Here is a 56,445-nt window from a genome sequence, read left to right on the forward strand (position 1 = left end):
CGCAAGCCTCAAGCTCGAGGCGGGCTGGTGAGGAAAGAAAGTCAGGGCGGATCATAAGCAATAGCTGAATCGTTCCAAACCCAGCAGTCAAGTCAACAAATTCGGCTTCTGCAGGACTCGGAGTATAACCAGCAATATATCGGGCCGTTACGCAACCGCCGCGATCTGGTGGTCGGCGACACGCGGCTCGCCGCAGCCTTTGCCTAGAATTTGAGCGGCCCCTTGCCGCAGCGCAGCAAGGCGGCTTTCCCCTTATGCCGCAATCGGCTAATGGTTGACCATAAGGTATAAGAGGAGACGCCGGATGTTCAAATTTCTGTTCGGAAACAAAGCCGCGGCCCCCGAGGTCAAGCGCGAGACCCAGCGCGAAACCATTCAACGGGCGCAAGGTGAGATTAACGAGATTCTGGCCACGCTCAGCCCCAAGCCGCGCATTACCATTTACCCCGAAGAGGGCAGCTTTATCATTGATCTGCCAGAGCAGATGCCCGACGAGGCAAAGGCCCTTCCCGCTCCAGATAAATCCGCAGATGCACCAGCAGGCGACAGCAAGCCGCAGGCGCAGGCAGAAGCCTGATCCAACGGCTTGCCCTGCCCGCTCCTGTGTCGTAGCGTCGCGCCCGTAACCATGGGAGGATGACAGGCCGATGAGCGAGACACCGCAAGCTTTCGAGACGTTGCAGATCCACGCAGGTGCCAAGCCGGACCCGGCCACGGGTGCGCGGCAGGTTCCGATTTACCAGACCACCGCCTATGCATTCCGCGATGCAGATCACGCAGCCGCACTGTTCAATCTGCAAGAAGTGGGCTTTATCTATTCGCGGCTGACCAACCCGACTGTGTTCGCGTTGCAAGACCGCATGGCCGCGCTAGAAGGCGGTGCCGGCGCTGTTGCCTGTTCTTCCGGCCACGCGGCGCAGATTCTGGCGCTGTTCACCATCATGGGTCCGGGGATGAACATCGTCAGTTCCAACCGGCTGTATGGCGGGACGGTGACGCAGTTTACCCAGACCATCCGCCGCTTTGGCTGGTCGGCCAGCCTTGTGGACATTGACGATACCGCCGCTGTCGAAGCCGCAATCGACGAGAATACCCGCGCGATTTTCTGCGAATCCATCGCCAATCCGGGCGGGCATATCGCCGACCTGCCCGCGCTGGCCGAAATTGCGGACCGCCACGGCATTCCGCTAATCGTGGATAACACCACCGCGACGCCCTATCTGTGCCGCCCGATCGAGCATGGCGCAACGCTGGTTATCCACTCGCTCACGAAATACCTGACCGGCAACGGCACCGTGACCGGCGGCTGCATTGTCGATTCGGGCAAGTTCGACTGGTCCGCCAATGACAAGTTCCCGTCGCTGTCGCAACCCGAACCGGCCTATCATGGATTGAAGTTCCACGAAGCGCTGGGGCCGTTGGCCTTCATGTTCAACGCCATTGCCGTCGGCATGCGCGATCTGGGCATGACGCTGAACCCGCAGGCCGCACATTACACCATGATGGGGATCGAAACCCTGTCGCTGCGTATGGACCGGCATTGCGAAAACGCGCTCAAAGTCGCGCAATGGCTGGAAAACCATCCGGCAGTCGATCATGTGACCTATGCGGGGCTGCCGTCGTCGCCGGTATATGACCGCGTCGCCAAGATTTGCCCCAAAGGCGCGTCATCCTTGTTCACCTTCGCGCTGAAGGACGGATACGCGGCCTGTGTCAAACTGATCGATTCGGTTGAACTGTTCAGCCATGTCGCCAACCTGGGCGACACGCGCTCGCTGATTATCCATTCGGCCTCTACCACGCACCGGCAGTTGACAGAGGCGCAGCAAGTCGCGGCGGGTGCGGCACCCAATGTGGTGCGCGTGTCCATCGGGACCGAAAACGCCGATGACATCATCGCCGATCTGGAACAGGCTTTGGCAAAGGCCACTGCATAATCCGGCTGGGGCGCGCCGCGCGACACTTGCGGCGCGCCTGAGCAATTTTTCGCTATCATCCGGCCCATCGCGGTTTTCCGACTCCCGATGCGCTCTGGAATTTGCTAAGGCCAAGTCATGAAACCGAATTTTGCCCTTGGCCTGACAGATGACGGCATCACGCTGTGGCAGTGTGATGGCGGCGAATGGTGGCGTGTTGGTGCCGTGTCGATGGATGCGCCCGACATGGACGACCAGATGACAAAACTGGTCGCAACTGCCAAATCCAATGCGCCGGACGGGGTGGTGACGAAACTGGTCATCCCCGACGACCAGATCCTGTACACGCACCTGCCTGCGGGCACTGGCCCAGATGCGATCCGAGAGGGTTTGCAGGGCAAGACCCCCTATCCGGTCGAGGAACTGGATTTCGATTTCATCACCGATAGCAATGGCGTGCATGTTGCCGTTGTCGCGCGTGAGACGTTGATCGAGGCTGAGGAATTTGCCAAGGATCAGGGTCTGAACCCGGTGTGCTTTGTGGCCGCACCCTCTGGCCAAGCCTTTGTGCAGGAACCGTTTTTTGCCCGTGTCCGGGGTGTTGATCCGTCGGCAGATCTGGAGCGCGGTGGCCCGATCCTGGTAGAGCGCGGCGACCTTGCAAATCGCCCGACACCGGACGCGAAACCCACTGCGCCATCGGATACAACACCGGCAGGGTCGGAAAAACCCGCCGCGTCGAAAGACACGGGCCCGACGCCGGACACGTCCGACGACGCAACAACGAAGCGCGCTGGCATGTTTGCCACGAAGCCAGAGACACCTACGGTGAAAACCGGGTTTTCCGGGGCCCGAGGCGATGCGGCACCGAAAAAGGCCCGCACCAAGGCTCGTAGCAAAGCTGCGCCCGGGGCGAGCAAGCCTCCAGCACACGAAGAAAAACCAGCCGCATCAAGTGCCAGCAACGCCGACAGCGCTTCAGAGTCGGTGTCATTCCGGTCGCGCCGGTCTGTGGCTTCGGATCCGCAAGCGGCGGGCGACACATCTGGAACCGCAACGCACCCTGCCAAACCCAGCAAGGCGTTGTCTGCACTGTCGAAATCGCGCAGCTTGTCACTTAGCAGCTTGGGCGGCGCCGCATTGGCGGAACGGCTGCGCAGTTCCGTGACTGCGCCCGTGTCACGGGCCAGCGGGCTGCTGGGTAGCCTGACAAGCAAACCTGCGGCGGCAAATCCCGCGCCGGTTGTTGCTCCGAAAGGGGCAACGCCTGAGAGCACGCCCGCCAAAACCGTGCCGAAACCGACGCCTGCCGCGAAACCCGTGGCGGCATCTGCGACGCCGCGCAAGCCGGACGCGGACCCGGAAGCCGAACGGCTGACCGTGTTTGGCGCGCGCCGCAACGCGACGACGCCCGAGAAAAAACTGCCGCAACGCGCGCTTGCGATCAGCGGCGCGGCATTGCTATTGGTGCTGGCGGTGGTGGTCTGGGTGTTCTACTTCACCCGCGCATCCGAACCGGAACTGGCGCAGCCCATCCTTCCCGCAGAGTCGGTTGGGGAAATTGCCGCGCCCGACGCGCTTGCGCTGTCTGACGCAGAAGAGCCTGGCCCGGCAGCGGAGGAGGCGGCAGAGGTCGAGGCCGCACTTGGCTTGTCCGATGCCGCGCAGCAGCAAGGCGCGCAACCCGCCGCAGAGGCAGAGAATGCTGAACCCGAGGGTGTGACATCCGATACGGCGACACCGTCGGTCGCAGCGCCCACGCAAGATGCCGGGCGTCTGGCGGCCTTGCGCTCGGTGCGTGCCATTGCCCCGGAAGGGCGCGGCACATTGCCCGATGTGCAAGCCGCCCCCGCGCCTTTTGGCACCAACCCGCTACCACCGCTGCGCGGGGCAGACGCAGACCCTCTCGCACCTGCCGAAGAACCCGAGGTTGCGCAATCGACACTACCGCCGGGCGAGGACGCACTCGACATTGTCGTGACCCAAGGGGCGCCCGCCGCTACCCCGCCAGTGCGCCCCGAGGGGCTGGCCCCGACGCCACCGCCCGAGCCGGAACCCGCCGTCGCGGCCCCTGCCCCGCTGGATGAAAGCGGGTTGGTGATTGACGTGACCGGCGGCACACCGCCCGCCATACCGCCCGACCGCCCCGAGGGGATCGCGCCAGAGCCGCCAGAAGCGCCGGACACCCCTGCCGAGCAGACCGGCGGCGCGGCACAAGACGAAGATCAGGCCAGCCTGACGCCGCCTCCGGGCGGTGTTTCGCTGGATATGCTGACGCCCGCGGCGCGCCCCGCCGCGATTGTCGAGCAGGCAGAGGCGCGGGCGGAGCAATTCGCAACAGCCACGCCGCAAGCGGTGGCTGCGTCTTTGCGCCCGTCCGACCGCCCCAACAGTTTTTCGCAAACCGTGCAGCGCGCCCTTGCAGCCGCGCGCATAAGGCAAGCCGCCACACCAGAGCCGGAGGTGGTCCAAGCCTCGGCTGCCTCTGTCGCGCCGCGCATTCCCAGCTCTGCCTCTGTCACGCGCGCAGCCACGCAAACCCGCGCGATTAACCTGCGCCAGATCAACCTGCTGGGCGTGATGGGCACACCATCGGCGCGGCGCGCGCTGGTCCGGCTGGATAACGGGCGCGTCGTCACCGTGCAGGTTGGCGAGCGGCTGGATGGCGGCCAAGTCACAGCAATCGGTGATACCGAATTGCGTTACAACAAACGCGGGCGCGATGTTGTCCTGCGCATTGCGTCCTGAGTGGCACGACCCTGAACCGGATAGAATAAACCCATGACCGAAAAACCTGTCGCCCCCGCTGTCAAAATCGGGCTGGAGCTGGGCCCCGTATTCCTGTTTTTCGTGGGGTATATCACCACCCGCGACCAGACCTTTGTCATTGCGGGCACCGAATATACAGCGTTTGTGCTGCTGACCGCTGCCTTCATCCCGGTGATGGCGCTGGCCACCTTTGTGCTGTGGCGGCTGTCGGGACGGTTGAGCAAGATGCAGCTTGTAACGCTGATTATGGTGGTCGTGTTCGGCGGGCTGACGGTCTGGCTGAATGACGACCGGTTTTTCAAGATGAAGCCCACCGCGATTTACGGCATATTCGCTATTTTGCTTGGCATTGGCCTGTTGCGGGGGCAAAGCTGGCTGCAACTGGTCATGGAAGGTGCGCTGCCGCTGACGCATGAGGGCTGGATGGTCCTGACCAAGCGGCTGGCGTTTATGTTCCTAGCCATGGCCTGCGCGAACGAGATTGTCTTGCGCAATTTCTCGACCGATATGTGGGTCAATTTCCGCACGTTCGGCCTGCCGGTCGCTCTTTTCGCGTTTTTCCTGACGCAAGCCAAACTGTTCGAGCGGTATAAATCCTCGCCCGATTGATCAGCCGCCGCGCAGGCGGTCGCGGTTCAGGGCGAGCCAATAGGCACTTGTCAGAAGCGGGCCGTTCTGGACCTCTCCGGTTTGGACAAGTTGCATCAGCCGGTCAAAACTGATGACGTGGCGGCGGATGTCCTCATGCTCCGACGCCAAGCCGCCAATAGCGCCGTCATCTTGTGGCAGGTCACACAGGGCCAGATATTGAAACAGGAATTCCGTGATCGCGCCCGGAGAGGGATAGGACTGCCCGATCACGTGCAAGGCGTCGAGGTCCAGCGTTAGCCCCGCCTCTTCCTGCGCTTCGCGAAGGGCCGCCTGTTGCGGGGTTTCGCCTGCATCTATCCGACCGGCAATCGCCTCTAGCGACCAGCAGTTCGCGGCGTTGCGCAGATACGGCCCGTAGCGGAACTGTTCCACAAGCATGACGCTATCGCGCGCCGGATCGTAGGGCAGAACGGTGGTCGCATCGGACATCACAAAACCCGCGCGGCGCACGACCTCGCTTGGCGTGCCGTCAAACCGGCGAAAGCGCAGGTCGTCCGACTGCACGCCAAAGAAATACGCATAAGGATGGCTTGTGCTGAGCGGGATCACATCATCCTGCGACGGGGAACGCCGCAGGCTGTGCGGGCTGGTTTCACTGCGGGCGCGCAATCGTGCGGCAGCATGCGCCAGAAGCATCGGGTAGCGGACGGCCAGATGCTCTGCCGGATGGCGGCGCGCCAGCGCAAGCACCTCTGCGCTAGCCAGCGTTGCGGCCTCTCCGAAACGGATGACCCACTCTTCCAGCCGCCATGCACGGGCCCCGACGGACGGTTTGGTTTCGGCGGGGCGATACACCCAGACGGCGCGCCCCTTGGTGTCCGTGGCCCCCGCGCGGGTATAGCCAAAGAGCCCTTCATAAAGGTCCAGCCGCGCAAGCTGGCCGGCATCCGGGGACAGCACCATTCCCTGCGCAACCGCGCCCACACGGTCCGCCAACGCCGGATACCCGTTGCGGTCGATCACGTCATGATCGGGCAATTGCGCAAGCTGCACCGGGCAGTCCCCTCCAAGGACCGCGCGGCGCAGCGGGTCATACCGAAGCGTGCCAAACAGAAAAACCTGATCGCTCATCGGGCGTTGCGCCGGGCTTCCATCAGCCGGTAGAGCAGCGACAGCACCACCCCCGCCACAACGCTGAAAACGCCCATCGGGACCAGCAGGTCGGGCACGGCAATATCTGCCGCGCCCTCTGCGACATAGTCGAAAAACCCGTTCATAGCCTCGCCCAGATCATCGTATCGGGTTTTGTAGCCTAGCCGGAACGTGTCGACAGTTGCTCCGGCGGCCAGCGCCAGAAAGACCGCGACGACCAGTCCCTGCACCACCGCAAAGACGGATCCGATAGCGCGCGCGTCAATGCGCGGTCCCGCGACAATCCAGCCCGACACGGCAGCCATGACCGCGGCGACGGTGTTGACCATGCCCGAAACCCGCGCACCCTCTTGCAACAGTTGAAATGTCGTTGCGCTATAGACCGCGAAGCCCGCAAACGCGAGCATGGCAAAAAGCCGCGTCAGGGTTGGTTGAGAAGACATGGACTCACCTATACAAAACTCAGTTGTCCCGTGCGCGCTCTGCCTCTATCTCGCGCCAACGGGCCACGGCGCGGTTATGATCTGCCAGATTTGTGCTGAAAGTATGACCGCCTGTGCCGTCCGCGACAAAAAACAGATACGGCGTGTCATCCGGGTTCAGCGCGGCTGCAATTGCGGCGCGGCCGGGGTTTGCAATGGGCGTGGGCGGCAGACCGTCTATGCGATAGGTGTTGTAAGGCGTGATCGCATCCAGTTCGGACCGGCGCAACCCGCGCCCCAACGTGCCCTGCCCTTGGGTGATGCCATAGATCACCGTGGGGTCGGTTTGCAGCCGCATAGGCGTGTTCAGCCGGTTGACGAAAACCCCTGCCACCTGCGGACGCTCGTCAGGGTCGGCCGTTTCCTTTTCGACGATAGAGGCCATGATGAGCGCCTCATAGGGCGTTTCATAGGGCAAATCCTCGGCGCGGGTGTCCCACAATTCTGCCAGTATGCCTTCCTGCCGGTTGCGCATTTCGCTCAACAGTTCGGCCCGGTCCTGCCCGCGTTCCACGGCGTAGCTGTCGGGGGCCAGCCAGCCCTCTTCGGGTTGCTCACCCGGTTCTCCCGACAGGAATTCTGCCTGCCGCAGCCCGTCCCAGATTTGCCAGCTTGTCACGCCCTCTGCCACGGTAATGCGCAGGCTGATATCGGGCATGGCACTGAAGCGGGCATACTCTTCGGGCGGGGGTGTGCCTGCGTCGAATTCAATAACGGTTTCAAAGCGTTGCGTGGCAGGGTCCAATTCTCGCACCAGCGTGTCGATACGCGTCACCCCAATGCGATACTGAATTTCCGATCCGCAGGTGGATGCGCCGCCACGGGTCAGGATATCCATGATCTCGTCCATCGAGGCCGCTTCGGGCACCAGATACGAGCCGAAACGCAACTGATCCGCACGCTCGGTATAGCGCGCGCCGATGCGGAAAACTTGCGGCGATCCGATCGCACCCATCTGGGACAACTGGCCAGAGACCTGTTGCAAGTTGGCCCCCGGCGCAACGCGGTAACAAATGGCCTGCGCCAAAGGACCGGGCGCGGTAAACTGGCGCTGGCCCGCGGCGATGATGATGGCGAGCGCGATCAGGCCCACGATCATCAGGGTGAACGCATTGGCGACAATGTGGCGGATCATCAGCTTTCCAGTTTGCGCAAAACAAGGCTGGCATTGGTGCCGCCAAAGCCGAAACTGTTGGACAGCGCCACGTCGATCCTGCGTTTGCGTGCCGCGTTCGCGGCGAGGTCGAGCGGGGTTTCCACCGCAGGGGTGTCAAGGTTCAGCGTCGGCGGCGCGATCTGGTCGCGGATGGCAAGGATCGAGAAGATCGCCTCTACCGCGCCCGCAGCCCCCAACAAATGCCCGATGGCCGATTTGGTCGAGGACATGGTCGCCTGCTCCGCAGCCGCCCCCAACAGGCGCTCCACCGCCGCAAGTTCGATCACATCGGCCATGGTCGATGTGCCATGCGCGTTGATATAGTCAATCTCCGACGTGTCGATCCCGGCGCGTTTGACCGCCGCCTGCATCGAGCGCAGCGCGCCGTCGCCATCTTCTGCGGGCGCGGTGATGTGATAGGCGTCGCCCGACATGCCATAACCGATGATTTCGGCATAAATCTTGGCACCACGCGCTTTGGCGTGCTCGTAATCTTCCAGAACGACAACGCCCGCACCCTCGCCCATCACAAAGCCGTCGCGGTCCGTGTCATAGGGGCGCGAGGCCGCTTTGGGATCGTCGCCGCGCTTGGTCGACAGCGCCTTGCAGGCGTTGAACCCCGCAATGCCGATTTCGCAGATCGGGCTTTCGGCCCCGCCTGCGACCATGACATCCGCGTCACCCCACTGGATTAGCCGCGCGGCATCGCCAATCGCGTGCGCACCGGTAGAGCACGCCGTCACCACAGCGTGGTTCGGACCCTTGAACCCGTGGCGGATGCTGACCTGCCCCGACACAAGATTGATCAGCGCGCTGGGAATGAAAAACGGCGAGACGCGGCGCGGCCCACGGTCGCGCAGCAGCACGGCCGTTTCGGCAATGGATTGCAGCCCGCCGATGCCCGACCCGATCATCACGCCAGTGCGGCAGCGCGCGTCCTCATCCTCTGGCATCCAGCCGGAATCGCGGATTGCCTGTTCAGCGGCGGCCACGCCATACAGGATGAATTCGTCAACCTTGCGCGCTTCTTTCGGTTCCATCCAATCGTCGGGGTTGAAACTGCCGTCGGACCCGTCACCGCGTGGCACTTCGCAGGCATAGCTGGTCGCAAGATGACTGGCATCAAACCGGGTGATGGGCCCTGCGCCGGACTGCCCCGCCAGCAAGCGCGACCATGTGGCCTCTACACCGCAAGCCAGCGGCGTAACCATTCCCAAGCCTGTGACAACTACCCTGCGCATCTGGCCCCTCTCGCGTGATCTGGTCCCTATATTGGGTCTGATACCCAGAATTCCAGACTAGGGGAAGGGGCGCAAGGGTGCCGTGGGCAGGGTTTTGCGCCTTTGGCCGTGTGAACAAGGCCCGCAAGACGCACGCAGCCTGCCGCGTTTGTCGCAAGGGCCATCCCGCAACCAGCCGATGGCGCGCGGATTGCTCTTAGATCACCTCGAACCGGTCCACATCGACCATGCCGTAATCTGTGATCTTCAGATGCGGGATCACCGGCAGCGCGATGAAGGCCAGTTGCAGGAACGGCTCTTCCAGCGTCACCCCCAAGGATTTCGCCGCCGCGCGCAAGTCGACCAGCCTTGCGTGGACCTGCTCGTAGCTGTCCAACGACATCAGGCCCGCGACCGGCAAGGGCAGTTCGGCCAGAACCCGCCCTTTATGCGCCACCACGAACCCGCCCTCGATTTGCGACAGACGGGTCGCGGCGAGCGCCAGATCGTCGTAATCCACCCCCACAGCCACGATGTTGTGGTGGTCATGCGCGACGGTCGCGGCAATCGCGCCCTGCGAGATGCCAAAGCCGCGCACAAAGCCGGTGGCGATATTGCCGTTCTTGCCATGCCGCTCTATCACCGCCACGCGCGCTAGGTCGCGCGCGGGGTCGGGGCGTTTGTCGCCACCCTCTGGCGCAATGTCGATGCGCAGGTGTTCGGTGATGATCTTTCCGTCCAGAATGCCGATAACCGGCGTGTCGGGCGCATTTCCCGCATGGCGGAAATCGGGCGCGCTGACCTGCGGCGCGCGCACAGAATCGCGCGCGACGGTGTCGATCACATGGCGGGCGGCAAAAGCCGCGTCAGCCACCACCTGACCGCCGCAGATGACCAGCGCGGCCCGACATTCTGCCAGATCGGGCAAGGCCACGATATCGGCGCGCTTTCCGGGTGCGATCTGGCCGCGATCCTTCAACCCGAAAGCCTCTGCCGCCGACAGCGTGGCGGCGCGGTAGACCGCCAGCATATCGCATCCCATCGCGATCAGGCTGCGGATCATGTGGTCGATATGGCCATGCTCTGCAATGTCCAGCGGGTTGCGGTCATCGGTGCATAGGCACATATAGGGCGCTGTGGTGGGCGACAGCAGCGGCGCAAGCGCCGCCATGTCCTTGCTGACAGAGCCCTCGCGGATCAGCACACGCAGCCCCTTTTGCAGCTTTTCGCGCGCTTCCTCGGGGGTGGTTGCCTCATGCTCGGTGCGGATGCCCGCGGCGCAATAGGCGTTCAGATCGCGCCCCGACAAGAGCGGCGCGTGCCCGTCGATATGCCCACCTGCGAAGGCGTGCAGCTTTTCCATGCAGCCGGGATCGCGGTGAATAACGCCGGGGAAATTCATGAACTCTGCCAGCCCGATCACGCTTGGATGGTCACGCAAAGCCAGCAGTGCCTGCGCATCCAGCGCCGCGCCCGCCGTTTCCATATGCGTCGACGGCACGCAGGACGACAGGTTCACCCGTATATCCATCACCGTATGTTCCGATGCGCGCTGGAAATAGCGAATGCCATCTGCGCCCGCCACATTGGCAATCTCATGCGGGTCGCAAATCGCCGTGGTCACACCCCGCGGGGCTACGCAACGGTCGAACTCGTAGGGCGTGACCAGAGAGGATTCGATATGCAAATGCGTGTCGATAAAGCCCGGCACCAGGACATGACCGCTCAGGTCGATCACCCGCGCGGCGTCATAGTCTTCGCCAATGCCCACGATCTGGCCTTGATGGATCGCGACATCGCCCGTCAGGCGCGCGCCTGTCACCATGCACAAGGTTTGCGCACCGCGTAACACCAGATCGGCAGTGATTTCACCGCGCGCGGCCGCAATCCGTTCACCCAAGCCCATGGTATACCCTTTCCGACACCCGTGTCAGGGGACAGACTGCACCCGAAGCGGTTTAGCTTGCAAGAGCTTGCATGAAGGCGCGCATCCGGCTTTTCGGTCGTGGCGCGTGGGCGCTGTCATAAAGGGCATAGTCACCCTCGCAGCAAGTTTCCAGACGCTGCGCCAGATGCGCCGACAGCGACAGACGCATCTCGGTCGAGGTGTTCACGCGGTCCAGATCGAACTGCCGCTCCAGCCGCGCTTCCAGAAAGCCCTCGAACTCGTCAAAGGCATCATAGCGATACAGAAAATCGACGGTTTCGCCGGTTTTCGGATGGGTCAGGAACCGCGCCTGAGAGCCGACAGCGGCAAAGGCCGGTTGTTCCTCTGCCAGATACGCCTCGACAAACTGGTCAAAGCTCAGCCCCTTGGTGCTTTGGGGCGTGCCATCCAGCCAGCTTCCGTGACGGTAGCGATACCAGCTTCCAAGCCAGTCCTGCGGGTGGCGGATAAGCGCCGTGGTCGCCATCGGGGTGTCGTCAAAAATTTGCAGAAACTTTTCCAGCCGCCACTTGTAGCGGTGAAAGGTGCAGTGCTTGATCCGCGGGTCGCCCTGCAACACGATATCGGACATCGGTGCCAAGGCCTGCTCCAGCGCCGTGCTGCCGCATTTCGGCGTTGAAAACACCACAAGGCGTTGATTCAAGAAGACCAGCACGCCGCTTGCTCCTACCGTTTCACCCGTTCAAGTTGTAGCCTAGCAAGAAAAAACCTGTCGGTCCACCATCCTAAGCAGAGTTAAACCTCTCCATCACAGCTTATGCCTGCACGATTGTCGCTTCTGTCGCGCCGGAATATTTGCCATGCGTGGTCTTGTCCCAGTAAAATGGGGCCGCGATCAGTTCCCATACCGCTTTGTAAACCGCGAGGACCGCCAGCGGGAAATAGGCGTGCAGTGCGGGCAGCCAGGGCCACAAGCCGGCATGGTGGCGCGCCCGCAACGCGACTGCGCCAAGCGCAAGCGTCACGGCTTCTGCCATCAGGAACACCGCTGCAAGCGCGACAAACGCCTGCCCCGGCAAGCTGTCTTGCAACGGGTGGCCAAGCCCCATCAGCATGAGCCAGAAGCTCCAGAGCAAGGGGGCGAACAGGAATTGCACCAAAGTACCCAGAAACAGCACCTGCACGCCGAAAAAACGCCACGGGCCAAGCTGTTGCAACAGGCGCGCGGGGTGGCGCATATGCACCATCCATGTGATCGCATACCCCTTCAGCCAGCGCGAACGCTGCTTGATCCATGGCAGGACATGGCAGTTCGCTTCCTCGAATGTGACCGTGGACAGCAAATGCGTGACATAGCCGTGCCGCGCCAGCCGTATGCCCAGATCAGCATCCTCGGTCACGTTATGCGCGTCCCAGCCGCCAAGCTCTTCCAGAACGTCGCGGCGGAAAAACAGGGTCGTGCCGCCCAGCGGCACAGCCAGCCCAAGCCGTTGCATCCCCGGCAAAATGACCCGAAACCATGTCGCGTATTCGATGGTAAAGCAGCGCGACAACCAGTTCACCTGAGGGTTGTAGAAATCGAGCACCCCCTGCACGCAGGCAAGATTGGCCGGGCCATGCGCAAAACAGGCCACAATGCGGTGGATCTGGTCGGGCTCGGGCGCATCCTCTGCGTCATACACCCCGACAATACTGCCGCGCGCAAAGGTCATGGCGTAGTTCAGCGCGCGCGGTTTGGTTTTCAGCTTGGCATCCGGCACCGGAATGACCCGCACCCACGCGGGCAAGGATTGCGCGGCAAGAGCGTCGCGCGTCAGGTGGTCGTTTTCCTCGACAACCAGCAGAATGTCGGTCAACTCGCGCGGCCATGTCAGCCGTGCAAGCCGGTTAACAAGGCGCGGCACCACATCGGGTTCGCGGTAGAGCGGCACCATGATCGACACGATGGGCAGCGGGCCATGATCTTGCGGCATGTCCTGTGGCACGGGCGTGCGGCGCAGCGCGGCAAAGGCGGCGGCCAGTTTCAGCAGGGTCGACACCGTCAAGGCCACCACAACAACGCCTGTCAGCCCGACCAGAACCCCCATCGGCCACAGCAGCACACACAAAGCGATGACACCCAACATTGCTGCCAGCGCGCGGCTGAACCACCTGTTTTGCAACATGCGGCAGCTTTCGCCCTCTGCCACGCAGGTTTCGGCCCACAGCCGCAAACGGTTGCGGCGCAGTTGCAAGATGCGGTCGTGCAAATGCGCCTCTGTAATCAGCACCATGACCACCGGGCCGAACACGCTTTCCAATGCGGCGCAGTGGTGTTCGAATTCTGCCGGGCGGGCGCTGGCTACAACGGTCATGCCACCCGCCGCCCGCCATGGCAGGCATTGCAGCGACAAGGCCCGCACAACGCCCAGCTTGTCCAACAAGCGCGGGTCCGGGGGCGGGTCGTCCTTGGTCATGAAGCCTGCGCCAAACTGGCGCGTCAAAGCCTGCATCAATTGTGCATCGGTGATCCAGCCGCGCGCCAGCAGGATGTCGCAAAGCAATGCCGCGCGCAGGCCCTGTTGGCGCGTGGCCAGCATAAGCTGCGTGGCGCTGATCGCCCCCATGGCGCGCAAGATATCCCCCAGCAGCGGACGCTTTGGCCCGTCGCCATCCAGCACCTGAAAGGCCGCGTGGCGCTGTGGTGGGTCTGTCGCCTGTTGCTGGTATGCCAAACCCGTCATGCTTGCCCAAATCATCCACACGGCCCAAATGGCCGACAGGTGATCGAAGCATGACTATGGTTAAAAAACCCTTAACACTTGGACCCCGACCCAGTGCAGACCGTCAGAATGCGCGGCGCGACCGCAACGCGGCCCCGATGGTGCCATCATCCAGAAAATCAAGCTCACCGCCCACCGGCACGCCTTGCGCCAGCGCGCTTAGGATCACGCCGGTCTGCTCGACCGATTCTGCAATGTAATGCGCCGTGGTCTGGCCATCGACCGTAGCCCCAAGGGCCAGGATCACCTCGCGAATACCTTCAGAGACGATGCGCTCCAACAACTGTGGAATGTGCAGATCATCCGGCCCCACGGCATCCAGCGCCGAGAGCGTGCCGCCCAACACATGGTAGCGGCCGGTGAACACCTGCCCGCGCTCCATCGCCCACAGATCTGCGACATCTTCGACCACGCAAATCTCGCCCGTGGCGCGTTTGGGGTCGGCGCAGATATCACAAATCGGGGCAGTGGCTATGTTGCCGCAGCGGGTGCAGGGCTGCGCCGTCTGGGCGACCCTGTCCAACGCCATCACCAAAGGGCGCAACGCCTGATCACGGCGCTGCAGCAGGTGCAGCACCATGCGCCGCGCCGACCGCGGCCCAAGGCCGGGCAAGCGCGAAAACTGGCCGATCAGCGCGTCAATTTCATCCCGTGCATCGGCCATGCGCGGCTACATCGGCAAATTCATGTCGCGCGGCAGCCCCATGCTTTCCGCGATCTTGCCCATTTCCTCGCGCGAGCGGTCCTCGGCTTTGGATTGTGCATCTTTTACAGCCGCCAGAATAAGGTCTTCGACCACTTCCTTGTCATCCGCGTTAAAGATTGACGGGTCAATGTCGAGCGCCGTCAACTCGCCCTTGGCGGTTGCGGTGGCCTTGACCAGCCCGGCACCGGATTCACCCGTGACCATGATCGCCTTCAGGTCTTCCTGAAGCTGGGCCATCTTGCCCTGCATCTCTTGCGCAGCCTTCATCATCTTAGCCATGTCACCCATGCCGCCCATACCTTTGAACATCTTAGCGTCCTTTTTTCATGTGTCTTCAAACGGGTCCCAATCGGGATCAAACTCATCTTCCACCTCTGGAAGTGCGGCGCTTGCGGCCTCATCCTCGGGCGTGGTCAAGAGCCGGATCTCGGCAATCCGCGCCTTTGGAAACACCTCAAGAACAGCCAATACAAGGCTGTTCTGCATAGCTTTTTCTTCATCTACGTTTTGCTGTTCTGCCTGCCGCTCTGCCAATGTGGCACCGCCGCCCGTATTGGCAACGGACACGGCCCAACGCGCGCCGGTCCAGCCTTGCAGCCGTGCGCCCAAGCATTGCGCCAGATCAATCGGCGCGGCGTCGGTCGGTTGAAATTCGATCCGGCCGGGACTGTAGCGCACAAGGCGCAGGTTGGTTTCCACCTCTACCAGCAGCGTCATGTCGCGCTGCGCACGGATCAGGGCAACAACGCTGGCAAAATCGGGGTAGTCCGACAACGCAGGCGCGGCCCCGGCAAGGGCGGCTTGCGGGCCGTGGGCGGACCCGGCAGACAACGCACGCGGGGCCGCGCCGCCGCTGATGGGCGCACGGGGCGCTGGTGCGCCGCTACCGCCTGTGGGCGGCGTCTGGTCGTGCCATTTGCGCAAAATCTCTTCGGGGCTGGGCAGGTCGGCCATATGAGTCAGCCGGATGATCGCCATCTCGGCGGCCATCATGGCATTGGGCGCGGCGGCGACCTCTTCCAACGCTTTCAGCAGCATCTGCCATGTCCGCGTCAGCACCCGCATGGGAAGCGCCTGCGCCATAGCCGCACCCCGGTCACGTTCTTCGGGGCTGATGGTCGGGTCCGCACCCGCATCGGGGGTGATCTGGGTCACGCTTAACCAATGGGTAATCTCGGCCAGATCGCGCAGCACCGCCATCGGGTCGGCCCCGTCGGCATATTGCCCCGCAAGCTCCGAGAGGGCCGCCGCCGCATCGCCGCGCATGATGTGGTCGAACAGGTCCAGCACCCGCGCGCGGTCTGCCAGCCCCAGCATGGCACGCACCTGATCTGCGGTGGTTTCGCCCGCGCCGTGGCTGATGGCCTGGTCCAGCAGCGACATCGCATCGCGCACCGACCCTTCGGCCGCGCGGGTGATCAGCGCCAAAGCGTCTGCGGCCACTTGCCCGCCTTCGGCTTTCGCGACTTTTTCCAGATGCGCGATCATCACTTCGGGCTCGATCCGGCGCAGATCAAAGCGCTGGCAGCGCGACAACACCGTCACTGGCACCTTGCGAATCTCGGTCGTGGCAAAGATGAATTTCACATGCGCAGGCGGTTCTTCCAGCGTTTTCAACAGCGCGTTGAATGCGTTGTTCGACAGCATGTGCACTTCGTCGATGATGTAGATCTTGTAGCGCGCAGACGCCGCACGGTAGGCGACAGAGTCGATGATTTCGCGAATATCGCCCACGCCCGTGCGCGAGGCCGCGTCCATTTCCATCACATCGACATGGCGGCCCTCGATAATGGCGCGGCAATGTTCGCACACGCCACAAGGCTCTGTCGTGGGGCCGCCCTGCCCGTCCGCACCAATGCAGTTCAGCCCCTTGGCGATTATCCGCGCGGTGGTGGTTTTGCCGGTGCCGCGAATGCCGGTCATGATGAAGGCATGGTGAATCCGGTCCGCTGCAAAGGCATTGCGCAAGGTGCGGACCATCGCGTCCTGCCCGATCAGATCGGCAAAACTCTCGGGGCGGTATTTGCGCGCCAGAACCTGATATTGCTCGCTCATGCCTGTCCTGCTTGCTGTGATGCCAATCTAGCGCGGGGGCGTTGCGAAGGGAAACGGGTTTTTACGTCTTTGGCCGCGTGCTGCCTTGGCCATGCGGCACTAGTGAGTATTTGGGGCAAGATGAAGGTCGTGACGGGCCAAGAAATCCGCAACCGTCCTTGCGTAGTCCGCAGGCTGTTCGACATGCGGCAGATGGCCCGCGCGGTGGATAAGTGCAAACTCTGACCCCGCGACAAGATCGGTCGTCTCGCGCACCAGATCGGGCGGGGTGGAGCCGTCATGGTCGCCCGCGATCCCAAGCGTCGGCAAGCGAAGCATGGCCGTGGTGGTGTAGAAATCGGTGCCCGCGATGGCCTGCGCGCATCCGGTCCAACCGTCGAGCGGGGTATCAGCGAACATGGCGCGCCATGCCGCGACCTCGGGCGTTGCGCGGAACCGCGGCGTGAACCAGCGTTCCATCGTGGCATCGGCCAAGGCCCCTAGCCCCTGCACGCGGGCGGTCGCTGCGCGGTCGCGCCAGATTTCGGCGGTGGCGATGCGCGCGGCCGTGTTCGACAGGATCAACGCGCGCAACAGGTCGGGGCGTTTGACCGCCAGCCCCTGCGCCACCATGCCGCCAATGCTGAGGCCCAGAAACACACAGCGCTCAAGCGCCAGATGGTCCAACAGTTGTTCAGTGTCGCGCACAAGCTGGCCCATGGAATAGGGCGGCTTGGGCACGCCGGAGCGGCCATGCCCGCGCCGGTCATAACGCAAGATCCGCAAGCCTTCGGGCAGATGCGGCAGCAGCGGATCCCACATTTCGAGCGTGCAGCCGAGCGAATTGGACAGCACCAGCGGCAGGCCTGTCTCCGGCCCGGTCAGCTCGTAGTAAAGCGATATGTCCTCAAGCTGCGCGGTTGGCATGGCTTGCGCCCTCGGTCAACGCACGGATGAACACCTCTCGGTCGACATTGCCGCCGGTCGCGACCGCAATCACGGTGTCGCCTGCAACCGCGTCCGGCAGGAACAGCGCGGCGGCCAATGCGACAGCGCCGCCCGGTTCCAACACCAGTTTCAGACGGTCTTGCGCCAGCGCCATGGCGGCCAGAACCTGCGTGTCGGTCACGACCAGACCGGGACCACACAGCCGTTGCAAAATCGGAAAGGGCAGTTTGCCGGGCGCGGGGGTCAGGACTGCATCGCACAGCCCGGCGCGCGCGGGGTTGGTGATGATCCGGCCCGCCACCAGCGACTGCGCAACATCCTCGAACCCCTCCGGCTCGACGGGGCGTACGCGCAGGCCGGGCGCGCGCGCCTCGAGCGCGAGCGCCACACCTGCCGTCAGCCCGCCGCCGCCGCAGCACACAAGTACATCGGCCTCAGAAACCCCGGCCTGGGCGGCAATTTCCAGCCCGACAGTGCCTTGCCCCGCGATCACCTGCGCGTTGTCAAAAGGCAGGATCAGGTCCAGCCCGCGCGCCTCTGCCAGCTCTGCCGCCATGGCATCGCGGTCCGTGGTGGTGCGGTCATAGGTGACGACCTCTGCCCCCAGCGCTGCCGTATTCTCCAGCTTTATGCGCGGCGCATCGGCGGGCATCAGGATCACCGCCGCCAGCCCCAATTCGGCTGCCGCCCGCGCCACGCCCTGCGCGTGGTTGCCAGAGGAGCAGGCCAGCACACCCTTGGTGCCTTTCGGCAAAGCGGTCAGGGCCGCCCGCGCACCGCGATATTTGAAGCTGCCGGTGTGTTGCAGGCACTCCGCCTTGACCAGAACCCGCCGCCCGGCAACCGCATCCAGAAACGGCGAGGACAGAAGCGGCGTGAGCTGCGCATGGCCCACAATACGGGTGGCCGCGGCGTCGATCATCTCGATATTCATAAGCACATCCCTAACCAGGTGCTGATCGCGCGCAACGATTCGGGTTCGTCCAGGAAGGGCACATGACCACGTCCGGGCACTTCCTCGACAACCATATCGGGGCGCAGGCGGATCATTTCCGACAGGGTGGCACTGCTCAACAGCGCGGAATTCGCGCCGCGAATGCAGGCGAGGGGCAAGCCGTCGCAGGCCGCGAACATAGGCCACAGATCGCCTGCCCCGCCCGCGCGCGCGGCCAGATAAGCCTCGCGCAGCGCAGGGTCGTAATTGATCTGCAACCCTTGGTCAGAGGCCGTGAAATGCTTGCGCGCCTCGCTGGCCCAACGGCTGGCGGGCACCTCGAATTCAGGCATGGCGCGTGCCAGGGCCAGCGCCGCCTCGCCATGGCTGCGCGCACCGGGGTTGCGCCCGATATAGGCGTCGATGCGGTCCAGCCCCTCGGACTCAATGACGGGGCCGATATCGTTCAGGCACAGCCCGCGCAGCCGGTCCTTGGCGATGGCCGCCAGATACATCCCGATCAGCCCCCCGCGAGAGGTGCCAAGCAGCGCCACCTGTTCCAGCCCCAGATGGTCCAGCAGCGCCAGCACATCGGCGCCTTCCTGCATCACGGTATAGGTGTCGGCGCCGGTCCATTGCGACCGCCCGCGTCCGCGATAATCCAGCCGGATCAGCCTCAGGGGTGGCAGATGCGGGGCCATATAGTCGAAATCAGACCCGTTGCGGGTCAGACCGGCCAAGCACAGCAAGGGGCGGCCATGCCCCTCGTCGGTGTAATGCAGTTCTGCCCCGTCGGGCGCAGTGAAAAACGGCATGCTACAGGCTCCGGGTCAGGTCGGGCAAGGCGCGCAGGTCGCTGGCCAGGTATTCCGGCGCGCCGTGCAGCCGGTCCACGGGCGCATTCGCGCGGTTCACCCAGAGGGTGCGAAACCCGTAGGCCGCGCCCGAACAGATATCCCAACCGTTCGAGGACACGAACAGCACCTCCTGCGCCGCGCAGCCGAAGCGCGCACCGACCATGTCATACACCGCAGGCGCGGGCTTGAACACGCCCACGTCATCCACCGACAGGACCGCGTCAAACATCTCTGACAGACCGGCCGAGTCCACAGCCTCTGCCAACATGGCAGCACTCCCATTCGACAGGATCGCCAGGCGCATCCCCTGCGCTTGCAAACCGCGCAAGACCTCGGGAACCTCCGGGAACGCGTCAAGACTGCGGTAAAGGTCCAACAAGCGCGCACGCAGGCGTGGGTCGTCAACCCTTGCGGCCTCTAGCGCCCAATCAAGCGAGTCTTGCGTAACCTGCCAGAAATCGGCATGCGCACCCGCCAAGCTGCGCAGCCACGTATATTCCAACTGCTTGCGCCGCCAGTCGCCCGACAGGCCCGGCCAGATATCCGCCAACGCAGCGCCACCCGGCTCCGCAGAGGCCGCGCGGGCGGCGGCATCCACATCGAACAAGGTTCCGTAAGCGTCAAACACGCAGAGCGCGACCATGCAAAGCCCCCTTTTTCCAGAAACCTTGCACGCGGACAGACGCAAGGAAAGCCCCTGCCCTTCATCTTGCCAAAAATACTCATAGTCCGGCGCGGGCCATTCGCGCCGCGATCAGCGGTTCAACTTGTCCAGCCGCGCACGCACGCTTAGCCCATGCGCCTCCAGGCTCTCGCTGATTGCCAAGCGTTCGGCGGCGGGGCCAATAGCGCGCAAAGCCTCGGGTGTCATTTTCGCAAGCGTGGTGCGTTTCATGAAATCAAGCACAGACAGCCCGCTGGAGAACCGTGCAGAGCGCGCGGTGGGCAGCACATGGTTCGGCCCACCCGCGTAATCGCCAATCGCCTCTGGCGTCCACTGCCCCAGAAACACCGCGCCCGCGTGTTTGATCTGCGCTAATAGCGCGTCGGGGTCGGCCACGCACAGTTCCAGATGCTCGGGCGCGATCCGGTCCGACAGAACGGCGGCTTGTGCCAGATCCTCGACCACGATCACCGCGCCATAGTCCCGCCAGCTTGGGCCCGCGATTGCGCGGCGTTCCAGTGTTTCCAGACGTGTGTCGACTGCCGCCGCGACCGCGCGGCCAAAGCCTTCATCCGTGGTGATCAGGATGGATTGCGCGGATTCGTCGTGTTCGGCTTGGCTGAGCAGGTCGAGCGCGATCCACTCGGGATCATTGTCCTTGTCCGCGATCACCAGAATCTCTGACGGGCCTGCGATCATGTCGATGCCCACACGCCCAAAGACGCGGCGCTTGGCCGCGGCGACATAGGCATTGCCCGGCCCGGTGATCTTGTCGACAGGCGCAATCGTCTCGGTCCCGTAAGCCATCGCTGCCACGGCCTGCGCGCCGCCTATGCGATAGACGGTGTCGACGCCGGCAATGTGTGCGGCCAGCAACACCAGCGGGTTGACCACACCGCCGGGTGTGGGTGCACAAATGACCAAGCGCTCCACCCCCGCGACCTGTGCGGGGATCGCGTTCATCAGCACCGACGACGGGTAGCTTGCCAGCCCGCCTGGCACATAAAGCCCCGCGGCCGCAACCGGCCCCCAGCGCCAGCCGAGTTCCGCGCCGGTGGCGTCGGTCCAGCGCGCATCCTCTGGCCGCTGGCGATCATGATAGGCCCGAATGCGTGCGGCGGCCAGTTCCAGCGCCGCGCGCTCTTCGCTTGGCACTTTGGCGATTTCCGCTGCAATTTCTGCGCGAGAGAACGCCAAAGTCTCGGGCGTCAGGTCCAGCCTGTCGAATTTCGCCGTCAGCTCGATCACGGCGGCATCGCCGCGTGCGCGCACATCAGCAATGATCGCCGCGACCGTGTCGTCCACATCGACCGCCTCTTCGCGCTTGGCCGATAGCAGCGCGGTGAAAGACGCCTCGAAATCGGGCGCATTTGCGTTCAGGAACACAGGCATGGTTCGTCCTATTCGGTCTTGGCTAGTCGATTTTATGGTCCGGCGCGCGGCGCGCCGGCGCACGGTAGGGGCGCGTGACGTCAGATAGCACGACATCGACGCATTCAACCGACAGCTTAACCGCGCCGTCACCCGCAAAGACCAGCGTGATATCGCCCGTGCCATCTGGGCCGGCGGTGAACTCCACCGCCAGAAGCGACAGCACGGCATCCTTATCGGTGGGGTCAATGCCTTGGCGCGCCACGGCCAGCACGTCATGCACCACAAGCAGGCTGCGCACGCGTTCATAATCGCCCGCTTTTGCGGCACGGTCGCGGTCTTCCCAACGGAAGCGGTTAATCAGAAGGGCAAAGCGGCGGCGTGGGGCGTCATAGGTCAGGTCCGGCCCGGTCAGCACCGAATCCTGCGCCAAGGCTGAGATGACGCGCAAATCTTCGGCGTCCAGCGCGGCAAGCCGCACGGGCTGGTCTGCCCCATCCTCGAACCGCGCATCACCCGTCATTTGCCGTAGACCCGTTCGATCATCGCCCCGCAGGCGCCCAGCTTTTCCTCGACCCGCTCATAGCCGCGATCCAGATGGTAGACGCGGGCGACGGTAGTTTCGCCCTCTGCGGCAAGCCCCGCCAGAATAAGCGATACAGAGGCGCGCAGATCGGTCGCCATCACCGGCGCGCCGCGCAGCTTTTCGACGCCCGTGACATGCGCCGTGCCACCCTGCACTTCGATCTTTGCGCCCATCCGCATCAGTTCGGGCGCGTGCATGAAGCGGTTCTCGAAAATCTTTTCGTCCAGAACCGACACACCACCCGCGGTGCACATCGCCGCCATGAACTGCGCTTGCAGATCGGTCGGAAAGCCGGGGAATGGTTCGGTCGTCACATCGACCGCGCGCAAGCGGTCGACATGGCGCGTGACCTTCAGCCCGCGCGCGGTCTGTTCCACTTCGACCCCGGCCTGTTCCAGCTTGTTCACAAACGCTTGCACCAGATCCAGCCGTCCGCCAAGGCATTCGACCGTCCCGCCCGCAATGGCAGGCGCCAGCATGTAGGTGCCAAGCTCGATCCGGTCGGTCACAACCGGGTGGGTGGCCCCACCAAGGCTGTTCACACCCTCGATCGTGATGGTCGAGGTTCCCTCGCCCGTGATCTGCGCGCCCATGCGTTGCAGACAATGCGCAAGGTCCACGATTTCCGGCTCTCGGGCGGCGTTCTCCAGTATGGTGGTGCCCTTGGCCAGCGTTGCCGCCATCAGCGCGTTCTCAGTCGCCCCGACCGACACGATGGGAAATTCGAACCGCGCACCTTTCAGCCCGCCCGGCGCTTTCGCGTGGACATAGCCGTCGCGCAGGTCCAACTCGGCACCAAGCGCTTCCAGCGCGCGCAGATGAAGGTCTACGGGTCGTGCGCCAATCGCGCAGCCGCCGGGCAGCGACACGGTCGCATGCCCGTCCCGCGCCAGCATCGGGCCAAGCACCAGAATGGACGCGCGCATCTTGCGCACGATGTCATAATCGGCGCGGTGGCTGGTCAGGTTGTGGCTCGACAGCGCCAGAACCTGCCCGCCTTGCAGCCCGGCCACTTCGGCGCCGAGCGATTCCAGAAGCTCTGACATGGTGCGAATATCCGACAGGCGCGGCGCGTTTGTCAGGGTCAGCGGCTGATCAGTCAGAAGCGTCGCGGGCATCAACGTCAGGCAGGCATTCTTGGCCCCCGCAATCGGGATATGCCCATTCAGCGGGCCATTGCCCCTTACGACGATCGAATCCATACACTCTGCCCCTTGTTACACGCTTTGACTATGCGTCATGGTTGTCGTCCGTATCGGACCTTGGTTCTGTATCTCTGGCCCGTGCCTGTGCCTTGCGCTTGGCGATATTCGCTTTCAGCGCGGCTTTCAACCGCGCCGCGCGCCGATCCTGCGCTGCGGGTGGTTTGGACGGTTTTTCTGGCGTGGAATTGCTCATGGCGCAAGTGTTAGCCCAAGTTTGAAAATGCGTCCAGATAGGGGTTGCACGCCTGAAAATTTCGGACTACTCAGCGCGCCATGTTGCTGCTGTAGCTCAGTGGTAGAGCACTCCCTTGGTAAGGGAGAGGTCGACAGTTCAATCCTGTCCAGCAGCACCAGTTTCCGTCATGCGCGACACAGCAGCCATCCTTTGACATGGGCGGCCGCACGCATCTCGCGGGCTTGGCGCGTTCCGCCCCGGCCCCGAGCCGGGGCCTCTGGGCCAAGAGGTCCCGGGTCAAGCCCGGGACGCGCCTTGCGCCGCTAGCCGCGCGGTTCGTCATCCGGCCCCAGCAAACCCAATCCGCGCAGATAGATACCGATGCCCGATTCCAGCAGGTCTTCGGGTGAAAACGGGGCGCGGGCCCCCGGTGTGCCGCGGGCATATAGCTCGACAATTCCGTGGCTCATGGCGGATATATGCGCCGCGAACATCTCTGTCGGGGGGCGCTGCGCGTCGGGGATACGGGCCGACAGGTCGGCAGCAGCCCGCAACAAAACGGCATTCGCGCGCGCGGATGCGTTTGCCAGATCGGATGTTGCACGCGGCGAGATGCCGGATTCGAACATCGCGACATAATGGCCGGGATGCGCGCGCGCAAAGGCCAGATAGGCGCGGCCCACCGCCTCGAACGCGGCAAGCGGCGAAGGCTGGCCATCCTTGTAGGCGTATTCCAGCAGGTCCGCGAACAAGATAAACCCCTGCCGCGCTAATTCGGTGATCAGCTCTTCGCGGCCCGTGAAATGGCGATAAGGGGCAGCGGCAGAGACATCGGCCAGCTTGGCCGCTTCTGCCATGGTAAAGCCCTGCGGCCCACGATCCGCAATCAGCGTCGTCGCGGCCTCGACCAACGCCTGTTTCAGATTGCCGTGATGATAGCCGCGCTTTGCCATGATCAGCCTTGTAGCGGGGAAACCTGCCAAGGGAAAACGGGTTTTGTGACATTGGCCTATCGGCGCAGGGTTGCATCGGGCGGGCGAACTGACTAAATCAGCGGTCGAGAGGCTGGCGCGGGCAGACGCCTTGCCAACCCGGTCAGGTCCGGAAGGAAGCAGCCGCAGCATTTTCCGTCTGGGTCGATGTCCAGTCTCTCACCTTTCCTTCAACGCAAATCAGGTAGCGGGTGACAGGCCCGCCCAACGCGCGTTACGCTTGGTTACAGTCCGGCGCGCGGCGCGTCCCTGCTGTGGAGGACAGCTATGATACGACATATCCTGACACCGTTTTGGGCGGCACTGCTCATGGCGGCCCCTGCGATGGCGCAACAAAACTCTGACATGGTCGCGCCGGAAATCGCGACCGATGTGGCAATGGCCTTTCCCGGCCTGTCCGATGCCGGGCGCGCGGCGCTGGCGTCCAAAGCGGCGGGCGACAGTGTTGCGGCGGAGAACTGGATGGTCGCGGCCGCCAACCCCTTGGCGGTAGAGGCGGGCGCGAAAATACTGCGCGCGGGTGGCAGTGCGGCCGATGCGATGGTCGCGGTGCAAGCCGTTCTGGGGCTGGTAGAGCCGCAATCCTCCGGGCTTGGTGGCGGGGCATTTCTGGTCTGGTTTGACGCGGAAACGGGTTCGCTGACCACGCTGGACGGGCGCGAAACCGCACCGCTGGACGCCGATCCGCGCTATTTCCAGACCGAAAGCGGCGAACCGCTGGATTTTCGCAGCACCGTTGTCTCTGGCCGGTCGGTCGGCACACCCGGCACACCGCGCCTGATGGAAGAGGCCCATCGCCGTTGGGGCCGTGCCAACTGGGCGGGCCTGTTCGAGGATGCGATCGCGCTGGCCGAAGCAGGCTTCACCGTCTCGCCCCGCATGGCCGACTCGGTTGCTGGCGCTCAGGAAACGCTTGCAGTGTTCCCAGACACCGCCGCCTATTTCCTGCCCGGTGGAACGCCGGTTGCCGCAGGCGATACGCTTGTCAATGCCGCCTATGCCGACACCTTACGCCAAATTGCATCCGGTGGGGCGCAGGCTTTCTACACCGGTGACATTGCCGCCGATATTGTCGCGGCCACCCGCACAGACACCCTGCCCGGCCTGCTGTCGCTGACCGATATGGCGCGCTACCGGGTGATAGAGCGCCCGCCAGTCTGCTATACCTATCGGGGCCGCGATGTCTGCGGCATGGGTCCGCCCTCTTCCGGGGCCGTGGCCGTGGCGCAAATTCTTGGGATGTTGGAGAATTTCGACATACCTGCCATGGACCCGCGCAGCCCCGACACGCGCCGGCTGATGGGCGATGCAACGCGGCTCGCCTTTGCCGACCGGGGCCGCTATCTGGCAGATTCCGATTTCGTGCCGGTGCCGGAGAAGGGGCTGACCGACCGCGCCTATCTGGCCGCTCGGGCCGAGGTGTTGCGCGGGGATGACGCCTTGCCAGAGGTCAGCCCCGGCGAACCAGATTGGGACCATGCGATCCTGTGGGGCGATGATACCGGCGTGGAACGTCCCGCCACTTCGCATATCAGCATTGTCGACGGGTCCGGCAATTTGCTGTCCATGACCACCACCATCGAGAGCGGGTTTGGCTCGCGCCTGTTCACGCGCGGGTTCCTGCTGAATAACGAGTTGACCGATTTTTCCTTCCGCACGCATTCGGGCGGCTACCCGATTGCCAACCGCGTGGAGCCGGGCAAGCGCCCCCGCTCCAGCATGTCGCCCACCATCGTGCTGGAGGACGGTGCGCCGGTACTGGCCATCGGCAGCCCCGGCGGTGCGACGATCATCGGCTATACCGCGCAAGCGATCATCGCGCATCTGGATTGGGGGATGGATGTGCAAGCGGCTGTGTCGATGCCGCATCTGGTCAACAGTTTTGGCACCTATGCGCTGGAAGCAGACACTTGGGCGACAGAGCTGGAGGCACCATTGGGCGAATTGGGCTACCAAACGCGCGTCACACCGCTGACCTCTGGCTTGCAGGCGATTGCGATCGGCAACGGGTTGCAGGGCGGCGCGGACCCGCGCCGCGAGGGGATCGCGCTGGGCGAGTAGCACCGCTTGACCCGGATCGGGGCGACGCTCAAGCGCGCCCCGGTTCTCAGTCGGCGAGGTCGTCCAGCCATTGATACAGCGCCGACGGGTCGCCGCCCAACGCCACATGCATCCCGCTTTCGATGCTCGCATCGCCCGTCAGGCTGCGCAGAAACTGGTCGGGGCCGGCCAGATAGGCGTTAAAATTTGCCGGAGTCCAGCGCGCTCCGGTTGCGGCCGCGGCCTGCAACCCATCGGAATACAGCCGAAAATTCGGATCAGCGGCCAAAGCCCGTCCGGCGACGCCATACAGGTTCGGACCTGCGCGCCCACCGCGCGCCAGAACCGTGCCATCGGGGGCCGCGACCTGATGGCAGGTGCGGCAATCGGGCCATTGCGGATCATTGGCCAGCGCCGCGCCAGCCGATCCGAACACAAGGGCTATCAGGGCAAGTAATTTCATCCGCTCTACCTTTTGGTGCAGGGTAACACGCCGCGACACCTGCGCAAGCGCGTTCAGGGTTTCATCCGGTAACCTTTCCGAAACCACTGCCAGCACAGCGCCATGACCGCTGCAAGCGCCGCAAGCACGACAACCAGCCCCAGCCAGGGCGAGGCATCGGATTGCCCGATCATGCCAAAGCGTGCCCCGTCGATCAGGTAGAACACCGGGTTGGCGTGGCTGAGCGTAGCCATCACCGGCGGAAGCGCCGAGGTGGAATAGAATGTGCCCGACAGGAACGAAAGCGGCACGACGATGAAATTTGTGATGGCCGCGATCTGGTCGAACTTGTTCGACAAGATACCCGCCGCGATGCCCACCGCCGATAGCAACGCCGCACCAAGGGTCACGAAAACCAGTAGCCATACCGGATGCGCTACGCCTTGGCCCAGCACAACCGCCTCTGCAGCCAGAATGACCACACCGACCATCAGCCCGCGCACAACGCCGCCCGCCATATAGCCAAGCACCAGCTCGCCGCCCGACAATGGCGGCATGAGTGTGTCGACGATATTGCCCTGCACCTTCGAAATCACGATTGAGGAAGAACTGTTGGCAAAGGCGTTCTGGATGATCGTCATCATCAGGATGCCCGGCGCCAGAAAGCTGATGAAGGGCACACCCATCACGTCACCGCGCATCGGACCAATCGCCAGCGTGAACACCGCCAGAAACAAGCCCGCCGTTACCAGTGGCGCAGCCAGTGTTTGTGTCCAGACCACCAGAAACCGCATGATTTCTCGCTTTGCAAGCGCGCCCAGCCCCAGCCAGTTGACCCGCCCGAAGCGGCGTGCGCCCATGTCGCGAAATCCCGCCATGTCCATTTTCGGTTCCTTCCTGCTCTGTTCGCTCGGCTTGCGTTGATCGCGCATTGTAATTAGGCCGCGCGGCTTGTATTTCACCCTACCGCCTCTAAACTTGGGGCAAGACAATTCCAAGGGGAAGCTTGCGGGCTTCTTCCAGACAAGGGGTCTGCCATGTCATGGACAGATGAGCGGGTCGATCTGCTCAAGAAAATGTGGAACGAGGGGCATTCGGCCTCTACCATCGCCAAGGAACTGGGCGGTGTGACGCGCAACGCAGTCATCGGCAAGGTGCACCGGCTGGGCTTGTCCAACCGCAACGGGCCGGAAACAGCGGCGGAAGCGCCGGCGGCACCCCAGGCGCCTGTACCCGAACCAGAGGCTCCGGGCACGGCGGCGCCAGTCGTTGATCTGGCACAGGTCAAGGCCGAGCGGGCAAAGCCCAAACCAGCGCCAGAGCCCGCGCCAGAACCCGCCGAGACGGCCGCGCCGGTCGAAGAAGAGGCCGCCCCGACCTACACGCCCAAACCGATCATTCCTGCGGGCCAGCCATTGCCACCGCAGCCCTCGGCCAACGAGATTGACCCCGAAGCTTTGGCCACGGTGCGCGAGGTCGAGAAGACCGCGATGAAACTGTCGCTGCTGGAACTGACGGAACGCACGTGCAAATGGCCCATTGGCGACCCGGCGACCAGCGATTTCTGGTTCTGTGGCCTGCCCGTGAAAGCTGGCAAACCCTATTGCGAAGCGCATGTAAGCGTGGCGTTCCAACCCATGAGCACGCGGCGCGACCGCAAACGCTGAGGGCTGCAATATCGCACAAGTGCTGTGCAAGGCTGACTTTGCACAGCACCGCACTACACTCCCTCTCATGTTCATAGGGAAGGAGCATAATATGACCAATACAGCGAAACTCTCGACGACGGCTCTGGCGCTCGGGCTTTTGGCAGCCCCCGCGCTGGCAGATCCGATGCCCTACACCCATGGCGACCGCAGCTTCGAGGGCTACGTCGCGACCCCGGATGGCACGGCCCGTGGCACAGTGCTGCTGGTGCATGACTGGGACGGTCTGACCGAACACGAACGCACGCAGGCCGATGCGCTCGCCGCCGATGGCTATATTGCCGTGGCGCTTGACCTGTTCGGGACCGATGCGGTGCTGGAAGGCTTCGAGGATTACCGTCGCGAAACTGGCGCACTTTACGCCGACCGCGAAGAATTTCGCGGTCGCATCATGGCCGGTGCAGAGGCCGCCGCAGCACTTGAGGGCACGGGCGCGATGGTGATCGCGGGCTATTGCTTTGGCGGTGCGGCGACGCTGGAAGCCGCGCGTGCGGGCATGGATATGGCCGGTTTCGTCAGCTTCCACGGCGGGCTTGGCACGCCAGAGGGGCAGGATTACTCCGAAACACCCGCGCCGGTGATGGTTCTGCACGGCTCTGCCGATCCAGTTTCTGGCATGGCCGATCTGGCCGCGCTCATGGACGAGCTGCAATCCGCAGGCGTCGCACATGAAGCCCGCATTTTCGGCGGCGCGCGGCATTCCTTCACGGTGCCGGGCTCGAATGACTGGGATCCGGACGCAAACGCGGGCGCACAAGCCGCATTCCGCGAGTTTCTGGCCGCGCGGTTCTGAAAAGACACACGGGGGCGGCGTTGTTCGCCCCCGTTTCAGGCCCCGTATGGCACCCAGATGGTCTTGATCTGAACCATCGCTTCCAGCCAGTCGCGCCCCTGCCCGTCCACGGCTGGCGCGTGCCAGACTGGCTTCAGGTTGCCCGCGCTTTCACGCTCGACCCTGTCGGCAATCGCGGGCTGCGAAATTGCCATCGCCGCAACATCGTCATGCGCGGCCAATACCTGCGCCAAGTCCACGACCGGACCGGACACAATGTTCACAACGCCGCTTGGCACATCAGACGCCCCGAGTAGCGGGCCCAATTCCAACGCCGCAAGTGGGTTGGTTTGCGACGGCACGACCACCACGCGGTTGCCCATGGCAATCGCAGGCAGGATCAACGACAGCGCGCCCAGAAGCGGCGCCTCTTCACCGCAGACCAGCCCGATCACGCCAAATGCCTCGCGCATGGCCAATGTCACATGCGCGCTTTGGGTGTTGTGCACGGCCCCCGACAGCTTGTCCGCCCACGCGGCATAATACAGCGTGCGGGCAATGCTGGCGTCGATCTCGGCCTGGTCGACCTGCGCTGCAAGGGCGCTGCGCTGATGATCCAGCGTTTCGGCCAGAAAATACAGCACTTGCGCGCGTTGATGGCCGCTCATCTTGGTCCATCCGCCAGCCTTCTGCGCGGCTTCGACCGCGTTGCGAATGTCCTTGCGGTTGCCAAAGGGCGCATGGCCCAGTCGCGTATCGCCTGCCATCACAGACCAGCTTGTGCCGCCATCCGCACGCTTTTGCGCGCCGCCGATATACAGCTTTTGCGTCCGGTCCAGCCCGTCGGGCGTGCCCGTTGCTGGGCGCGGGTCAATCGCGGGCGGTGTCTGTCCCGCGACGGGCGTGCCTTTGCGCAAATAGGCCGCCATCCCCTCGCGTGCGCCTTCGCGGCCAAAGCCTGACGCGCGCATGCCGCCGAAAGGCGCATTGGCGTCGAACAGGTTTGTCGCATTTATCCAGACAACACCCGCTTTAACTTGTGCTGCCAAGTCCATGGCAACAGTCAGGTTTTCCGACCAGATGCTCGCGGCCAGCCCATAGCGCGTGGCATTGGCCAGATCCACCGCCTCTGGCGGGGTGCGAAAGGTTTGAAGCGTCACGACTGGGCCGAATATTTCCTCTGAAACACAAGGGCTTGCGGGCGACACCTCATCCAGCAGGATCGGCGAGCAAAAGCAGCCTTCAGGCGCGGTGCCTTCATGCGCGACCGCCCCTGCGGCCACCCCTTGGGCCACCAGATCGCGGATGCGGGCCAGTTGGCGCGGGTTCACGATCGCGCCAATATCGGTCGATTTGTCCAGCGGGTTGCCCACGCGCAGGCTGGCCATGCGGGCCTTCAGCAAGGTGCGAAAACGGTCGGCCACGCTTTCAGCCACCAAGATCCGCGTGCCCGCGCAGCAGACCTCTCCCTGATTGAACCAGACCGCATCGACCACGCCTTCAACGGCGGCATCCAGATCGGCATCCCCCATCACGATGAAGGGCGATTTGCCACCAAGCTCCAGCGTCAGCGCCTTGCCCGTACCAGCGGTTGCGCGGCGTATGACCTGCCCCACCTCTGTCGAGCCGGTGAAAGCAATCTTGTCAATGCCAGGATGCGCGACCAGAGCCGCGCCCGTATCCCCGTCGCCGGTGACTATGTTGACGACGCCGGGGGGCACGCCTGCCTCTGCGCAGATTTCGGCGAAGAGCAGCGCGGTCAGCGGTGTGTCCTCGGCGGGTTTCAGCACCACCGTATTGCCCGCCGCCAAGGCCGGTGCGATCTTCCACGACAGCATCAGCAGTGGAAAGTTCCACGGAATGATCTGGCCGCAAACGCCATGCGCGCGCGTATCGGGGAATTCGTCTGCCAACAGCGCGGCCCAGCCTGCGTGGTGGGTGAAATGGCGCGCGACCAAGGGCACGTCTATGTCGCGCGTCTCTCGGATGGGTTTTCCATTGTCCAACGCCTCCAGCACCGCGAACAGGCGTTCGCGCTTCTGGATTTGCCGTGCCAGCGCATAGAGCACGCGGGCGCGGCGCTGCGGATCGCCCTCCCATGCGGGTTGGGCCGCGCGCGCGGCTTGCACCGCCGCATCGACATCGGCTTCGCCAGCCATTGTGACCTGTGCCAACACCTCGTCGCGGGCCGGATCGCGGGTTTCCAACGGCGCGCCCGCTGCGGTGAATGCGCCGCCGATGAACAGGCCGAATGGCCCCTTCGCCAGCCAGTCGCGGGCCGCAGAGGTGCTTTCAGGGGCGGGACCATAGGCCATGGTTTCCAAATTCTCCGGTATTGTGGTCATCGTAACCCTTTCAGGCCAGCGCGTGGCGGTGGCTGGCGGCGTAGCGCCCGGTGACATGGTGTTCCAACTGGCGCTCTATATCGCCCAGCATGGACGACGCCCCCAACCGGAACAGACCCGGTCGCAGCCAGTCGCGCCCCAGCTCCTCGCGCATCAGCACCTGCCAGTTCAGCGCGTCTTTTGCGGTTTTCATGCCGCCCGCGGGCTTGAACCCCACGATATTGCCGGTGGCGGCGCGGTGATCGCGGATCGCACGGCACATGGTCAGGCCCACGGGCAAGGTGGCGTTGACCCCTTCCTTGCCGGTAGAGGTCTTGATGAAATCCGCGCCCGCCTGCATCGCGACGATGGACGCGGCATAGACATTGCTCAGCGTGACCAGATCGCCGGTGGCAAGGATCGCTTTCATATGGGCCGCGCCGCAGGCGTCTTTCATGGCCGCGATCTCGTCATACAGGGCCGTCCAATCACCGCCCAGCACATGCGCGCGGGTGATGACGATGTCGATTTCCTGCGCGCCCTGTTCTACGGCATAGCGGATCTCTGCCAAGCGCAGGTCAAGCGGCATCAGCCCCGCCGGAAAACCTGTCGCCACAGATGCCACGGGAATGCCAGAGCCGTCGAGCGCCTGCACAGCCGCACTGACCATGGTGGGATAAACGCACACCGCGCCCGTGCGCGGCATGTCGTCCAGCCCCAATCCGGCCATGATATGATCGGCCAGCGGCCTGCGCGCCTTGCCACACAGGCGGCGCACGCGGTCCGGGGTGTCATCCCCAGCAAGTGTCGTGAGGTCCATGCAGGCTATGGCGTTGAGCAACCACGCCGCCTGATGCGCACCCTTGATCGACCGGCGCGCCACAAGCGAGGCCGCGCGCCGCTCCGCCGCAGGGCGGTTCACCGCATGAAATAGATCTGTGTCTAGCGGAAGTGCGGGGTTGTCGGGGTGGTCCATTTGCTGCCTGCTCTTGCGAATTGCCCACACTATGGCTGCGTAGCGGATCACGGGCAATGCCCTTTTCAGGGGCGCTCTGACAGTTGACCTTCGCGCGCAATCGGCATATCCGACAAAGGCGCTTGGGTTTCACCCCCCGCAAGGAGTGTCGGGACATGAACACGCTGCCGAAATCGCTCAGCTTCAAGATGCCAGCGGATGCCACGCCGCTTGGGTATCAGCCCGCGCCAAAAAACGTGCTTTTGACGGTCGACCGTTTGCGCAAGAAATTTGCCACCGGTGACGCCCCTGCGGTGGAGCGCGCGAGCTTCGATCTGGGCGAGGGCGAGATGCTGGCGCTGCTGGGCCCATCCGGCTGCGGCAAGACCACCACCCTACGCATGATCGGCGGGTTCGAGGTGCCGGATTCAGGCCATGTCAGCCTGCGCGGGCAGGATATTACCGATGCCGCCCCCGAAGCGCGCGGCATCGGGTTCGTGTTTCAGGACTACGCGCTTTTTCCGCATCTGACGGTTCTGGACAATGTGAAATTCGGGCTGCGCAAGATGACCCGCGCGCAAGCGACGGACCGCGCAGCGCAGATGCTGCGCATGGTCGGGCTGGACGGGCTGGCAGGGCGCCGCCCGCATGAATTGTCAGGCGGGCAACAACAGCGCGTGGCGCTGGCGCGCACGCTGGCCATGGCCCCGCCGCTGGTGCTTATGGACGAGCCGTTTTCGAACCTTGACGCCGCCATGCGCGTGGACACCCGCCAAGAGGTGCGCAAACTGCTGAAACAGACTGGCGCTGCGGGTATTATCGTGACCCATGATCAGGAAGAGGCGATGGCCGTAGCCGACCGCATTGCGGTGATGGAGGCGGGGCGCATTGTCCAGATCGGCACCCCGGACGAGATTTACCGCTACCCCGTCTCGGCTTTCGTTGCGTCATTCATCGGGCGGTCCAACCTGCTGACGGGCAATGCGAACGGCATGGAGGTCGCCACGGAATTCGGCAATCTGCCCCTGTCACGCGCGGCAAACGGCGCGGTGACGCTGTCGGTCCGGCCCGAACAGATCATGCTGGAAGCCGATGCCGCTGGCCCCGCATCCGTTGTCGGGCGCGAGTTTCGAGGGCATGACCAGTTGTATTGGGTGCAGGAAGGCGAGCGCTGCATGCAGGTGATTTCCGGGGCGGGTGCGACCATCGAAGTCGGGCAGCGCGTCCGGCTGCGGATCTGCGATTGCGTTGTGCCGCTGGCATAGGGGTATAAGGCTTCCCTTCCCCGCCCAAGCGGTATAAAGCGCGCCGAAGTCCATATACCGGAGCAGACACGATGCAAGGCAGCGCAAATCTTAACCTTATGATTCAGGCCGCGCGCAAGGCGGGGCGGTTGCTGGTCAAGGATTTCCGCGAGGTTGAAAACCTGCAAGTGTCCTCGAAGTCTGCGGGCGATTTCGTATCCCGCGCGGATCTTGCCGCCGAAGCCGCGATCCGCGAGATCCTGACCGAAGCGCGCCCGAATTACGGCTGGCTGGCCGAGGAATCGGACCCGGTAGAAGGCAAAGACCCGACCCGCCGCTGGATCGTGGACCCGCTGGACGGCACCACCAATTTCTTGCACGGGATGCCGCATTGGGCGGTCTCCATCGCGCTGGAATTCAAGGGCGAGATCGTTTCGGCTGTGGTGTTCGACCCGGCCAAGGATGAATTGTTCATTGCAGAAAAGGGCACCGGTGCCTTCATGAACGGGCAGCGCTTACGGGTGTCAAACCGCAACATATTGGCAGAGGCGGTTTTCGCGGGCGGCATTCCTTTTGGCAACAAGCGCACCTTGCCCGCGACACTGCATGATCTGGCGCAGCTTATGCCGCTTTGCGCGGGGCTGCGGCGCTGGGGCGCGGCCTCGCTGGATCTGGCCTATGTCGCCGCAGGACGGTTCGACGGGTTCTGGGAGCGCGAGCTGTCTGCGTGGGACATGGCCGCCGGGTTGCTTCTGGTGCGAGAGGCGGGCGGGTTTACCGGCCCGATCCGCGAGGGTGCCGGAATATTCGAGCGCGGCGAAGTGATCGCCGCCAATGCCGAGATTTTTGATCGCTTCGCGAAAGTCATCCGCACGCGCCCGACCCAAGGCTGAGGGCGCGCAATCGGCCTGTGGCGCATCGGGCCGCAAGCCCGATGCGCGCTAACTTACATGGCAGCAGCCAGCTTTTCGCGCCGCCCGACCAGTTCTTCGGCCACCAAAAAGGCCAGTTCCAGTGACTGGCTGGCGTTCAGACGCGGGTCGCATGCGGTGTGATACCGCTGCGACAGGTCTTCGTCGCTGACAGCGTGCAGACCGCCCGTGCATTCGGTCACGTCCTTGCCCGTCATTTCGAAATGCACACCGCCGGGGATGGTGCCCTCGGCATTATGGACCGCGAAAAACTCGCGCACTTCGCGCAGGATGGATTCGAACGGCCGGGTCTTGTAGCCGGTCGAGGATTTGATGACATTGCCATGCATCGGATCACAGGTCCAAAGCACATTCGCACCCTCTTCCTGCACAGCCTTGACCAACCTTGGCAGATGGTCGCCCACCTGCCCCGCACCAAAGCGCGCGATCAGGGTCAGACGTCCGGCCTCGTTTTCGGGGTTCAGCTTGGCCAGCAGCACTTTCAGGTCATCTGCCGTCAGCGAGGGGCCGCATTTCAGCCCGATCGGGTTTTGCACGCCCCGGCAGAATTCGACATGCGCGCCGTCTGGCTGGCGCGTGCGGTCGCCGATCCAGACCAGATGGCCGGAGCCTGCAATATTCTGCCCGCTGGTCGAATCGATCCGGCACAGCGCTTCCTCGTATTCCAGCAGCAGGGCCTCGTGGCTGGTGTAGAAATCCACCGTCGCCAGATCGCGGCTGGTCTCCGATGTGATCCCCGCCGCCGTCAGAAAGTCCAGCGTGTCCGAGATCCGGCTGGTCATTTCGCGATACCGCTCGGCCTTGTCGCCATCGGCAAAGCCCAAGGTCCAGGAATGCACGCGGTGCATATCTGCATAGCCGCCGGTCGAAAAGGCGCGCAGCAGGTTCAGGCTGGCCGCCGCTTGGGTATAGGCCTGCAACATGCGCGCGGGGTCGGGGATGCGCGCCTCTGGCGTGAAATCGAACCCGTTGATGATGTCGCCCCGGTAGCTGGGCAGCTCCACCCCGCCCACGGTTTCCATACCCGAGGAGCGCGGCTTGGCGAACTGGCCCGCCATGCGGCCCACTTTCACCACCGGCACTTTCGCGCCATAGGTCAGCACGATCGCCATCTGCAACAGCACCTTGAACGTGTCGCGAATGCTGTCGGCGTTGAACTCAGCAAAACTTTCGGCGCAATCGCCACCTTGCAGCAGGAACGCTTCGCCGCGTGCCGCAGCCCCCAGTTTGCGCTTGAGCGCGCGCGCTTCACCGGCGAACACCAGGGGCGGGTAGCTGGACAGACGCCCCTCGACCTGCGCCAATGCGTCTGCATCCGGATAATCGGGCATCTGGATGCGCGGCTTTTGCCGCCATGAGGATTTCGTCCAGCCTTGTATCATAATGCCCTCCGGGTCTCTGATTGCGCAACCACGCCGCGCTTTGCCGTCCCTATACAAAAGCCGCCCCGCGCATGCAAATGCGTTTGCTCTTGCGCGGGAAAATGAAACCTGATTGTGTCGCGCAACTTCAACGCAGGCCGCGACATGACCAAGCCCCAGCCATCCAGCCAGACAGCCCCGGCCCATGTGGCGTTTTTGCTGCTTGACCGCTTCACGCTGCTTGCGTTTTCCTCTGCCATCGAACCGTTGCGGCTGGCCAACCGGATCAGCGGGCGCACCCTGTATACATGGCAGTTGGTCAGTGAACGCGGCGGGTCGGTAACCTGTTCGAACGGCACCGAGATTACTGTGACCGCAAAGCTGGACGACCTGCCGGGCGACAGCCTGATCGTGGTATGTGGCGGGGTTGATGTGCAACGCGCAACCAGCTCTGGCGTGCTGTCATGGCTGCGCAAGCGGGCGCGCTACGGCAACCGTATCAGCGGCATCTGCACCGCGTCTTGGGCGCTGGCCAAGGCCGGGTTGTTGGACGGAAAGCGCGCGACCATCCACTGGGAAAACTTCAACGCCATGGCAGAGGATTTTCCCGAAGTGGATTTGTCACGCTCGGTCTTTGTGGTCGATGGCGCGCGGGTCACGGCAGCGGGCGGTATCGCCTCGCTTGACATGACCCTGTCGCTGATCGCTTCGGCGCATGGCAGCGATCTGGCCAATTCCGTGGCCGACCAGCTTGTGTATTCGTCGATCCGCACCAACCGTGACACGCAGCGCCTGTCGATCCCGGCGCGCATTGGCGTGCGCCATCCCAAGCTGGCGCGGGTCATCGAGATTATGGAAAGCCATATCGAAGACCCGATCAGCCCATCCGATCTGGCAGAGGCCGTGGACATGTCCACCCGCCAGTTGGAACGGCTGTTCCGTCGCTATCTGAACCGTAGCCCAAAGCGGTATTACATGGAATTGCGGCTGGAGCGCGCGCGCAACTTGCTAATGCAGACCGATATGAGCGTCATCAATGTAGCGCTTGCCGCGGGATTCACATCGCCGTCGCATTTCTCGAAATGCTACCGCGCGCATTACGATACCACGCCCTACCGCGAACGCGGCGCGCATGGGGAAAGCGACTAACGCGCCTTTGGCCCACGCCGGATAATATAGCGTTGCGCGCGGTCCTGATCTGCCTGTTCCAGCAGGTCATGTCCCGCCTCTGCGCAGAAATGCGGCAGGTCCACCACGGCAACCGGGTCATCGGCCAACACATGCAGGACCGCACCCGGCGGCAGGGCCAGCAGCGCCTTGCGGGCGCGCAGCACCGGCAACGGGCAGCGCAGCCCGCGCGCATCGAGTATGTGATCGCCGTCCATGGCCCGGATGTAGGGCAGCCCCGCGCCCATGGGAAGCGAAACTTGACAGCCCGCGCCAGGGCCGCACTTATGGCGCATGTTCCTTGTGTCCCGCTCCACCGTGGCCAACCGGGGTGCGCTGCATATCCGCCGCGTGCCGCGCAAGTTCATGGGGCGCACAGCACTGTGGCCGCGCAGTGGCAGCTTGGCGCTTTGGGCGCGGCTGGTGTTCGAGGTGGAATTTCTGCGCTACATGGCCGCCCTCATGCCGTTTGTCGTGGCCACGCTCATCTGGCGCGAATACGCGCTGGCCATCGCGCAAGCCCCGATCCCGATGTTGATCCTGATCTACCTGGTCGAGGCGCGGCTGCTGCGTGTGCCGCCGGGCCAGCGCGCCGCACTGGTGTCAGAGGCAGAGGCAGAGCGCGGGCTGGACCTGCTGCGCGACCGCGCGCGCACCATCCTGACCAAGATTGCCGCCGGGCGCGGGATAGAGGCCGGGCGCCTGCATCTGGTGATCGAGCAATCTGAAATGCTGCGCATCGCCCCCTTGTCGCTGGTGTCTGTGCAGTCAGAGGACGGGCCAGAGATACTGGACCTGAGCCGCATGGAACGTGCGCTGATCGAGGACACGCTGTTCCAGCCGCCATTGACCGAGGCCGGGTTGCAAAAGATCGGCCTTGCCCGCAAGATCGCACTGCATGATGTCGGGCTGGACGCGCGCGAAGTCTCCGCACATGCCCGACTAGCCGCGATGATGGCCGCGCGCTCAGCCCCCAAGTGACAGCACATGCCCGAAAGGCGCTTGCGGCGGGTCCGGCTGCGGCGCGGCCCAGATGACCGGGAAGCGCGGTTTTGGGCCCATGGGTCCGTCCATATCCGACAGGATGACCAGCGCCGATGGGGCCAACTCCCCCGCGCGCGCGACAACCGGCCGAAAATCGGTGCCACCGTCTTGGGGCAACTCCAAGCCCTGCAAGGTCGCGCGCGCGGTGGCAGGGTCAAGCGGCATGTCATGATGCACCCCCTCATCAAAGCTCAGCAAATGCAAGGACGCCTGCACGCGCAAGGCGACGGCCTGCACCTCTGCCATCAGCAGGCGCAGGCTGTCATCGGCCAGCGACGCGGAACAATCCAATGCCAGCACAATACGCGGGGCGCTGCCCTGCCAGCGCATGCGCGGCTGGAACGGCGGCAAGGGCGCGCTTGTTTGCAAGGCACGCCCCGCGCCTGCCAGCCATGCCCGCGCGGGGCGCAGGGGCGCGGGTTCGGGGCGGTGCAGGGATGCCCGCGCCAGCAAGCGGCGCAAGACCACTTCCCACGGGGTGCGCGGCTGCGGCAGATCGGCCATGCGCCGTCCCAGTATGCCCAGCCCGAACCCCGCCGCAGCCCCCGCCGCCATGGCCCGCGCCATGTGCGCGCGCCATTCGGCCTGCCCGCTGCCGCCAGTGTCCGTGCCCTGTCCGCCGCTGCCACCATCCGCCGGGTGCAGGTCGGTCTTTTGTCCATCCTCTGACGCCTGCTTGCGGGCACGGCCCGCACCGTCGGGGCTGTCAGACATGCGCCGGTAAAGACGTTCGCAATCCCAATCACTTAACCCGCCTTGTTCATGCAGCGCCTGAAGCAGCTTGGCCAAGGTCAGCGCGGGGCGCGGCAGCGCGTGACCGGCCTGCACAATCGCTTCGTTCACGATAGCATCGCTTGCGATCTGCCACAGGTCGGGCGCGAACCCGTCGCCCATGCGCGCCGCCATCGCCGCCATACGGTCGGAATGCTGCAAGGCCACATGCAGAATGTGATGGCCCGCAAGCCCGGTCTGCTCATGCGCAGGCAGTGCCGCGAAATCTGGCCCGTAGCGAATGGTGGTGCCAGTCGTTTCGGCTGCGGCCTCGAGCCGCTCGGCATCGCGGTGCTGGCACCAGAGAGATAGCGCGGCAAGCGCCGGATCGGCCTCTGTCAGCGCTTGCAACGCGCGCGTCGCCCGCGCCGAATGCGTCATTCCAACCCTGCTGCGCGCCGCTCCTCGGCATAGGCGGCATAGGCAGGCGAGGTCAAAAACGCCTCGGCCATGTCATTGTCCAGCGCCTTTCGGATCAACATCTCGAACCCGTGCGCGCCAAGTTCGGCCAAGGGCATAGCGTCGAATGGCGCGGTCTTCAGGCCGCGCGCCTCGGCCATGATGTCAATCACATGGTGCATATTCTCCGCATCCGCCCGCGCCACCAGCGCGTAGATCAGCGCCGTCATGCCGTGCATCGAAGGCGGGTAGAGGCTCGCGCGCTCTTTCGTCGTCGCCTCCAGCAAATCATCCAACTGCACGGTGGCCGCGATCTCGTCGGCGATCAACAGGAATTCGGCAGCGACCGCCTCGCCCAGCACACCGGCAATCGCGGTGTTGCGCAAGGCACGGTCAGGAAGCGCACGCATCAATGCCGATACCCGCGCCCAGCTTCGCGGGGTGCAGGCGATCATATCGCCCCGGCGCAGCGCAGCCTCTCCCGTGTCCAGCAGGTCTGGGCGCGTGCGAATGAAGGCGATCACGGCAGGGTCCAGCCCCATTGGCACGGCGTAGCCCTGCACCCAGTCGCCCGCTTCGGCCACAAGGTTCAGATGCACCAAGCGGTCCGACAGCGCACTGCCCATCTCGTAAGCGATGGCGCCGTCCTCTACCGTGTTGCCAGCCGCGACAACCATGCAACTGTCGGGCAAGCGGTGCGGCCCGACGCGACGTTCCTGCAACAGCCCGTAAACGGTGGGTTGCAGCTGCGGGGCGGCGGCGGTCAGTTCGTCCAGAAACAGAACCGAGGGGGTGGCGGGGTCATCCGGCAAATCCTCTGGCCGGAACCAGATGGTGCGCTGACGCTCCATATCGAAGAACGGCAGGCCGCGCAGGTCTTGCGGCTCAATGGTGGTCAGGCGCAGGTCATACAGGCGCGCCCCGATACGGTCCGCAAGTATCTGCACGACCTCGGTTTTGCCAATACCGGGTCGGCCATGCAGCATCCAGCTTGCCGTGAGCGCGCCAGAGGCTTGCGCGTCCCACCCGGCCAAAAGCAGGTCCAGCGCGCGGCCGGTGGTGATGGGGGGTGCGTTGACCATGTCTTGCCCTTTGCCGCGATGTCACGGGCCAAGATATGGCCCGCGACGAGAGTGCGGCAAGCGTCAGGCGGGCGGTTTGGACGGCGAGTCCTCTGCCAGCTTTGTGGCCTGATCTATCCAGTTGTCGCGATCAATCCGGCCCTTGAAGCTGAGATAGCCATCAACCCAGTCAACCTCTGCGCGGGTCCAGCGGCTGATCTGCCAGAAATGGTAAAAACCAAGCCCGTTCAGTTTGCCTTCCAGCACGGGGCCAACGCCGCTGATGCGTTTTAGGTCATCCTCGTCGCCCATCGGCGCGTCCAGACCCTTGGGCTGGACCGGTTCGGGCGCGGCTGCATCGGCAGGCGCGGACGTATCGGCAGGTGCTGCGGGCGCTGGCGCCTTTTCGGCTTTGGGCTGCGCCTTGGGCGTGTCGGCATCTGTGGCGCTGTTTTTCGCGGCGGAACTGTCACTTGCCGTTGCCGAGGTGCTTGCTGCGGTAGCACCCCCAGCGGCAGCCACGGTCGCAGCGCCTGTCGCCGTGGCACTGCCAGCCGGTGCCTCCGGCTTGGCCGATGCTGTGCTAGGCGCGGGCGTTGCGGTTGCTGGCGCGGCAGGTGGTGCCGATGCGGGCGCTGCCGATGCAGTCGGCGCGGGTGCAGTCGGCGCGGCAGGTGTCGCGGTGTTGGGCATCGCCTTGGCTGTGGACGCGGATTTCGGCGCGCCCTCGGCAAGCGTAAAGATCAGCCCGATGATCAGCGCAACGACCACGCCAATCGCGACCGATCCGATCGCACCGATCCCCAGCGCAACAAGCGAGACGCCGAACATCAGCGCGCCTGCCGCTGCCGCAATGGCCCAGCCGAACAAGGGCGGGGCGTTCTTGAATTCCGAATGTGCCATCTAGGTCAATTCCTTCCTGTCTTTATTCGCTACCAGTCACGCACGCAGGGTCTGCACGGTTTGCGCGGGAAACGCATCCAGCCCGAGCGCCTGCAAGGCCGTCGCGGCAATGTCGCGCGCGCTTAGCCCTGCCTGAGCATACATCACTTCGGGGCTGGCCTGTTCGATAAATCTGTCGGCCAAGGTCATGGTGCGCAAGGCGGCACCGTTTTGCAACTGCCCGGAATTGGCGAGGTAGTATAGAACTTGGGCGCCAAAGCCACCCTGCGCGCCTTGTTCGACAGTGATAACTGCCGCGTGGTGGCGCATAAGCTGGTCGATCAAGGCGTGGTCCAGCGGCTTGGCAAAGCGCGCATCGGCAATGGTGCAAGTGATCCCGCGCGCGGCGAGGGATTCGACGGCAAGCCGCACTTCGGCCAAATGCGCGCCGAAGGACAGGAAGGCGACATGCTCGCCCTCGGCCACGATACGGCCCTTGCCGATTTCGAGCACTTGGCCGCGTTCGGGCATCTGCGCACCAACGCCGTTGCCGCGCGGGTAGCGCAGCGCGATGGGGCCGTCGTCATAGGCGGCACAGGTCTCAACCATATGGACCAGTTCGGCCTCGTCCCCCGCACCCATAACGACCATGCCCGGAAGGTTGGTCATGAAGCCCACGTCGAACGCGCCCGCATGGGTCGCGCCATCCGCGCCGACAAGCCCCGCACGGTCAATGGCAAAGCGCACGGGCAGGCCTTGGAGCGCCACGTCATGCACGACCTGATCATAGCCGCGTTGCAGGAAGGTGGAATAGATCGCGCAGAAGGGTTTCAGCCCGCTCGCCGCCATGCCTGCGGCGAATGTCACGGCGTGCTGTTCTGCAATGCCCACGTCGAACACGCGGCGGGGAAAACGCTTGGCCATGATGTCCAGCCCCGTGCCGCCCGGCATCGCCGCCGTCACCGCGACGATATTGGGGTCGCGCGCGGCGGCATCGGTCAGGGCAGTGCCGAAGACGCCAGTATAGCTGGGCGCGTTGGGCTTGGATTTCGCCTGCGCGCCGGTGGCCACGTCAAATTTCGAGACACCGTGATAGCAGCAGCCTGACGCCTCGGCCGGGGCGTAGCCCTTGCCCTTGACGGTGCGCACATGGATCAGCACTGGCCCCTCGGCCCGGTCGCGGGCCATGCGCAAGGTTGCCAGCAGATCGGGCATGGAATGGCCGTCGATGGGACCGATATAGGTAAAGCCCAGATGCTCGAACATGGTGGAATCGGGCGGGCCGCCACAGGCACGGGCGCGCGCCGCCAAAGCCTGTTCGCGCAAGGATTGCGGAAGTGCTGCCATGAAACCCTGCGCCACCTCGGACAGCGACGCATGGGGTGCGTTCAGGCGGTTCAGGTAGCTGTTCATCGCCCCTACGGGCGGCGCGATGGACATGTCGTTGTCATTCAGGATGACGAACATCCGCCGCCCCTCGGCCCCGGCGTTGTTGAGCGCCTCATACGCCATGCCGGCGGTGATGGAGCCGTCGCCGATGACCGCAATCGCATCGCCCGTGGGCTGGCCCATATCGCGCCCGATGGTGAAGCCAAGCGCCGCTGAAATGCTGGTCGAGCTATGCGCCGCGCCGAACGGGTCGAACGCGGATTCGCTGCGTTTGGTAAAGCCCGACAGCCCGCCTTCTTGGCGCAGCGTATCCATACGGTGGCGTCGGCCGGTCAGAATTTTATGCGGGTAACACTGGTGCGAAACATCCCAGATCAGCTTGTCGAACGGGGTGCGGAACACCGCGTGCAGTGCCACGGTCAGTTCCACCACGCCAAGGCTGGAGCCAAGATGGCCGCCGGTGCGGCTGACAGTCTCGATCGTTTCGCTGCGCAGCTCTTCGGCCAGCGCGGTCAATTCGTCCAGATCGAACGCGCGCATATCGGCGGGGCCTGCAACACGGTCCAGATGCGGGGTAAGGCTGTGGTCCATGGGGGTTCCCTTTCGATGCGGCGGGTTTATACGAAAAAAGGTGCCGTGGGGCCCTTGGCCCGCACGGCACCAGTTTCCTGTCGCCAACAGGAAAGGGAACCGGGCGTCACGGCCCGTGTTCGAACCGGCTAATGGCTCGAACCCTTTGAGGGGCAGGCCGGGCAAACCGCCCTGCCCCGATCCTTTGACCGCCGGGTTAAACCGTGGCGATCAGCGCAGGCGCTTCCAATGCACTATACGGCATTGGCGGCGGCGCGTTCTTGCTGTCCTCGGGCAGGAACTGCCCAACGACCCAGATCAGCCCGATGAGTGCGCCGATCCCGATCAGAACCGCGGCGGCATAGCCAGCGCCCCGCAACATTTCCGACAGGATCCAGTTCCGCAGCCTTTGGCCGGGCGACTCTTCGATGTAGTCATGCTGTGCCATAGTGACCTCCAAGTCAGTAGGTTGGGCGGTAGCCGCGGGCTTCAGCCCAGATGGCCCAGTTGTCAACGACCGTGCCGGTCAGCAGGATACCGATCCCGCCGGTCAGCGTGGTCAGCACCGCAAACCACCAGGCCCAACGGTGGATACCTTCCATCGTGGCATTGAAGCCCATGGTCCAGCGCCAGAACAAGGCCGCACGTTCACTTGCCGTGCCACGGTCCACGATCTGCTCCAACTCGCGGTCGCCGCCGAAGCGAGAGACTGCCAGAATGGTTGCCCCATGCATGGCAAACAACAAAGCCGAGCCATAGAGGAACACGATCGAAAGCGCGTGGAACGGGTTATAGAACAGGTTGCCGTAGCGCAGGCTGAACAGGTTGGTCCAATCAAGGTGCGTGAAGATGCCATACGGCACGGCTTCGGACCACGATCCCATCAGCAGCGGACGGAACAGGCCCAGCACAAGGAACAGCCAGATGGCAGAGCCGAAGGCCCAAGCCACATGTTTGCCCATGCCAAGCGCCTCGGCGCGCAGATAGGTCCGTGCCCACCATGTCATGACAGAGATCAGCAGGAAGAAGGACGCGATCAGGAAATAGCCCCCTTCACGCATTGGCGGGATGCTCAGGCCGTATTCCGGCGCGGGCGGGTCCAGCGACAGCCAGAACAGATCGCGCAGGAAGACCGCCGGGTTATACCCAGCCTGATCCCAGAACCACAGCCCGACCATGACGAACCACAGTGCCCCCGTGGCCAGCGAGATCACGCCCAGCGTGCCCAGGTAGATGGGGCCAAGCTGGGCATTGCCGAACCAGCCAGCCAGCGTGGAGAAGCTGGCCGATTTGGTGCGGTTTTCCAGCTCGACGCCTTCAACCAAGCCCATTTCGGGGGCTGCGCGCACCTGAACCTGTGTAAAGATGTTCTGATACTCAGCCATTGACGCCTCCTTCGATGTTGGACCACCAAGGCAGATCCAACCACCAATCCCACCAGTAGACCCACTGGTCGAACCAGATGGTGCCAGAGATGACGATACAGACCGCCGACCAGAACCCGGCATTCAGCGCCAGAAGCAGACCAAGACGGTGGATGCCCAGAGTGCCGACAGAATACCCGATCAGGTCACGGAAGAACGTGTCCTCGTGGTCGGGCGTTTTCATGATCTCGCCCTTCTTGGGGTTGGCAGCCGACAGAACCAGCGCGCCATGCAGCGCCAGCGCCAGTGTCGTGGTGAAGAAGAACGTCACCGCGATCATATGCGCCGGGTTGTAGTGGAAGTTGCCGTAGGTGTAGCCGACATTCGACACCCAATCGAGATGGGTCCAGATACCGTAGGGGAATGCATGCCCCCAGGCGCCCATAAGCACGGGACGAATGACAACCAGCGTGAGATAGGCAAAGATCGCCACGCCAAAGGCGAAAGGCACATGATAGCCCATGCCCAATTTGCGGCAGATCTCGACCTCGCGCAGCGCCCAGGACACGAACGCCCCGATCGCGCAGATGGTCACAACCTGCCATAGCCCGCCTTCAAGCAGCGGTGCCGGACCCAACCCATAGGACAGGGGTGGGGGATTTATTGAAATAAGCCAGGGGTTAAACGTGCCTTGCAGCACAGCCCCCCAAAAGATCAAGAGCGTTCCGAGAACCGCGAAGAACACGGTCGTTACCCCGAAAAAACCGACGTAAAACGGCCCGACCCAAAAGTCGAACAGGTTTCCGCCGACCAACGTGCCACCCGGCACGCGGTATTTGCGCTCGAAGCTCAGCAGCGCCATGCTTCCCTCCGCTAAGGTGCGGCGGCCGTCAAGGCCGTCAATGAATGGTGAAGTTGGCCACGGGCAAAGGCATGGTTGCCCATGCCCGCGGCGCTATGCTTATTCGGCAGGAACAACCCGCTCGTACTTGTCGGCAGCAATCGTGAACCAGTTGTAGGACGGGTTCGACAGCAGCACGAGATGGATCATCGCGGCCAGAAGGAACAGGAACACGCCCTGTGCCACGAAAACGCGGCGCGGATCGAAGATCAGCCAGATTTTGTAAAACTTGCTCATTTCTCAATCCTCCTCAGAACCACGGGCGCCAGATGAACACGGCCAAATGAGCCACGATAGCAACGGCTGAAAACAGCCATAGCCCGCTCATATAGACCGAGTGCAGTTCCTGGGCCTGCTCGTCGGTGAGACCTGTAAACGACAGATCAGAATTTTCAGCCATAGTATCCTCCGGATCGTAAGACTGGCACCGCACACCCTGCGGCAGGGTTGGCAGGGGTTGCCCCCCACCCCACCCGCGAACTCGCACCCGCGGGAATTCTGTTCTCGCAGCGCCTTAGCTGCGGTAAATGATCGGCGCGATCGCGCGGGCATCGGCCAGCGCGCGGCCCAACGGGCCAAGGCGCGGCAGGCGGCCCGTGGTGACAATGCGCCACGACCAGGTCAGCAGACCCACAGCCAGTGCCAAGGCAAAGACGACGGCGAAATACAGGGTGTATTCCCAGCCGCCATCGCGCGGTTGGTGATGGGCTTTGGGGGTGTTGACGGTGTAGTCAGCCATGGTTGGTTCCTCCTGCTATCAGGCTCTGGCCGGTGCGGGGGCAATACCCCGAACCAATGCGGTGTCGACCTCGTCCGCGCCTTGCTCCAGTGCGGCTCTCTCGACCGCGTCGCGCATGGTGCGCGCCGCCGAGATACGGGTCAGAATGGGGTGTTGTGCGACAATGCGGTCCAGTTCGGCTTTCGCCGCGTCGGACCAGGGCAGGTCGCGCTTCAGTTCGGCGGGCGTTGCATCAACGGCGTCCATTTCGCTGCCCAGCGGCAGGATGTGGAACAGCGCATCGAACAACCCGTTGCACACTTCTTGCAGCACATAGATCGCACCCGCATAGCCCATCATCGGCGTGCCGGTGTGGCGGCGGATGGCCGCGCCCGGAAAGCTGGCGGGAATGAAGGCAGGCGCAGGCCCGTGCCCGGCCTTCATCTCGGCCAGATACATCTTCTCGTTTATGGACCCGAACACGATCAGCGGGCGCTTCTCGGCCATCATGGCACGCACGCGGTCATTATCGGTTTTCTTGCCACGCGTGCGGGCGACGGCAAAGGCGCAGGGCATGCCCAGATCGCCCTCAAGGTAATTGCGCAAGCCGCGTGCATACGTCTCATTCGCGACCACGGCGAAACTGGCGGTGGCGTAGAAATCCTGCGTCACAGAGCGCCACAGATCCCACATCGGCTTCAGCGTCGAATGCTTCTCGCGGGTGATGAACGGCTCTGGGTCCAGCCCCAGCATATCCCCAAGCTGACGCAAGAATTTCGTCGTGCTGTCCATCCCGATCGGCGCTTGCAGATAGGGCTTGCCCAACACTTCGCACAATCCGCGCCCGAATTCGCGATACATGCAGATATTCACATCGGCATTCACAAGGTTGCGCATCTCGGCCAGATGCGCGCCCAAGGGCATGACCATGTTCACCTCTGCCCCAATGCCCTCGACCAAGCGACGAATCTCGGCCAGATCGGACGGCATGTTGAACGTGCCATACATCGGCCCCAGAATATTCACGCGCGGGCGTGCGCCCTCTTCGCGCTTTTTCTCGGGCGGCATACGGCCCTTGGTCATGCCGTATTCGGTGAAAATCCACGTCATCGCGCGGTCCGCGGCTTCCCACTGGTCCTCGTCGATGGTGCGCGGCAAAAACCGTTGAATATTGGTGCCTTGCGGGGTCACACCGCCGCCGATCATCTCGGCAATAGAGCCCGTGACAACCACGGCAGGCAAAGCGGGGTCGAGCGTTTTCCAGGCGCGTTTCATGGCGCCCTCGGTTCCGTCCCGACCCAACTCCTCCTCGCCCAACCCTGTCACGACAATCGGCAATTCATGCGGCGGCAGTGCATCGGTGTAATGGAGCACCGATGTCACTGGCAGGTTCTCGCAGCCCACCGGGCCGTCGATAACCACCTGCAAGCCTTTGACGGCACAGAACGCATAAACCGCGCCCCAATAGCCCCCTGCCCTGTCATGATCCTGAACAAGCATCAGATCATCTCCTGCGCTTTTGCGGCGCGTTCGGCCTTGTCGAGTTTCTTCTGGTGCGCGGCGCGGAAATCGGGGCGCAGGTTCGGCGACCCTTCCCAGATACCAGCCGTGTCGCCCTCGCCCACGCCCTCGAAGAAGTCGCGCATTTTGTCCATGCGTTCCTTGCCCGCGATGGCGGCGTTGATCACCTCACCCAAAGACCCGGCACCCGCAGGCCCCATCAGGGGGCGCGCGGAAATCAGGTTGGTGAAATACAGCGACGGCGTGCCCTTTTGCTTGGCATGCTGCACCACGGGGGTGGTGCCGATCACTAGGTCGGGGTCCAGACCGTCGGCAGCGGCCAGATCATCGGCCAATGATGCGCGGAACTTCACGACAACGCCGCGCGCTTCCAGCCATTCGCGGTCAGCCTGGCTCCAGCGTGATGCCGCACAAGCGGTGCCCACATAGGCCACATCCGCGCCGCTTTCGATCAGCAGGCGCGCCACGATCAGCTCGGACCCTTCATAGCCCGACAATGTAATCCGCCCGTTGATCGGGTTCGCGGCCAGCGCGTCCTTGATCGCGGGGATAAACGCGTTCTGCGCGGCAGCGACCTGCGCGGGGGCCACGCCCATCGCGTCACCAATCGCGGCCAGCCAGTCATGCGTGCCGTCCACGCCAACGGGGGCGGAGCCGACAATGGGACGACCCGCCGCCTCAAACTCGCGAACTGCCGCCGAATAGAATGGGTGGATCGCCGCCACCGCGCCGCAATCAAGCGCGGCATACATCTCGCGCCATTCACGCGTCGGCACCACGGGCCCCGCGGCCAAGCCCATCGGGGCCAGCATCGCGCCGATCATCATCGGGTCGGCGGGGAACATCTCGCCCAGCAGGGTCACGCTGGGGCGGTCCGTCCGGCCCGATTTCGGCGCGGGCACGGGGCCTGCTGCCACTTCCTGGCGGGCATAGTTCAGCATGGCCCCAGCCAACACATCCTTGGCTTCGGCATGGGTCGGAATCCCGAATCCCGGCACGTCGATGCCGATAATCCGCACCCCGTTGATTTCCTTGGGAAGCAACCGCAGCGGCACGCCGCTGGCGGTGGGCACGCACAGGTTCGTCACCACGATCGCATCATAGCGTTCGGGATCAGCCATCTGCTCGACACCTTCGCGGATATCCTCGAACAGCTTGCCCGTGACCAGCGTTTCCGAATTGAACGGCACATAGCCAACCGACCGCCGCGCGCCGTAGAAATGGCTTACGAAGGTCAGGCCATAGACACAGCAGGCCGACCCGCTCAGCACGGTCGCGACACGCCGCATCCGCAGCCCAACACGCAACGACCCGAAGGCCGGGCACATGGATTCGGGCCGGTCATGCGGCCCTTGCGGATAATCCTTGGCAAACTGGTCCAGCACCGCGCCATTGCCCGACGCGCGCGCTTGCGCTTCCATCTGCTCGGCGGGGGCGTGGCAGCCCATGCCGTCTGGGGCCACACCCTCGGGGGCCTCTCCCGCGGGCAGATCACTCTCCATCACCTCGACCTCGGCCTCGGCGGCGGAATCGTAGCTGACCTCGCCCTTCATCTTGCCCGAAATACTCCGGGGGGCGGCCGCAGGCCGGGGGGCAGCGCCCCCCTCTTTCGGGTCGATGCCATCACGCATCGTCATAGACCACTTCCAGACTGACCTTTGTCACTGCGTTCTTGCCGCGCATGTCGGTGTCGGTTGCCGGTTCCAGCACCACGTCACCGCCGGTATCCTTGCTGTCAAACAGCGCCAGCAAACCGTCCTGGTTCAGCGGCGCGGGGCGCACGGGCGGGGCGATGGCCACCGCTTCGGCCAAGCCTTCGAACATCGCGCCCCATTGGCCCTTGCTCGTGCCGACGATCTGGTAATTGGCCGATTTCTTGCGCAAATCATCATCGGCGGGGATCGCGGCCAGCACGGGGATGTCCACGGCTTCGGCAAAGGCTTGCGCCTCGCCCGTCCCGTCATCCTTGTTGATGACCAGACCGGCCACGCCGACATTGCCACCCATCTTGCGGAAATATTCGACCGCCGAGCAGACATTGTTGGCCACATACAGCGATTGCAGGTCGTTCGAGGCGACCAAGATCACCTTTTGCGCCATGTCACGGGCAATCGGCAGGCCGAAACCGCCACAGACCACGTCGCCTAGGAAGTCGAGCAGGACATAGTCGAAATCCCAATCATGGAAGCCCAGCTTTTCCAGCAGTTCAAACCCGTGGATGATCCCGCGACCGCCGCAACCGCGGCCCACTTCTGGCCCGCCAAGTTCCATGGCGAATACGCCGTTGCGCTTGAAGCACACGTCGCCAATCGCCACTTCCTCGCCGGCAAGTTTCTTGGCCGAGGATGTCTCGATGATCGTGGGGCAAGCCTTGCCGCCGAACAAAAGCGAGGTCGTGTCGGATTTCGGGTCGCAGCCGATGAGCAAAACACGTTTGCCCATTTCGGCCATCATGCAAGACAGGTTCGCCAGCGTGAAGGATTTGCCAATCCCGCCCTTGCCATAGATCGCAATGATCTGGGTGTGCTTGGTTGGCTCCGATTGTGGCACTTCCAGCGTAGGCTCTTCATGCGCTTCATCGCGCAGCCGCTGGTCCATGTCTTTCAGGTTCGGAATGTCGAGGGTCATGCAGTTGCCTCCCAGTCGATGATCATCTTCAGGCAGTCAGGATCGCTGAAGGCCGTCTCGTAGGCGGGGCCCGCCGTATCGGGGCGGGCATGGTGGGTAATCAGACCGGACAGGGACAGCTTGCCGCTGTCGATCAGCGCGCGCGTGGCGCTCAGGTCGTCGGATTGCCATTCGGCGGCGATACGCAAACGCACTTCGCGCATGAAGGCGGGCACGAAATTGAACTGGATGGGCTTGGTGTAGAATCCCGCCAGCACCACTTCGCCGCCCTTGGCAATGCGCCCGATCAGGCTGTCGAGCAGCCCTTCGGCGCCGGACGCGTCCATGACCACGTTGTAGTCGCGACGCGGGTCAGCATCGGGGTGGAGAACTTCATAGCCCTCTGCCCCGGATTGTCGCGCAGGGTTGATTTCCCAGACGGTGGGCGCGGGCGCGCCCATCGCAATGGCGATGCGCGCCATCAGGCGGCCCAATACGCCGTGTCCGACAATCAGGTCCGGCACGGTTGCATTCGGACCCGCCAACGCGTGGCGCGCGGTTGCGGCCAGCGCCAGCAGCGCGCCTTCCGGCCCGATGGCGCTGTCCACGCGGGTGACGCGGGCGGCATTGCTGACCAGATGGCGCGACGCCGCGCCAAACAGCCCAAAGACCGGACCCGATTCGCCGGGCGCAAAGCAATTGGCACCTGGCACGAACACACGTTCGCCGGCCCTGTAGCCGCTTTCCGCGCCTGCTTCGATGACTTCGCCGCAAGCCTCGTAGCCCGGAACAAGCGGGTAGCCCATGCCGGGGAATGGCGGCATCTCTCCGGTCCAGAACAGTTTTTCCGTGCCCGTAGACACGCCTGAATGGTCGACGCGGATCACCAGATCCTGCGGTCCCGGTGCCGTCAATTCCACTGCACCCAGCTTCAGCTGGCGCGGGGCGGAAAGAATGATGGCTTGGGTCTGCACGTCTGCTCCTCGTCTGGCATTCAACGGGGCGTCACACGGATGTGACTCGCTCCCTATGTGTAATCTTAATGATACAGCACTTACTGTCAATCTTTATTGACAGTTATTTTGCCCGATCTTTGGGCAGTGCCGGTTTGCGCGCCTCGACAACGCCTGTGACATAGGCACGGGACGCTTTTGGCGCGGATACGTGGATAAAACCGGCTTTTGCGAGCATTGCGCCGATTTCGGCCGCAGAGCGCGTGCGCCCCGTTTGCATCGCCAAAGTGTAAACTGCGAAATACACATCGGTCTGCGGGTCCGGTTTGGCACCGCCCGACATGGGTTCCACCACCAGCACGCGCCCGCCGGGCGGCAGGGCAGCATAGACCGATGCCAGAAGGGCCGCGACCGTGTCATCCGCATGGTCATAGAGCACGCGGACAAGGCTGATCGCATCCGCGCCCTTTGGCAGGGGATCGGTTCGGAACGACCCGCCATGGCGCGTCACGTCCGCGGGCAGCGCGGCTTGCGCGACCACATCGGGCAGGTCGAACAAGGCCAGCGACAGGTCGGGGTAACGCGCCCGCACCGCGCGTAAAAACGCGCCTGTGCCGCCGCCGATGTCCAAAAGCTGGTCTATCCCACGCAGGTCCAGCGCGCGCAGCGCATCTTGCGCGACAAGCCCCTGACTGTCGGCCATCAACTGCGAATAGCGTGCGGCGACCTCTGCATCCATCGGGCCGGTGGCGCCGAACACATAGGGCCAGAAACGCGCCAGATCGGGATCGGTTTCACCGCGCATGAAAGCGACGGGATCGGCCAGATCCTGATACAGCACCGAATGGTGCCGCACCATATCGGCCAGCCCCGGCACGCCCAGAAAGGCCGCGCCGCGCCGCGACAGCTTGAACCGCTGGCCGCGCCGCACCAACACACCCATCCCCGCGCCTGCTTGAGCCAGAATGGCCATGCGCTCGGGCGGAACATTGGCGCGGGTGGCCAACGCCTCTGCCGTTGCAGGCCCATCGGCAAGCATGTGCAGCACCCGCAATTCGACCAGCGCGGTCAGCATCTGGCTTTGCACGAATCCCTGCATAAGGTCGAAAAGCGCTGCCCCCTCGGATCGGGCAATGCCCCGCAACCCCGGAACACGCGCGCAAAATGCTTGGAATTTGCGGGATGCCGCCAGCCGATTGACCAGCCCGGCCGGGCGGAACGGCTGGTCCAGGGCGGTCATGTCCGACATGGGTCAGACCCGCGCCGGGGCGACGGGCGTCATGCGTTCGGCATAAAGCCGGACAAGCTGGGCCAACTGCCCTTCGCCGGGGCAGGACGGGATGGACGCAATCGCACCCGACAGAATGTCCTGCAGGTGCTTGATCGCGCCCTGCACGCCCAGTTCCTCGACCGCAGAGGGCCGGGCATTGGCCACGTCCTGCCCTGCGGGCTTGCCAAGCGCCTGTTCATCGTAAAGCGCGTCGCGCAGGTCATCGGCCACTTGAAACGCCTCGCCAATGCGCGCGCCAAGTTCTTCCCAAGGCTCCGGGTCTTGTCCGGCCGCCAGCGCGCCCATCTGGGTGGCGGCGACGAACAGCGCGGCGGTTTTCGAACGGTGATAGGCGCGCAAGTCCACCTGTGCCTCGCTCTCCCATCCCTGCCCCGCACAAATGCCATGTGGCATGCCGGTATGCCGCGACAACAACCGCACAAGGCGCAACGCGCGCGCTGCATCTGCGTCGTCAGCGCCACCAAGTTCTTCAAAGGCCGCGATAATCAGGCTGTCGCCGGTCAGCACCGCCAAGGGTTCGGAAAACGCCAGATGCACGGTCGGCTTGCCGCGCCGGAAATCGGCATTATCGAAGGCGGGCAGATCATCATGGACAAGGCTGGCGCAATGGATCAGCTCCAGCGCAATTGCCGCCGAATCGGATAGTGCCGGACGATCATCGCCGCAAGCCTTGGCGACCGACAGGCAGATGGTGGGACGGATGCGCGCGCCCCCAGGTGTAACCGCATAATGCAAGGCCGCCGCCAAGCGCCCCGGCACTGCCCCATCGGGGGACGCTTGCCCTTGGGCACGGGCAATCGCCGCGCTCATCGCCGTGTCAATTCGGTGGCTCAGGTCCATGGCGACCTCCCTTTGGCTGGCATCTGTCAGAACAATTGGACATGTATGTGTAAATTATACTGGACAGTTTCGCACAAAGAGTCAAGAATTCCTGACATGAGCTTTGACAATCACAGCATCGCCATTATCGGCGCGGGTATGGGCGGGCTGGCTGCGGCGATCCGTCTGGCTGCGGCGGGCCGCGATGTAACGGTGTATGAAGCGCATGGCTGGCCCGGCGGCAAGATGCGCACAGTGCCGTCCGACGCTGGCCCGGTTGATGCGGGCCCCACCGTGCTGACCCTGCGCGATGTGCTGGACGATCTGTTCGCGGCCGCGGGCACTGCAACGCAGGACCATCTGACGTTGAACGCCCTGCCCGTTTTGGCACGCCACTATTGGGCCGATGGCACCAAGCTGGACCTGACGCATGACGCGGGCCAGAACGCGGATGCGATCACGCAGGCGTTTGGCGCGCGCGCGGGCCACGACTTTGCCCGCTTCAGCGCTGAGACGCGCAGCTTGTTCGACGCGTTCGATGCGCCCATCATGCGCCGTGCGACGCCCAGCGTTCTGGGGGCGGCGCGCGCCGCACTTGCAAACCCAAAGATCCTGCCATGGCTGGTGCCGGGGCGGTCGCTGCACAGCATGCTGAACGCCCGCTTGTCGGACCCGCATCTGCGGCAGCTATTCGGGCGCTACGCGACATATGTCGGGGGCAACCCGCTGCTGGCCCCTGCGGTGCTGGGGCTGGTCTGGCAGGCGGAGGCAGCGGGCGTCTGGGCGGTCAAAGGCGGCATGGCGCGACTGGCGCAGACCCTGGCCGAGTGTTTGGAGCGGCTGGGCGGACGGCTGCGGCTGCATACGCCGGTTGCACGCATTCTGACGGAAAAAGGCCGCGCCACCGGGCTGCATCTGGCCGATGGCAGCGAAATTGCCTGCCGCCAGATTATCTTCAACGGGGATCCGGCGGCGCTGCCCTATCTGCTCGACACCCCGCCCAAGGCGCCCAAGCCGCGCCAGACCCGACCACGCAGCCTGTCGGCGCGGGTCTGGACCTTTGCTGCCAAGGTTGCGCCCACAGGCTTGGGCCGCGATGCGCTGGCCTATCACACGCTGTTTTTTGCCGATGACACCGATGCGGAATTCAGCCCGCTGGCGCAAGGGCAAACACCGCCCGACCCGACCATCTATGTCTGCGCGCAGGACCGCGCGCAGGGCGTGGCACCGGACGGGGCGGAGCGGTTTCAATTCATCCTCAATGCGCCCGCTACGCGCACCGGCACACCCGAGACGGAGGTTTCATGCCAAACCCATCCATGCGACCGGCTGGCCCGTTTCGGCCTGCATCTGACCCCGCGCCCCGGCCCGGACAGCCTGACCACTCCGGCGATGTTCGCGGGGCTGTTTCCGCGCAGCCAGGGGGCACTTTACGGGCTATCACCGAACGGTGCGCAAGCAACGTTTCTGCGGCCCACGGTGCGCACACGGGTCAAGGGCCTGTATCTGGCGGGGGGCGGGGTGCATCCGGGAGCGGGCGTGCCGATGGCGTTGATGTCGGGGGGGCACGCGGCGGCAGCTGTGCTCAGCGACCCGATTTCCGCCGACAGGTCGGCCCCAACGGGTATGCGTGGTGGTATGTCGACGGGATCAGCGATTGTGGCACCCGTGCCGTCTCGGTCATCGGGTTCATAGGCTCGGTTTTCTCGCCATGGTATAAATGGTCCGGACGGCGCGAGCCGCAGAACCATTGCTGCATCAACGTGGCAACCTACGGCCCCAAGGGGCGCTTTACGATGACAGACCGGGGGCGCGCGGCGTTGCGCCAGTCCGAAGATGTGTTCGAGGTCGGCCCGTCCTCCATGCGTTGGGAGGGCGACAAGCTGGTGATCGAGGTGAACGAGATTTCCTCTCCCCCGCTGATCAGCCGCGTGCGCGGCACGATCACGCTGCACCCCGAAGCGCTGTTCGGCCAGACCCACGCCCTGACACCCGATGGCGCGCATCATTGGCAGCCCTTCGCGCCCATCGCGCGCATCGAGGTGGATCTGTCGCCCGGCCAAACATGGCAAGGGCACGGCTATTTCGACGCCAATTTCGGATCGGCGGCGCTGGAGGATGATTTCAACTACTGGACATGGGGGCGTTTCCCGCGCAGCCACGGGGCCACATGTTTTTATGACGCGGTGCTGCGTGACGGATCCGAGCAATCGACCGCGCTGCATTTCCACCGTGACGGGCGGATGGAGCATATCACTGCCCCGCCGCGTGCCCGCTTCGCGCGCAGCCTCTGGGCCGTGCGGCGCGAAACGCGGGCGGATAAGGGCGTCACGCCGCGTCAGGTCATGCCGATGCTGGACGCACCGTTCTACACCCGCTCTGCCGTGCAGACGACGATTGACGGCGAGCATTCTGTCGGTGTTCACGAGGCGCTGGACCTGCGCCGGTATGCGCAACCGCTGCTCAAGCCCATGCTGGCGGTGCGCGTTCCCCGCCGCGCAGGCTGGCGGTTCGCTGACGCCGCCGGATAAAGCCGCGCAATTTGGGCTTCAGCACGTACCGTCGCGCCTTAGCCGACCACCTGCCCGTCATCCAGTCGCAGCACGCGGTCCATGCGGCGGGCGAGGTCCAGGTTATGCGTGGCAATCAGCGCCGACAGGCCGGTTTCGCGCACAAGGTCCATCAGCGCGCCAAAGACCTGGTCCGAGGTTGTCGGGTCCAGATTGCCCGTCGGCTCGTCTGCCAGCAACAGCCCCGGCGCATTGGCCAGCGCGCGGCAGAAGGCGACGCGCTGCTGCTCGCCC

General features: G+C 64.0%; 55 protein-coding genes, 1 tRNA gene and 1 other RNA gene (1 of these 57 only partly in view). 15 read left to right on the top strand and 42 right to left on the bottom strand.

Translation table 11 applies throughout. The features are described from left to right. Positions 1-304 precede the first annotated feature (304 nt). The 4 genes from ROE7235_RS05470 (at position 305) to ROE7235_RS05485 (ending at position 5,294) form a co-directional block, all read left to right on the top strand. Positions 305-577: a hypothetical protein gene (locus ROE7235_RS05470; RefSeq protein WP_121093671.1), complete on the top strand. Its 273-nt coding sequence runs from the start codon at positions 305-307 to the stop codon at positions 575-577. Between the two features lie 70 nt (positions 578-647). Further along, positions 648-1,937, top strand: a complete 1,290-nt coding sequence (locus ROE7235_RS05475) for an O-acetylhomoserine aminocarboxypropyltransferase/cysteine synthase family protein (RefSeq protein ID WP_121093672.1) — start codon at positions 648-650, stop codon at positions 1,935-1,937. A gap of 117 nt (positions 1,938-2,054) precedes the next feature. Next, positions 2,055-4,664, top strand: coding sequence for a hypothetical protein (locus tag ROE7235_RS05480; protein WP_121093673.1), 2,610 nt, complete (start codon positions 2,055-2,057; stop codon positions 4,662-4,664). Between the two features lie 33 nt (positions 4,665-4,697). Beyond that, positions 4,698-5,294 carry an inner membrane-spanning protein YciB gene (locus ROE7235_RS05485; RefSeq protein ID WP_121093674.1) on the top strand — a complete coding sequence of 199 codons (597 nt, stop codon included), beginning with the start codon at positions 4,698-4,700 and terminating at the stop codon, positions 5,292-5,294. On the opposite strand, the gene ROE7235_RS05490 is transcribed toward ROE7235_RS05485, so the two are convergent. The 18 genes from ROE7235_RS05490 to ROE7235_RS20100 all read right to left on the bottom strand — a co-directional run bounded on the left by ROE7235_RS05490 (position 5,295) and on the right by ROE7235_RS20100 (position 23,434). Then, a complete protein-coding gene (locus tag ROE7235_RS05490; protein ID WP_121093675.1) occupies positions 5,295-6,407 on the bottom strand; it encodes an NUDIX domain-containing protein in 1,113 nt (370 codons plus the stop codon). Continuing rightward, the gene (locus tag ROE7235_RS05495) at positions 6,404-6,871 is read right to left on the bottom strand and encodes a TrgA family protein (RefSeq protein ID WP_121093676.1); all 468 of its coding nucleotides are present in this window, start codon (positions 6,869-6,871) and stop codon (positions 6,404-6,406) included. The genes ROE7235_RS05490 and ROE7235_RS05495 overlap by 4 nt, the downstream gene beginning before the upstream one ends. Before the next feature lie 19 nt (positions 6,872-6,890). Then, positions 6,891-8,045: an endolytic transglycosylase MltG gene (gene mltG / locus ROE7235_RS05500; RefSeq protein WP_121093677.1), complete on the bottom strand. Its 1,155-nt coding sequence runs from the start codon at positions 8,043-8,045 to the stop codon at positions 6,891-6,893. Continuing rightward, on the bottom strand, positions 8,045-9,307 hold the full coding sequence (gene fabF / locus ROE7235_RS05505; protein ID WP_121093678.1) for a beta-ketoacyl-ACP synthase II: 1,263 nt from the start codon (positions 9,305-9,307) through the stop codon (positions 8,045-8,047). The genes mltG and fabF overlap by 1 nt, the downstream gene beginning before the upstream one ends. Before the next feature lie 196 nt (positions 9,308-9,503). Further along, complete coding sequence (ade, locus tag ROE7235_RS05510) at positions 9,504-11,192, bottom strand: adenine deaminase (protein ID WP_121093679.1); 1,689 nt, start codon at positions 11,190-11,192, stop codon at positions 9,504-9,506. Between the two features lie 52 nt (positions 11,193-11,244). Beyond that, a complete protein-coding gene (locus ROE7235_RS05515; RefSeq protein ID WP_121093680.1) occupies positions 11,245-11,889 on the bottom strand; it encodes a gamma-glutamyl kinase in 645 nt (214 codons plus the stop codon). 100 nt (positions 11,890-11,989) lie between these two features. Continuing rightward, complete coding sequence (locus ROE7235_RS05520) at positions 11,990-13,897, bottom strand: glycosyltransferase (protein ID WP_121093772.1); 1,908 nt, start codon at positions 13,895-13,897, stop codon at positions 11,990-11,992. Between the two features lie 103 nt (positions 13,898-14,000). Then, positions 14,001-14,600, bottom strand: a complete 600-nt coding sequence (gene recR / locus ROE7235_RS05525) for a recombination mediator RecR (protein WP_121093681.1) — start codon at positions 14,598-14,600, stop codon at positions 14,001-14,003. A 6-nt stretch (positions 14,601-14,606) separates the two neighbouring features. Next, a complete protein-coding gene (locus ROE7235_RS05530) occupies positions 14,607-14,951 on the bottom strand; it encodes a YbaB/EbfC family nucleoid-associated protein (RefSeq protein WP_121093682.1) in 345 nt (114 codons plus the stop codon). A gap of 15 nt (positions 14,952-14,966) precedes the next feature. Further along, the gene (locus ROE7235_RS05535) at positions 14,967-16,697 is read right to left on the bottom strand and encodes a DNA polymerase III subunit gamma/tau (protein ID WP_121093683.1); all 1,731 of its coding nucleotides are present in this window, start codon (positions 16,695-16,697) and stop codon (positions 14,967-14,969) included. Positions 16,698-16,796: 99 nt separating this feature from the next. After that, positions 16,797-17,603, bottom strand: a complete 807-nt coding sequence (pcaD, locus tag ROE7235_RS05540; protein ID WP_121093684.1) for a 3-oxoadipate enol-lactonase — start codon at positions 17,601-17,603, stop codon at positions 16,797-16,799. Beyond that, positions 17,584-18,558 carry a threonine ammonia-lyase gene (locus ROE7235_RS05545; RefSeq protein WP_121093685.1) on the bottom strand — a complete coding sequence of 325 codons (975 nt, stop codon included), beginning with the start codon at positions 18,556-18,558 and terminating at the stop codon, positions 17,584-17,586. The genes pcaD and ROE7235_RS05545 overlap by 20 nt, the downstream gene beginning before the upstream one ends. After that, entirely contained in the window at positions 18,555-19,373 is an 819-nt protein-coding gene (locus ROE7235_RS05550; RefSeq protein ID WP_121093686.1) for an alpha/beta fold hydrolase, read from the bottom strand. The genes ROE7235_RS05545 and ROE7235_RS05550 overlap by 4 nt, the downstream gene beginning before the upstream one ends. Before the next feature lies 1 nt (position 19,374). Beyond that, positions 19,375-20,058 (bottom strand): haloacid dehalogenase type II, encoded by a 684-nt coding sequence (locus tag ROE7235_RS05555; RefSeq protein WP_121093687.1) that lies wholly within the window; start codon positions 20,056-20,058, stop codon positions 19,375-19,377. Between the two features lie 111 nt (positions 20,059-20,169). Continuing rightward, positions 20,170-21,471 carry a histidinol dehydrogenase gene (gene hisD / locus ROE7235_RS05560; protein WP_121093688.1) on the bottom strand — a complete coding sequence of 434 codons (1,302 nt, stop codon included), beginning with the start codon at positions 21,469-21,471 and terminating at the stop codon, positions 20,170-20,172. A gap of 22 nt (positions 21,472-21,493) precedes the next feature. Further along, the gene (locus ROE7235_RS05565; protein ID WP_121093689.1) at positions 21,494-21,973 is read right to left on the bottom strand and encodes a DUF2948 family protein; all 480 of its coding nucleotides are present in this window, start codon (positions 21,971-21,973) and stop codon (positions 21,494-21,496) included. Then, positions 21,970-23,238, bottom strand: a complete 1,269-nt coding sequence (gene murA, locus ROE7235_RS05570) for a UDP-N-acetylglucosamine 1-carboxyvinyltransferase (RefSeq protein ID WP_121093690.1) — start codon at positions 23,236-23,238, stop codon at positions 21,970-21,972. The genes ROE7235_RS05565 and murA overlap by 4 nt, the downstream gene beginning before the upstream one ends. A 28-nt stretch (positions 23,239-23,266) precedes the next feature. Then, positions 23,267-23,434: a hypothetical protein gene (locus tag ROE7235_RS20100; RefSeq protein WP_183073336.1), complete on the bottom strand. Its 168-nt coding sequence runs from the start codon at positions 23,432-23,434 to the stop codon at positions 23,267-23,269. Positions 23,435-23,519: 85 nt separating this feature from the next. Here ROE7235_RS20100 and ROE7235_RS05575 point away from each other — a divergent pair. Further along, positions 23,520-23,594, top strand: a tRNA-Thr gene (locus tag ROE7235_RS05575). A 145-nt stretch (positions 23,595-23,739) separates the two neighbouring features. On the opposite strand, the gene ROE7235_RS05580 is transcribed toward ROE7235_RS05575, so the two are convergent. Next, a complete protein-coding gene (locus ROE7235_RS05580) occupies positions 23,740-24,369 on the bottom strand; it encodes a TetR/AcrR family transcriptional regulator (RefSeq protein WP_121093691.1) in 630 nt (209 codons plus the stop codon). 105 nt (positions 24,370-24,474) lie between these two features. Between ROE7235_RS05580 and ffs the strand changes: the two genes are divergently transcribed. After that, positions 24,475-24,573, top strand: an RNA gene (ffs, locus tag ROE7235_RS05585) — signal recognition particle sRNA small type. A gap of 102 nt (positions 24,574-24,675) precedes the next feature. Further along, positions 24,676-26,469, top strand: coding sequence for a gamma-glutamyltransferase (ggt, locus tag ROE7235_RS05590; RefSeq protein WP_121093692.1), 1,794 nt, complete (start codon positions 24,676-24,678; stop codon positions 26,467-26,469). 46 nt (positions 26,470-26,515) lie between these two features. Here ggt and ROE7235_RS05595 read toward each other — a convergent pair whose 3' ends face one another. Together ROE7235_RS05595 and ROE7235_RS05600 are read right to left on the bottom strand one after the other, a co-directional pair. Further along, a complete protein-coding gene (locus tag ROE7235_RS05595; protein ID WP_121093693.1) occupies positions 26,516-26,911 on the bottom strand; it encodes a c-type cytochrome in 396 nt (131 codons plus the stop codon). A gap of 53 nt (positions 26,912-26,964) precedes the next feature. Next, on the bottom strand, positions 26,965-27,768 hold the full coding sequence (locus ROE7235_RS05600) for an ABC transporter permease (protein WP_370743482.1): 804 nt from the start codon (positions 27,766-27,768) through the stop codon (positions 26,965-26,967). 159 nt (positions 27,769-27,927) lie between these two features. Here ROE7235_RS05600 and ROE7235_RS05605 point away from each other — a divergent pair, with 159 nt between their 5' ends. Next, positions 27,928-28,557, top strand: a complete 630-nt coding sequence (locus ROE7235_RS05605; RefSeq protein ID WP_121093694.1) for a GcrA family cell cycle regulator — start codon at positions 27,928-27,930, stop codon at positions 28,555-28,557. A 91-nt stretch (positions 28,558-28,648) separates the two neighbouring features. Beyond that, complete coding sequence (locus ROE7235_RS05610) at positions 28,649-29,389, top strand: dienelactone hydrolase family protein (RefSeq protein WP_121093774.1); 741 nt, start codon at positions 28,649-28,651, stop codon at positions 29,387-29,389. Between the two features lie 35 nt (positions 29,390-29,424). On the opposite strand, the gene ROE7235_RS05615 is transcribed toward ROE7235_RS05610, so the two are convergent. Beyond that, positions 29,425-31,713 (bottom strand): aldehyde dehydrogenase family protein, encoded by a 2,289-nt coding sequence (locus tag ROE7235_RS05615; RefSeq protein WP_121093775.1) that lies wholly within the window; start codon positions 31,711-31,713, stop codon positions 29,425-29,427. 10 nt (positions 31,714-31,723) lie between these two features. Continuing rightward, positions 31,724-32,668, bottom strand: a complete 945-nt coding sequence (gene deoC, locus ROE7235_RS05620; protein ID WP_121093695.1) for a deoxyribose-phosphate aldolase — start codon at positions 32,666-32,668, stop codon at positions 31,724-31,726. A gap of 155 nt (positions 32,669-32,823) precedes the next feature. Between deoC and ROE7235_RS05625 the strand changes: the two genes are divergently transcribed. Together ROE7235_RS05625 and ROE7235_RS05630 are read left to right on the top strand one after the other, a co-directional pair. Further along, positions 32,824-33,912 carry an ABC transporter ATP-binding protein gene (locus ROE7235_RS05625; RefSeq protein ID WP_245963885.1) on the top strand — a complete coding sequence of 363 codons (1,089 nt, stop codon included), beginning with the start codon at positions 32,824-32,826 and terminating at the stop codon, positions 33,910-33,912. A 71-nt stretch (positions 33,913-33,983) separates the two neighbouring features. Next, on the top strand, positions 33,984-34,784 hold the full coding sequence (locus ROE7235_RS05630) for an inositol monophosphatase family protein (protein ID WP_121093696.1): 801 nt from the start codon (positions 33,984-33,986) through the stop codon (positions 34,782-34,784). A gap of 53 nt (positions 34,785-34,837) precedes the next feature. Here ROE7235_RS05630 and ROE7235_RS05635 read toward each other — a convergent pair whose 3' ends face one another. Continuing rightward, on the bottom strand, positions 34,838-36,205 hold the full coding sequence (locus ROE7235_RS05635) for a class II 3-deoxy-7-phosphoheptulonate synthase (RefSeq protein ID WP_121093697.1): 1,368 nt from the start codon (positions 36,203-36,205) through the stop codon (positions 34,838-34,840). A gap of 144 nt (positions 36,206-36,349) precedes the next feature. Here ROE7235_RS05635 and ROE7235_RS05640 point away from each other — a divergent pair, with 144 nt between their 5' ends. Beyond that, positions 36,350-37,333, top strand: coding sequence for a GlxA family transcriptional regulator (locus ROE7235_RS05640; RefSeq protein ID WP_121093777.1), 984 nt, complete (start codon positions 36,350-36,352; stop codon positions 37,331-37,333). Here the strand turns inward: ROE7235_RS05640 and ROE7235_RS05645 are convergent. Further along, positions 37,330-37,599: a sulfurtransferase TusA family protein gene (locus tag ROE7235_RS05645; protein WP_245963886.1), complete on the bottom strand. Its 270-nt coding sequence runs from the start codon at positions 37,597-37,599 to the stop codon at positions 37,330-37,332. The genes ROE7235_RS05640 and ROE7235_RS05645 overlap by 4 nt on opposite strands. 46 nt (positions 37,600-37,645) lie before the next feature. Between ROE7235_RS05645 and ROE7235_RS05650 the strand changes: the two genes are divergently transcribed. Next, positions 37,646-38,332, top strand: coding sequence for a hypothetical protein (locus ROE7235_RS05650; RefSeq protein ID WP_121093698.1), 687 nt, complete (start codon positions 37,646-37,648; stop codon positions 38,330-38,332). Here ROE7235_RS05650 and ROE7235_RS05655 read toward each other — a convergent pair. From ROE7235_RS05655 to ROE7235_RS05730, 16 genes are all read right to left on the bottom strand, one after another. Continuing rightward, positions 38,318-39,547, bottom strand: a complete 1,230-nt coding sequence (locus tag ROE7235_RS05655; RefSeq protein ID WP_121093699.1) for a vWA domain-containing protein — start codon at positions 39,545-39,547, stop codon at positions 38,318-38,320. The genes ROE7235_RS05650 and ROE7235_RS05655 overlap by 15 nt on opposite strands. After that, positions 39,544-40,647, bottom strand: a complete 1,104-nt coding sequence (locus ROE7235_RS05660) for an AAA family ATPase (protein ID WP_121093700.1) — start codon at positions 40,645-40,647, stop codon at positions 39,544-39,546. Before ROE7235_RS05660 ends, ROE7235_RS05655 begins: the two co-directional genes overlap by 4 nt. Before the next feature lie 63 nt (positions 40,648-40,710). Next, positions 40,711-41,529, bottom strand: a complete 819-nt coding sequence (locus ROE7235_RS05665; RefSeq protein ID WP_121093701.1) for a helix-hairpin-helix domain-containing protein — start codon at positions 41,527-41,529, stop codon at positions 40,711-40,713. Positions 41,530-41,565: 36 nt separating this feature from the next. Then, positions 41,566-43,488: a 1-deoxy-D-xylulose-5-phosphate synthase gene (gene dxs, locus ROE7235_RS05670; RefSeq protein WP_121093702.1), complete on the bottom strand. Its 1,923-nt coding sequence runs from the start codon at positions 43,486-43,488 to the stop codon at positions 41,566-41,568. Positions 43,489-43,684: 196 nt separating this feature from the next. Further along, entirely contained in the window at positions 43,685-43,915 is a 231-nt protein-coding gene (gene pufX / locus ROE7235_RS05675) for an RC-LH1 core complex protein PufX (protein WP_121093703.1), read from the bottom strand. A 13-nt stretch (positions 43,916-43,928) separates the two neighbouring features. Next, entirely contained in the window at positions 43,929-44,852 is a 924-nt protein-coding gene (pufM, locus tag ROE7235_RS05680; protein WP_121093704.1) for a photosynthetic reaction center subunit M, read from the bottom strand. Next, complete coding sequence (gene pufL / locus ROE7235_RS05685) at positions 44,845-45,693, bottom strand: photosynthetic reaction center subunit L (RefSeq protein WP_121093705.1); 849 nt, start codon at positions 45,691-45,693, stop codon at positions 44,845-44,847. Before pufL ends, pufM begins: the two co-directional genes overlap by 8 nt. Positions 45,694-45,792: 99 nt before the next feature. Continuing rightward, positions 45,793-45,969, bottom strand: coding sequence for a light-harvesting antenna LH1, alpha subunit (gene pufA / locus ROE7235_RS05690; protein ID WP_121093706.1), 177 nt, complete (start codon positions 45,967-45,969; stop codon positions 45,793-45,795). Positions 45,970-45,982: 13 nt separating this feature from the next. Beyond that, on the bottom strand, positions 45,983-46,132 hold the full coding sequence (gene pufB / locus ROE7235_RS05695) for a light-harvesting antenna LH1, beta subunit (protein ID WP_121093707.1): 150 nt from the start codon (positions 46,130-46,132) through the stop codon (positions 45,983-45,985). Positions 46,133-46,246: 114 nt separating this feature from the next. Beyond that, the gene (gene pufQ / locus ROE7235_RS05700; RefSeq protein ID WP_121093708.1) at positions 46,247-46,471 is read right to left on the bottom strand and encodes a cytochrome PufQ; all 225 of its coding nucleotides are present in this window, start codon (positions 46,469-46,471) and stop codon (positions 46,247-46,249) included. 18 nt (positions 46,472-46,489) lie between these two features. After that, entirely contained in the window at positions 46,490-47,950 is a 1,461-nt protein-coding gene (bchZ, locus tag ROE7235_RS05705) for a chlorophyllide a reductase subunit Z (protein WP_121093709.1), read from the bottom strand. Beyond that, on the bottom strand, positions 47,950-49,524 hold the full coding sequence (gene bchY, locus ROE7235_RS05710; RefSeq protein ID WP_121093710.1) for a chlorophyllide a reductase subunit Y: 1,575 nt from the start codon (positions 49,522-49,524) through the stop codon (positions 47,950-47,952). Before bchY ends, bchZ begins: the two co-directional genes overlap by 1 nt. 70 nt (positions 49,525-49,594) lie before the next feature. Next, a complete protein-coding gene (locus ROE7235_RS05715) occupies positions 49,595-50,599 on the bottom strand; it encodes a chlorophyllide a reductase iron protein subunit X (protein WP_121093711.1) in 1,005 nt (334 codons plus the stop codon). Continuing rightward, complete coding sequence (gene bchC / locus ROE7235_RS05720) at positions 50,596-51,552, bottom strand: chlorophyll synthesis pathway protein BchC (protein WP_121093712.1); 957 nt, start codon at positions 51,550-51,552, stop codon at positions 50,596-50,598. The genes ROE7235_RS05715 and bchC overlap by 4 nt, the downstream gene beginning before the upstream one ends. Positions 51,553-51,655: 103 nt before the next feature. Beyond that, entirely contained in the window at positions 51,656-52,771 is a 1,116-nt protein-coding gene (locus tag ROE7235_RS05725; protein WP_121093713.1) for a methyltransferase, read from the bottom strand. Between the two features lie 12 nt (positions 52,772-52,783). Further along, positions 52,784-53,662 (bottom strand): polyprenyl synthetase family protein, encoded by an 879-nt coding sequence (locus tag ROE7235_RS05730; RefSeq protein WP_121093714.1) that lies wholly within the window; start codon positions 53,660-53,662, stop codon positions 52,784-52,786. 96 nt (positions 53,663-53,758) lie between these two features. On the opposite strand from ROE7235_RS05730, the gene crtD reads away from it, so the two are divergent. Together crtD and crtC are read left to right on the top strand one after the other, a co-directional pair. After that, complete coding sequence (crtD, locus tag ROE7235_RS05735) at positions 53,759-55,336, top strand: 1-hydroxycarotenoid 3,4-desaturase CrtD (RefSeq protein WP_121093715.1); 1,578 nt, start codon at positions 53,759-53,761, stop codon at positions 55,334-55,336. Continuing rightward, positions 55,333-56,172, top strand: coding sequence for a carotenoid 1,2-hydratase (gene crtC, locus ROE7235_RS05740; protein WP_503128424.1), 840 nt, complete (start codon positions 55,333-55,335; stop codon positions 56,170-56,172). The genes crtD and crtC overlap by 4 nt, the downstream gene beginning before the upstream one ends. A 38-nt stretch (positions 56,173-56,210) precedes the next feature. Here the strand turns inward: crtC and ROE7235_RS05745 are convergent, their stop codons facing one another. Beyond that, positions 56,211-56,445: the 3' end of an ABC transporter ATP-binding protein gene (locus tag ROE7235_RS05745; RefSeq protein ID WP_183073338.1), read on the bottom strand. 458 nt of this gene lie beyond the right edge of the window; the window shows 235 of its 693 coding nt (coding positions 459-693); the start codon falls outside the window, past its right edge; it ends in the stop codon at positions 56,211-56,213.

Origin of the sequence: Roseinatronobacter ekhonensis, assembly GCF_900499075.1 — a bacterium.
Classification (GTDB): Bacteria; Pseudomonadota; Alphaproteobacteria; order Rhodobacterales; family Rhodobacteraceae; genus Roseinatronobacter; species Roseinatronobacter ekhonensis.

Bases quoted from the DNA above. Each gene is read 5' to 3' on its own strand.
- ROE7235_RS05470 (WP_121093671.1), top strand. From the start codon at position 305: ATGTTCAAATTTCTGTTCGGAAACAAAGCCGCGGCCCCCGAGGTCAAG.
- ROE7235_RS05475 (WP_121093672.1), top strand. From the start codon at position 648: ATGAGCGAGACACCGCAAGCTTTCGAGACGTTGCAGATCCACGCAGGT.
- ROE7235_RS05480 (WP_121093673.1), top strand. From the start codon at position 2,055: ATGAAACCGAATTTTGCCCTTGGCCTGACAGATGACGGCATCACGCTG.
- ROE7235_RS05485 (WP_121093674.1), top strand. From the start codon at position 4,698: ATGACCGAAAAACCTGTCGCCCCCGCTGTCAAAATCGGGCTGGAGCTG.
- ROE7235_RS05490 (WP_121093675.1), bottom strand. From the start codon at position 6,407: ATGAGCGATCAGGTTTTTCTGTTTGGCACGCTTCGGTATGACCCGCTG.
- ROE7235_RS05495 (WP_121093676.1), bottom strand. From the start codon at position 6,871: ATGTCTTCTCAACCAACCCTGACGCGGCTTTTTGCCATGCTCGCGTTT.
- mltG (WP_121093677.1), bottom strand. From the start codon at position 8,045: ATGATCCGCCACATTGTCGCCAATGCGTTCACCCTGATGATCGTGGGC.
- fabF (WP_121093678.1), bottom strand. From the start codon at position 9,307: ATGCGCAGGGTAGTTGTCACAGGCTTGGGAATGGTTACGCCGCTGGCT.
- ade (WP_121093679.1), bottom strand. From the start codon at position 11,192: ATGGGCTTGGGTGAACGGATTGCGGCCGCGCGCGGTGAAATCACTGCC.
- ROE7235_RS05520 (WP_121093772.1), bottom strand. From the start codon at position 13,897: ATGACGGGTTTGGCATACCAGCAACAGGCGACAGACCCACCACAGCGC.
- recR (WP_121093681.1), bottom strand. From the start codon at position 14,600: ATGGCCGATGCACGGGATGAAATTGACGCGCTGATCGGCCAGTTTTCG.
- ROE7235_RS05530 (WP_121093682.1), bottom strand. From the start codon at position 14,951: ATGTTCAAAGGTATGGGCGGCATGGGTGACATGGCTAAGATGATGAAG.
- ROE7235_RS05535 (WP_121093683.1), bottom strand. From the start codon at position 16,697: ATGAGCGAGCAATATCAGGTTCTGGCGCGCAAATACCGCCCCGAGAGT.
- pcaD (WP_121093684.1), bottom strand. From the start codon at position 17,603: ATGCCAACCGCGCAGCTTGAGGACATATCGCTTTACTACGAGCTGACC.
- ROE7235_RS05545 (WP_121093685.1), bottom strand. From the start codon at position 18,558: ATGAATATCGAGATGATCGACGCCGCGGCCACCCGTATTGTGGGCCAT.
- ROE7235_RS05550 (WP_121093686.1), bottom strand. From the start codon at position 19,373: ATGCCGTTTTTCACTGCGCCCGACGGGGCAGAACTGCATTACACCGAC.
- ROE7235_RS05555 (WP_121093687.1), bottom strand. From the start codon at position 20,058: ATGGTCGCGCTCTGCGTGTTTGACGCTTACGGAACCTTGTTCGATGTG.
- hisD (WP_121093688.1), bottom strand. From the start codon at position 21,471: ATGCCTGTGTTCCTGAACGCAAATGCGCCCGATTTCGAGGCGTCTTTC.
- ROE7235_RS05565 (WP_121093689.1), bottom strand. From the start codon at position 21,973: ATGACGGGTGATGCGCGGTTCGAGGATGGGGCAGACCAGCCCGTGCGG.
- murA (WP_121093690.1), bottom strand. From the start codon at position 23,238: ATGGATTCGATCGTCGTAAGGGGCAATGGCCCGCTGAATGGGCATATC.
- ROE7235_RS20100 (WP_183073336.1), bottom strand. From the start codon at position 23,434: ATGAGCAATTCCACGCCAGAAAAACCGTCCAAACCACCCGCAGCGCAG.
- ROE7235_RS05580 (WP_121093691.1), bottom strand. From the start codon at position 24,369: ATGGCAAAGCGCGGCTATCATCACGGCAATCTGAAACAGGCGTTGGTC.
- ggt (WP_121093692.1), top strand. From the start codon at position 24,676: ATGATACGACATATCCTGACACCGTTTTGGGCGGCACTGCTCATGGCG.
- ROE7235_RS05595 (WP_121093693.1), bottom strand. From the start codon at position 26,911: ATGAAATTACTTGCCCTGATAGCCCTTGTGTTCGGATCGGCTGGCGCG.
- ROE7235_RS05600 (WP_370743482.1), bottom strand. From the start codon at position 27,768: ATGGCGGGATTTCGCGACATGGGCGCACGCCGCTTCGGGCGGGTCAAC.
- ROE7235_RS05605 (WP_121093694.1), top strand. From the start codon at position 27,928: ATGTCATGGACAGATGAGCGGGTCGATCTGCTCAAGAAAATGTGGAAC.
- ROE7235_RS05610 (WP_121093774.1), top strand. From the start codon at position 28,649: ATGACCAATACAGCGAAACTCTCGACGACGGCTCTGGCGCTCGGGCTT.
- ROE7235_RS05615 (WP_121093775.1), bottom strand. From the start codon at position 31,713: ATGACCACAATACCGGAGAATTTGGAAACCATGGCCTATGGTCCCGCC.
- deoC (WP_121093695.1), bottom strand. From the start codon at position 32,668: ATGGACCACCCCGACAACCCCGCACTTCCGCTAGACACAGATCTATTT.
- ROE7235_RS05625 (WP_245963885.1), top strand. From the start codon at position 32,824: ATGAACACGCTGCCGAAATCGCTCAGCTTCAAGATGCCAGCGGATGCC.
- ROE7235_RS05630 (WP_121093696.1), top strand. From the start codon at position 33,984: ATGCAAGGCAGCGCAAATCTTAACCTTATGATTCAGGCCGCGCGCAAG.
- ROE7235_RS05635 (WP_121093697.1), bottom strand. From the start codon at position 36,205: ATGATACAAGGCTGGACGAAATCCTCATGGCGGCAAAAGCCGCGCATC.
- ROE7235_RS05640 (WP_121093777.1), top strand. From the start codon at position 36,350: ATGACCAAGCCCCAGCCATCCAGCCAGACAGCCCCGGCCCATGTGGCG.
- ROE7235_RS05645 (WP_245963886.1), bottom strand. From the start codon at position 37,599: ATGGGCGCGGGGCTGCCCTACATCCGGGCCATGGACGGCGATCACATA.
- ROE7235_RS05650 (WP_121093698.1), top strand. From the start codon at position 37,646: ATGTTCCTTGTGTCCCGCTCCACCGTGGCCAACCGGGGTGCGCTGCAT.
- ROE7235_RS05655 (WP_121093699.1), bottom strand. From the start codon at position 39,547: ATGACGCATTCGGCGCGGGCGACGCGCGCGTTGCAAGCGCTGACAGAG.
- ROE7235_RS05660 (WP_121093700.1), bottom strand. From the start codon at position 40,647: ATGGTCAACGCACCCCCCATCACCACCGGCCGCGCGCTGGACCTGCTT.
- ROE7235_RS05665 (WP_121093701.1), bottom strand. From the start codon at position 41,529: ATGGCACATTCGGAATTCAAGAACGCCCCGCCCTTGTTCGGCTGGGCC.
- dxs (WP_121093702.1), bottom strand. From the start codon at position 43,488: ATGGACCACAGCCTTACCCCGCATCTGGACCGTGTTGCAGGCCCCGCC.
- pufX (WP_121093703.1), bottom strand. From the start codon at position 43,915: ATGGCACAGCATGACTACATCGAAGAGTCGCCCGGCCAAAGGCTGCGG.
- pufM (WP_121093704.1), bottom strand. From the start codon at position 44,852: ATGGCTGAGTATCAGAACATCTTTACACAGGTTCAGGTGCGCGCAGCC.
- pufL (WP_121093705.1), bottom strand. From the start codon at position 45,693: ATGGCGCTGCTGAGCTTCGAGCGCAAATACCGCGTGCCGGGTGGCACG.
- pufA (WP_121093706.1), bottom strand. From the start codon at position 45,969: ATGAGCAAGTTTTACAAAATCTGGCTGATCTTCGATCCGCGCCGCGTT.
- pufB (WP_121093707.1), bottom strand. From the start codon at position 46,132: ATGGCTGAAAATTCTGATCTGTCGTTTACAGGTCTCACCGACGAGCAG.
- pufQ (WP_121093708.1), bottom strand. From the start codon at position 46,471: ATGGCTGACTACACCGTCAACACCCCCAAAGCCCATCACCAACCGCGC.
- bchZ (WP_121093709.1), bottom strand. From the start codon at position 47,950: ATGCTTGTTCAGGATCATGACAGGGCAGGGGGCTATTGGGGCGCGGTT.
- bchY (WP_121093710.1), bottom strand. From the start codon at position 49,524: ATGAAGGGCGAGGTCAGCTACGATTCCGCCGCCGAGGCCGAGGTCGAG.
- ROE7235_RS05715 (WP_121093711.1), bottom strand. From the start codon at position 50,599: ATGACCCTCGACATTCCGAACCTGAAAGACATGGACCAGCGGCTGCGC.
- ROE7235_RS05725 (WP_121093713.1), bottom strand. From the start codon at position 52,771: ATGACCGCCCTGGACCAGCCGTTCCGCCCGGCCGGGCTGGTCAATCGG.
- ROE7235_RS05730 (WP_121093714.1), bottom strand. From the start codon at position 53,662: ATGGACCTGAGCCACCGAATTGACACGGCGATGAGCGCGGCGATTGCC.
- crtD (WP_121093715.1), top strand. From the start codon at position 53,759: ATGAGCTTTGACAATCACAGCATCGCCATTATCGGCGCGGGTATGGGC.